Annotated in this window: 56 protein-coding genes and 1 pseudogene (1 of these 57 cut by a window edge); 27 read left to right on the forward strand and 30 right to left on the reverse strand. The window is 45.3% G+C overall.

Annotated features, from left to right (window positions below):
• The 10 genes from BK126_RS15140 to BK126_RS29440 all read right to left on the reverse strand — a co-directional run.
• Positions 1-2,936, reverse strand: partial view of an extracellular solute-binding protein gene (locus BK126_RS15140; protein WP_076313364.1) — the 5' portion only. 52 nt of this gene lie to the left of the window's left edge; only the first 2,936 of its 2,988 coding nucleotides appear in the window; its start codon is at positions 2,934-2,936; its stop codon lies beyond the left edge, outside the window.
• A 24-nt stretch (positions 2,937-2,960) separates the two neighbouring features.
• Positions 2,961-4,076: an ABC transporter ATP-binding protein gene (locus BK126_RS15145; protein WP_076313365.1), complete on the reverse strand. Its 1,116-nt coding sequence runs from the start codon at positions 4,074-4,076 to the stop codon at positions 2,961-2,963.
• A gap of 237 nt (positions 4,077-4,313) precedes the next feature.
• Complete coding sequence (locus BK126_RS15150; RefSeq protein WP_076313366.1) at positions 4,314-4,994, reverse strand: DUF4166 domain-containing protein; 681 nt, start codon at positions 4,992-4,994, stop codon at positions 4,314-4,316.
• A gap of 16 nt (positions 4,995-5,010) precedes the next feature.
• On the reverse strand, positions 5,011-5,922 hold the full coding sequence (locus BK126_RS15155; protein ID WP_076313367.1) for a DoxX-like family protein: 912 nt from the start codon (positions 5,920-5,922) through the stop codon (positions 5,011-5,013).
• Positions 5,923-6,086: 164 nt separating this feature from the next.
• On the reverse strand, positions 6,087-9,959 hold the full coding sequence (locus BK126_RS15160) for an S-layer homology domain-containing protein (RefSeq protein ID WP_076313368.1): 3,873 nt from the start codon (positions 9,957-9,959) through the stop codon (positions 6,087-6,089).
• A gap of 136 nt (positions 9,960-10,095) precedes the next feature.
• Positions 10,096-11,229: a response regulator gene (locus tag BK126_RS15165; protein WP_083655897.1), complete on the reverse strand. Its 1,134-nt coding sequence runs from the start codon at positions 11,227-11,229 to the stop codon at positions 10,096-10,098.
• A 3-nt stretch (positions 11,230-11,232) separates the two neighbouring features.
• Complete coding sequence (locus BK126_RS15170; protein ID WP_076313369.1) at positions 11,233-11,661, reverse strand: sensor histidine kinase; 429 nt, start codon at positions 11,659-11,661, stop codon at positions 11,233-11,235.
• 57 nt (positions 11,662-11,718) lie between these two features.
• Positions 11,719-14,340 carry an ATP-binding protein gene (locus tag BK126_RS15175; RefSeq protein ID WP_179085547.1) on the reverse strand — a complete coding sequence of 874 codons (2,622 nt, stop codon included), beginning with the start codon at positions 14,338-14,340 and terminating at the stop codon, positions 11,719-11,721.
• 148 nt (positions 14,341-14,488) lie between these two features.
• A complete protein-coding gene (locus tag BK126_RS15180; protein WP_076313371.1) occupies positions 14,489-14,779 on the reverse strand; it encodes a DUF6509 family protein in 291 nt (96 codons plus the stop codon).
• Between the two features lie 77 nt (positions 14,780-14,856).
• A complete protein-coding gene (locus tag BK126_RS29440; protein WP_177178740.1) occupies positions 14,857-15,033 on the reverse strand; it encodes a hypothetical protein in 177 nt (58 codons plus the stop codon).
• A 192-nt stretch (positions 15,034-15,225) separates the two neighbouring features.
• Here BK126_RS29440 and BK126_RS15185 point away from each other — a divergent pair, with 192 nt between their 5' ends.
• The 5 genes from BK126_RS15185 (at position 15,226) to BK126_RS15205 (ending at position 20,157) form a co-directional block, all read left to right on the forward strand.
• Positions 15,226-15,768 (forward strand): GNAT family N-acetyltransferase, encoded by a 543-nt coding sequence (locus BK126_RS15185; RefSeq protein WP_076313372.1) that lies wholly within the window; start codon positions 15,226-15,228, stop codon positions 15,766-15,768.
• Position 15,769: 1 nt separating this feature from the next.
• A complete protein-coding gene (locus BK126_RS15190) occupies positions 15,770-16,810 on the forward strand; it encodes a hypothetical protein (protein ID WP_076313373.1) in 1,041 nt (346 codons plus the stop codon).
• A 129-nt stretch (positions 16,811-16,939) separates the two neighbouring features.
• Positions 16,940-18,022, forward strand: coding sequence for a Gfo/Idh/MocA family protein (locus tag BK126_RS15195; RefSeq protein WP_047913214.1), 1,083 nt, complete (start codon positions 16,940-16,942; stop codon positions 18,020-18,022).
• Positions 18,023-18,071: 49 nt separating this feature from the next.
• Positions 18,072-19,079, forward strand: a complete 1,008-nt coding sequence (locus tag BK126_RS15200; protein WP_076313557.1) for a Gfo/Idh/MocA family protein — start codon at positions 18,072-18,074, stop codon at positions 19,077-19,079.
• Positions 19,080-19,104: 25 nt separating this feature from the next.
• Positions 19,105-20,157 carry a helix-turn-helix domain-containing protein gene (locus BK126_RS15205; protein ID WP_076313374.1) on the forward strand — a complete coding sequence of 351 codons (1,053 nt, stop codon included), beginning with the start codon at positions 19,105-19,107 and terminating at the stop codon, positions 20,155-20,157.
• Positions 20,158-20,290: 133 nt separating this feature from the next.
• Here the strand turns inward: BK126_RS15205 and BK126_RS15210 are convergent, their stop codons facing one another.
• From BK126_RS15210 to BK126_RS15230, 5 genes are all read right to left on the reverse strand, one after another.
• Positions 20,291-20,902 (reverse strand): flavin reductase family protein, encoded by a 612-nt coding sequence (locus BK126_RS15210; RefSeq protein ID WP_076313375.1) that lies wholly within the window; start codon positions 20,900-20,902, stop codon positions 20,291-20,293.
• Between the two features lie 33 nt (positions 20,903-20,935).
• Positions 20,936-21,115 (reverse strand): hypothetical protein, encoded by a 180-nt coding sequence (locus BK126_RS15215; protein ID WP_076313376.1) that lies wholly within the window; start codon positions 21,113-21,115, stop codon positions 20,936-20,938.
• 135 nt (positions 21,116-21,250) lie between these two features.
• Entirely contained in the window at positions 21,251-21,511 is a 261-nt protein-coding gene (locus BK126_RS15220; protein WP_076313377.1) for a hypothetical protein, read from the reverse strand.
• A gap of 56 nt (positions 21,512-21,567) precedes the next feature.
• Complete coding sequence (locus BK126_RS15225; RefSeq protein WP_076313378.1) at positions 21,568-22,128, reverse strand: DEAD/DEAH box helicase family protein; 561 nt, start codon at positions 22,126-22,128, stop codon at positions 21,568-21,570.
• 189 nt (positions 22,129-22,317) lie between these two features.
• Positions 22,318-22,761, reverse strand: coding sequence for a hypothetical protein (locus BK126_RS15230; protein ID WP_076313379.1), 444 nt, complete (start codon positions 22,759-22,761; stop codon positions 22,318-22,320).
• A 190-nt stretch (positions 22,762-22,951) separates the two neighbouring features.
• Between BK126_RS15230 and BK126_RS15235 the strand changes: the two genes are divergently transcribed.
• Both BK126_RS15235 and BK126_RS15240 read left to right on the forward strand, forming a co-directional pair.
• Complete coding sequence (locus BK126_RS15235) at positions 22,952-23,893, forward strand: DMT family transporter (RefSeq protein WP_076313380.1); 942 nt, start codon at positions 22,952-22,954, stop codon at positions 23,891-23,893.
• Between the two features lie 191 nt (positions 23,894-24,084).
• Complete coding sequence (locus tag BK126_RS15240) at positions 24,085-25,197, forward strand: VanZ family protein (protein ID WP_076313381.1); 1,113 nt, start codon at positions 24,085-24,087, stop codon at positions 25,195-25,197.
• Between the two features lie 84 nt (positions 25,198-25,281).
• Here BK126_RS15240 and BK126_RS15245 read toward each other — a convergent pair whose 3' ends face one another.
• The 3 genes from BK126_RS15245 to BK126_RS29110 all read right to left on the reverse strand — a co-directional run bounded on the left by BK126_RS15245 (position 25,282) and on the right by BK126_RS29110 (position 26,697).
• Positions 25,282-25,935, reverse strand: coding sequence for a DUF2625 family protein (locus BK126_RS15245; protein WP_076313382.1), 654 nt, complete (start codon positions 25,933-25,935; stop codon positions 25,282-25,284).
• Between the two features lie 45 nt (positions 25,936-25,980).
• On the reverse strand, positions 25,981-26,397 hold the full coding sequence (locus BK126_RS15250; protein ID WP_076313383.1) for a hypothetical protein: 417 nt from the start codon (positions 26,395-26,397) through the stop codon (positions 25,981-25,983).
• A 123-nt stretch (positions 26,398-26,520) separates the two neighbouring features.
• Positions 26,521-26,697, reverse strand: a complete 177-nt coding sequence (locus tag BK126_RS29110; RefSeq protein WP_143757727.1) for a suppressor of fused domain protein — start codon at positions 26,695-26,697, stop codon at positions 26,521-26,523.
• A gap of 284 nt (positions 26,698-26,981) precedes the next feature.
• On the opposite strand from BK126_RS29110, the gene BK126_RS15255 reads away from it, so the two are divergent.
• Positions 26,982-27,827: a sulfurtransferase gene (locus tag BK126_RS15255; protein ID WP_076313384.1), complete on the forward strand. Its 846-nt coding sequence runs from the start codon at positions 26,982-26,984 to the stop codon at positions 27,825-27,827.
• Between the two features lie 54 nt (positions 27,828-27,881).
• Here BK126_RS15255 and BK126_RS15260 read toward each other — a convergent pair whose 3' ends face one another.
• Both BK126_RS15260 and BK126_RS15265 read right to left on the reverse strand, forming a co-directional pair.
• Positions 27,882-29,498, reverse strand: a complete 1,617-nt coding sequence (locus BK126_RS15260) for a hypothetical protein (RefSeq protein WP_076313385.1) — start codon at positions 29,496-29,498, stop codon at positions 27,882-27,884.
• Positions 29,482-30,216: an ABC transporter ATP-binding protein gene (locus BK126_RS15265; protein WP_076313386.1), complete on the reverse strand. Its 735-nt coding sequence runs from the start codon at positions 30,214-30,216 to the stop codon at positions 29,482-29,484. Before BK126_RS15265 ends, BK126_RS15260 begins: the two co-directional genes overlap by 17 nt.
• Positions 30,217-30,389: 173 nt before the next feature.
• Between BK126_RS15265 and BK126_RS15270 the strand changes: the two genes are divergently transcribed.
• Complete coding sequence (locus BK126_RS15270; RefSeq protein ID WP_076313387.1) at positions 30,390-31,310, forward strand: aminoglycoside phosphotransferase family protein; 921 nt, start codon at positions 30,390-30,392, stop codon at positions 31,308-31,310.
• Between the two features lie 50 nt (positions 31,311-31,360).
• Positions 31,361-31,654, forward strand: coding sequence for an RNA polymerase alpha subunit C-terminal domain-containing protein (locus BK126_RS15275; RefSeq protein WP_076313388.1), 294 nt, complete (start codon positions 31,361-31,363; stop codon positions 31,652-31,654).
• A 43-nt stretch (positions 31,655-31,697) separates the two neighbouring features.
• Here the strand turns inward: BK126_RS15275 and BK126_RS15280 are convergent, their stop codons facing one another.
• Positions 31,698-32,930: a molybdopterin-dependent oxidoreductase gene (locus tag BK126_RS15280; protein WP_076313389.1), complete on the reverse strand. Its 1,233-nt coding sequence runs from the start codon at positions 32,928-32,930 to the stop codon at positions 31,698-31,700.
• A gap of 135 nt (positions 32,931-33,065) precedes the next feature.
• Entirely contained in the window at positions 33,066-33,959 is an 894-nt protein-coding gene (locus BK126_RS15285) for a LysR family transcriptional regulator (RefSeq protein ID WP_076313390.1), read from the reverse strand.
• Positions 33,960-34,066: 107 nt separating this feature from the next.
• Here BK126_RS15285 and BK126_RS15290 point away from each other — a divergent pair, with 107 nt between their 5' ends.
• Positions 34,067-35,350, forward strand: coding sequence for an adenylosuccinate synthase (locus BK126_RS15290; protein ID WP_076313391.1), 1,284 nt, complete (start codon positions 34,067-34,069; stop codon positions 35,348-35,350).
• A 70-nt stretch (positions 35,351-35,420) separates the two neighbouring features.
• On the opposite strand, the gene dapA is transcribed toward BK126_RS15290, so the two are convergent.
• On the reverse strand, positions 35,421-36,299 hold the full coding sequence (gene dapA / locus BK126_RS15295; protein ID WP_076313392.1) for a 4-hydroxy-tetrahydrodipicolinate synthase: 879 nt from the start codon (positions 36,297-36,299) through the stop codon (positions 35,421-35,423).
• A 112-nt stretch (positions 36,300-36,411) separates the two neighbouring features.
• On the opposite strand from dapA, the gene BK126_RS15300 reads away from it, so the two are divergent.
• The 6 genes from BK126_RS15300 (at position 36,412) to BK126_RS28815 (ending at position 43,267) form a co-directional block, all read left to right on the forward strand.
• Positions 36,412-37,302, forward strand: a complete 891-nt coding sequence (locus tag BK126_RS15300; protein ID WP_076313393.1) for a LysR family transcriptional regulator — start codon at positions 36,412-36,414, stop codon at positions 37,300-37,302.
• A gap of 245 nt (positions 37,303-37,547) precedes the next feature.
• Complete coding sequence (locus tag BK126_RS15305; protein ID WP_076313394.1) at positions 37,548-39,551, forward strand: acyltransferase family protein; 2,004 nt, start codon at positions 37,548-37,550, stop codon at positions 39,549-39,551.
• A 248-nt stretch (positions 39,552-39,799) separates the two neighbouring features.
• Positions 39,800-40,636, forward strand: coding sequence for a YitT family protein (locus tag BK126_RS15310; RefSeq protein ID WP_076313395.1), 837 nt, complete (start codon positions 39,800-39,802; stop codon positions 40,634-40,636).
• A 226-nt stretch (positions 40,637-40,862) separates the two neighbouring features.
• Entirely contained in the window at positions 40,863-41,198 is a 336-nt protein-coding gene (locus tag BK126_RS15315) for a PadR family transcriptional regulator (RefSeq protein WP_076313396.1), read from the forward strand.
• A 13-nt stretch (positions 41,199-41,211) separates the two neighbouring features.
• A complete protein-coding gene (locus BK126_RS15320) occupies positions 41,212-42,240 on the forward strand; it encodes a hypothetical protein (protein WP_076313397.1) in 1,029 nt (342 codons plus the stop codon).
• Positions 42,241-42,457: 217 nt separating this feature from the next.
• Positions 42,458-43,267, forward strand: coding sequence for a VOC family protein (locus BK126_RS28815; RefSeq protein ID WP_083655899.1), 810 nt, complete (start codon positions 42,458-42,460; stop codon positions 43,265-43,267).
• A 78-nt stretch (positions 43,268-43,345) separates the two neighbouring features.
• On the opposite strand, the gene BK126_RS15330 is transcribed toward BK126_RS28815, so the two are convergent.
• The gene (locus BK126_RS15330; protein WP_076313398.1) at positions 43,346-44,113 is read right to left on the reverse strand and encodes an SDR family NAD(P)-dependent oxidoreductase; all 768 of its coding nucleotides are present in this window, start codon (positions 44,111-44,113) and stop codon (positions 43,346-43,348) included.
• Positions 44,114-44,473: 360 nt separating this feature from the next.
• Here BK126_RS15330 and BK126_RS15335 point away from each other — a divergent pair, with 360 nt between their 5' ends.
• The 7 genes from BK126_RS15335 to BK126_RS15365 all read left to right on the forward strand — a co-directional run bounded on the left by BK126_RS15335 (position 44,474) and on the right by BK126_RS15365 (position 52,376).
• Positions 44,474-45,064: a TetR/AcrR family transcriptional regulator gene (locus tag BK126_RS15335; RefSeq protein WP_076313399.1), complete on the forward strand. Its 591-nt coding sequence runs from the start codon at positions 44,474-44,476 to the stop codon at positions 45,062-45,064.
• Positions 45,065-45,167: 103 nt separating this feature from the next.
• The gene (fabV, locus tag BK126_RS15340) at positions 45,168-46,370 is read left to right on the forward strand and encodes an enoyl-ACP reductase FabV (protein WP_076313400.1); all 1,203 of its coding nucleotides are present in this window, start codon (positions 45,168-45,170) and stop codon (positions 46,368-46,370) included.
• Positions 46,371-46,691: 321 nt separating this feature from the next.
• Entirely contained in the window at positions 46,692-47,537 is an 846-nt protein-coding gene (locus tag BK126_RS15345; protein WP_256702874.1) for an ABC transporter permease, read from the forward strand.
• 20 nt (positions 47,538-47,557) lie between these two features.
• Positions 47,558-48,622: an aliphatic sulfonate ABC transporter substrate-binding protein gene (locus tag BK126_RS15350; protein ID WP_076313401.1), complete on the forward strand. Its 1,065-nt coding sequence runs from the start codon at positions 47,558-47,560 to the stop codon at positions 48,620-48,622.
• A gap of 129 nt (positions 48,623-48,751) precedes the next feature.
• Positions 48,752-49,636 (forward strand): AraC family transcriptional regulator, encoded by an 885-nt coding sequence (locus BK126_RS15355; RefSeq protein WP_076313402.1) that lies wholly within the window; start codon positions 48,752-48,754, stop codon positions 49,634-49,636.
• 130 nt (positions 49,637-49,766) lie between these two features.
• Complete coding sequence (locus tag BK126_RS15360) at positions 49,767-51,053, forward strand: glycoside hydrolase family 27 protein (protein ID WP_076313403.1); 1,287 nt, start codon at positions 49,767-49,769, stop codon at positions 51,051-51,053.
• Between the two features lie 204 nt (positions 51,054-51,257).
• Positions 51,258-52,376 (forward strand): glycosyltransferase family 4 protein, encoded by a 1,119-nt coding sequence (locus BK126_RS15365; protein ID WP_076313404.1) that lies wholly within the window; start codon positions 51,258-51,260, stop codon positions 52,374-52,376.
• 11 nt (positions 52,377-52,387) lie between these two features.
• On the opposite strand, the gene BK126_RS15370 is transcribed toward BK126_RS15365, so the two are convergent.
• Positions 52,388-52,750: an HIRAN domain-containing protein gene (locus BK126_RS15370; protein WP_081872670.1), complete on the reverse strand. Its 363-nt coding sequence runs from the start codon at positions 52,748-52,750 to the stop codon at positions 52,388-52,390.
• Between the two features lie 314 nt (positions 52,751-53,064).
• On the opposite strand from BK126_RS15370, the gene BK126_RS15375 reads away from it, so the two are divergent.
• The 3 genes and pseudogenes from BK126_RS15375 to BK126_RS15385 form a co-directional block, all read left to right on the forward strand.
• Complete coding sequence (locus BK126_RS15375; RefSeq protein WP_076313405.1) at positions 53,065-53,283, forward strand: spore coat associated protein CotJA; 219 nt, start codon at positions 53,065-53,067, stop codon at positions 53,281-53,283.
• Positions 53,284-53,342: 59 nt separating this feature from the next.
• A complete protein-coding gene (locus tag BK126_RS15380; RefSeq protein ID WP_076313406.1) occupies positions 53,343-53,609 on the forward strand; it encodes a spore coat protein CotJB in 267 nt (88 codons plus the stop codon).
• A gap of 23 nt (positions 53,610-53,632) precedes the next feature.
• A pseudogene (locus BK126_RS15385) lies at positions 53,633-53,863 on the forward strand (manganese catalase family protein); the annotation flags it as partial.
• A 72-nt stretch (positions 53,864-53,935) separates the two neighbouring features.
• Here the strand turns inward: BK126_RS15385 and BK126_RS15390 are convergent.
• The 5 genes from BK126_RS15390 to BK126_RS15415 all read right to left on the reverse strand — a co-directional run bounded on the left by BK126_RS15390 (position 53,936) and on the right by BK126_RS15415 (position 57,471).
• Positions 53,936-54,202, reverse strand: a complete 267-nt coding sequence (locus BK126_RS15390; protein ID WP_076313407.1) for a hypothetical protein — start codon at positions 54,200-54,202, stop codon at positions 53,936-53,938.
• A 117-nt stretch (positions 54,203-54,319) separates the two neighbouring features.
• Positions 54,320-55,138, reverse strand: coding sequence for a rolling circle replication-associated protein (locus BK126_RS15395; RefSeq protein WP_076313408.1), 819 nt, complete (start codon positions 55,136-55,138; stop codon positions 54,320-54,322).
• Positions 55,139-55,467: 329 nt separating this feature from the next.
• Positions 55,468-55,674 (reverse strand): hypothetical protein, encoded by a 207-nt coding sequence (locus BK126_RS15400; protein ID WP_076313409.1) that lies wholly within the window; start codon positions 55,672-55,674, stop codon positions 55,468-55,470.
• A gap of 51 nt (positions 55,675-55,725) precedes the next feature.
• Positions 55,726-56,334 (reverse strand): recombinase family protein, encoded by a 609-nt coding sequence (locus tag BK126_RS15405; RefSeq protein ID WP_076313410.1) that lies wholly within the window; start codon positions 56,332-56,334, stop codon positions 55,726-55,728.
• Between the two features lie 444 nt (positions 56,335-56,778).
• On the reverse strand, positions 56,779-57,471 hold the full coding sequence (locus BK126_RS15415; protein WP_076313412.1) for a hypothetical protein: 693 nt from the start codon (positions 57,469-57,471) through the stop codon (positions 56,779-56,781).
• Positions 57,472-57,671 lie beyond the last annotated feature (200 nt).

Genomic DNA, 57,671 nt, shown 5'->3' on the forward strand with positions numbered 1-57,671 from the left:
GGATCGTAAGTATCGACAATGCTGCCTTGCTCATCGATATAATCAAATTCCCGTGCTTTACGCCAAATCTCACGATCCATGCCGAGAATGCCCTCTTCAAGCGCATCGCGGTAATTTTGTCCGCTCAGCACGGTTCGGTTCCAAGCATTCATGACTTCACGCGGGATAAAATAGGAGCCTGGTATGTTAGCCATATCCTTGTACCAGCGCCACTGCTCCAGCATGACCGCAAGCTCCTCCTCGTTCCAAGGCAGTCCTGTAAAGGCTTCAAGATTCGCTGTATTCCAGCGAAACGCTACTCCGTAGAATCCTTCCAGATCATTCCCGAATCGCTGCTGCGTCTCACTCGACAGCCACCACTGTAGAAACTGCCAGGCTTCCTTTTTAAGATCGCTGTTTGAGAAGATCGCTGCCGCGGTCTGATTACCACCTGTCCAGCGCTCTACTTCACCATGCTCACTCTCTGTTCCCGGCAGCGGCGCCATTCCCCACCAGCCATCCAGCTCCGGTGCTGCTACACGCATCTGCAAATAAAAGTTGAAATCGGCGATCCCGATCGGCATATCTCCATCACGGAAATGCTGGTAGAAGCTTGGGACTTGCTGCTCAATCCCGTACACGGTAAACAGGTCGGTCATGAGCTTGAAGCCGGTAAATGCCTCCGGTGAATCAAGTGCTGTCTTCATTCCATCTGCCGTATAAAACTCAGCACCATACTGATATAGGAAGGTCATATAATCGTTATACGGAATGTGAAAGTTATATCCATTTTGCTGCAAGGTTGGCAGCATCTCGATCACTTCTTCCCATGTATCGGGTACGCCGAGCCCCAGCTTCTGTAGAATATCCTTGCGATAATAGAGCACCTGAAACCGCTGGGTTTCGGGGAGTGCATAATAGCCGTCAGCAAAATAGTAGGGCAGTGTGGAGCCCGGTGAGTACTGCTCGAATAAGTCATCAAACCCCGGATAATCCGACAAGTCCTCTACTGCCCCGCGAATGGCCAATTCAATCGGCCTTCCTTCCGTCATCCCCAGCGCAATATCCGGAGATTTACCGGCCGCATTCGCCATCACCAGTAGATTTTCATCTGGAAGAAGATCCACTTGAACTTCAATCCCGGTCTCCGGAGTAAAATATTGATCCGCCATCTCCTGTATCAGATTGACATAGTCACGACCATAGTTGACCCATATATTCAGCACCTCTTCCTCACTGGACGACAGCCTGTTGTCTGAACTAAAGGAATGAAAGAATGAAGAGACATTTCTTAACGTCTTCTCTCCCCAATTCGCTTCCATTCTCGGAAACGCTGTGCCTGCCGGCGCAATATATAACTTGTCGAGTGCCATGGGTGCAGCCGTAAGGCTCGATGTGATGGAGGCAACCCGGGAAGATATGAGGCTGAGATCCTCCAGCTTGTAAGGTAGGTCATTTGGATAACGAAGAATATCCTCTATATCGGTTATGGCTGTAGCCAAGGATTGTAAATTTGCATCGGCTTCGCCATTCACTTCAAGCAGCATGGTCTCCATACGTTCCAGGCGCTGTTTAATCTCCTCTGTCCTTGTAATGAGCTCCGGAAAATTCTCTTTGATCCTCCACGTTCGAGCTGTATCTTCTACTCCTCCGGTAATCGTGTTGATATTTTCCGATAAGTCCCTAATCCGTGCGAGTACTTGTTCCTGCTCATTAAGCACCGGGCTGTAAGGAGCATAGGTAGCAGCCAGAGTGAGGGTATGCTCCCCTTTTTCAAGGTATATTTCGTAAGGCTCTTCCACTGATTGACCAATCACGAGCCCCTGCCAGCTTGTAGAATAAGAGATCGGGTACGCCAGCAGTTCTTCGAAGGGCACCTTCCCGTCAATCATGATCTTGCGATACACCTTTTTGCTCGATTGGTAGCCTTGATAGGCTCTGATCCCGAGGTTATACCGTCCACTGTCCGGTACCGTGAAGCTCCAGGTTATTGCGCCGCCGCCATTCTGCCAGCGTGTTCCGCCAATCGCATTAAAAATCAGCTTATTGTCGGCATCCGGTGACATAAGCGGGTCCTGATCTGTCATCACTTGAATGGCTACATCATTTTTGGCCTGCATATGCTCGGCCTCGATGACGATGACCTCGCTTCCGCTCGCATGCCCGTTGTTCTCCGGCAGGGTCGTCTGGAACTCCTCATAAGAAGGTATGGTTGTCGGCGGGACAAGCTCAATCTGATCGATAACGATAGGCGCAAAGGATTGAAGACGCAGCGTGTGTTTGCCTTCGGTCAGCTTCCACTTCAGCGGCAAAGAACTGGTACCCTCCGCATCCTGAAATGACTGTCTCATCCACTGATTCTGTTCAATCGGTCTTGGTCTGATATGATTTCCCTTCTCATCCGTCTTGAAAGGGAGCACATCCCTGAACATTCTTGCAAACTCGATCGCCCTTGCCTCATTGAACATATATTCACCGTCAAAGGATACAGCCATCGTTGTCGGCCGGTAGCTCTGATAAACAGCGTCCTCATCAATCAAGGCGTGATAAGACAGCACCATTTCATACATTCCTTCGGCAGGAACTTCAATCTCATACTCGATCCATTCTGTCCGGTTATTGTTCCAGATCAGCACCTCCTCCTTGCCAGCGTAAGAGCCTGTAGTTACACTAGCCCCTTCGGATTGGCCTGAGAGACGTGTGCCGGGTACAAGAATGGACTCACGAGCAGGCCGAGCTCCTTCTTCCTCCCATGTACGAGCAACGTCCACATAATAGGGTTCGAATGCGCTTTCAATTGTGGAATTGACAGGAGGATCTCCCTCTTCCTCCGAACCTTGCAAGGCATCCGCAGCAGAGGCAGGCCGAGTGACAGAAGAGCTTGCGTACGGAAAGGTGCCCGCAAACAGCATGACTCCAAGCAGAAGAATAAGGAAAATATAGCGGATATGCTTCATATTGCACCTCTCTTTTCCTGTATATCAGCTGAACCTTTCGCCCGTCGTTTTATCGAAAAATAATGCCTTGTTCATATCCATCGCCAGCCGTATCTCTGTCAGCTCTTCCACATGCTCTCTCGGGTTCACCCTGGCAATCAGATCCTTGTCAGTTCCAATATCGACATATAAGTAGCGATCGGCACCCATGAGTTCACTGAACTGATGTGTACCTTGAAAAACAGCATTTGGAAAGGTCTCGAACATGATGGGTTCTATGCTTATATTCTCCGGCCTGATCCCGAGGATCACGTACTTATTGACCCGATTACGCTTCCTCAAGGGAACAGCAGCGCTCTCGGGAATCACGAGACGATGCCTTCGCGTCTGAAATTCGAGCTGATTGTCCGCTTCTACAATTTTTCCTTCTATAAAATTCATCTGTGGCGAACCGATAAATCCTGCAACGAACATATTCTGCGGATCATTGTATATCAGCTCCGGTGAATCCACCTGCTGGATAATGCCGTCCTTCAGTACAATAATTCGGCTGCCCATCGTCATCGCTTCTGTCTGATCATGGGTTACATATATAGTTGTCACTCCGAGCTGTTTATGAAGCTTGATAATTTCTGTCCGCATATGAACTCTGAGCTTGGCATCCAGATTGGACAACGGCTCATCCATGAGGAACACCTGCGGATTGCGCACGATTGACCGGCCAAGGGCTACACGCTGGCGCTGCCCGCCGGACAGCTCCTTCGGCTTGCGGTCAAGATACGATTCTATCTCGAGAATTCTCGCTGCCCTCTTCACTGCCAAATCAATATCATGCTTTGGCATTTTGCGAAGCCTCAGTCCAAACGCGATATTCTCATATACAGACATATTGGGATACAGTGCATAGTTCTGGAACACCATGGAGATGTCTCTGTCTTTTGGCGGCAGCTGATTCACCATTTCGTCATCGATCCAGATCTCGCCCTCCGAGATTTCCTCCAGCCCGGCAAGCATCCGAAGCGTCGTTGATTTGCCGCATCCCGATGGTCCAACAAACACGATGAATTCTCTGTCCGCTACTTCCAGATGAAAATCCTGTACGACGGGCTGCTGATCTTTGCCATATCTTTTGTACACATGGTTAAACAGGATTCGTGCCATCACCCTTCTCCTCTCGTTTCATCCTCCATTTTCACTATGGGCTCCAGGCGGGCTTTCCTGCAATTCCATTATTTTGTATCTGTGAATAAACACTCTAATTTCGCTATTCGGTGTAGTTCGGATTGTTTCTGCTAGCCGATCAACCATTTGTATACATGACTAACCGATACCGTATTTCTAGGTTCTCCATAAAAAAAGAATGCGCTGAATTCACGCATCCTTTTGCTTGGAGATTCGCTATTCCCGCTTTTCCTCACGAACTGGCTTCACATGGGAAGGAATGTGGTCTTCGAGCACAGGGATATAGGCAGTATCGAAGCTTCCACTGTATCCGAATAACGGACCCCAGGTATCATTTGTAACCTTCACATCAATCCGATATTTATCCATTGAATCATCGTACCACTCCCTCACATCGGCTGTTCCAGAGAACAGCATGGGAAAGCGGAATCCGATGATCCCTTCATAAAAACGCTGCTCACCCGAGCGCAGTATTAAGCCTCCTTCCGCATCGACAGTCAGGTCAATGTCCACTGCCAGATGCTGATGCGTACCTAAGTAATCCACAACCCTGTTCCGCTGACAGCTGTAAATCATGGTGGCATCGAATCTGCGGCGTTGATTACCAAAATCGTAGGTTCGAATCCAAGTCACGGTTTCTCGTCCAAATTGATCCTGATAAGCATAATTCTCGATCGTAAACGGCACATTCGTCCCCTTCTGAGGAAACATAATATTCCGCCAGGTGCCGATATAAAGAAAAGGAAGAGTGTACATTCGCCCGTACCATACGGAATCCATAACTCCTGTCCCGATTGAAGCGATTCCGCTTGAGCTGTTAAACCCAAACCGCTTCTGAATTCGGGGATGGAGCTTCTCAAAATCAGTTCCTAATGCTGTCCGATAGATGGAATCCATCGCTTGTTCTCCTCTCTCATGGCTGCTTGCGGATACAGTGCTTTGCGGATGGAAGATGTGTGAGTGTCATACAGCCGATCCAGGCCAGCAAACAAACCGCCATATTTAAAGTGGCTGGATTAAACGGTGCAAGGAAGACGGATATATCTGAGATCGCTGCACCAATAGCGAGAAGCAGCATGGCTGCAATGTTGAATATATAAAGTGCCTTTTGCCTGTGAAGTAAGAGGCATAAGATCCCAGCAGCAATTTCAAGCATCCCCACCACCTGCAGCAAGAGCACCGCATTCGCCTCCGAACCGATGACCCCCTTCAATAGGGCAAGCTCCTGAGCATCCTGTGTGAGCAGCTTCGGGACCAATCCATGATAAATCCAGGTAAACATCAGACCAAAGGTAACGATCGCATGAATAAGCAGCTGCCGATAAGATACTTTCGGAGGGATTCCTTTTTCAAGCCAAATCTTAAGAACATCAAAGCTGAGTGCTGTCGCCCAGCCCATCAGTGGCCTGAATATCATACGATCAAACCATTTTCCCAGGAAATAAAATCGTGTCTTGTAATCGTACCGAGTTAAAAACCGGACCCCCTGATCCTCTTGTATATACCGCCAATATCCTCCGCCGGACTGTATAAGCGAGATTGCCTGATCCGAGGAAAATAGCAGGGCCGACATACGTTCTTGGTCTTGATACTTCCCTGGCGTGGTTACACCTTCCCCTTCTATTCGAAGCCCGAATCCGATATTTGTGACGTAGCGAAAACGCTGCTTCTCCTCTTCATCCTCTTTCGGAATGTACTCAATCTTGGAAAATCGCAGGTCCCATTCCTCATGCTTTGCCGGGTCTTGTGTGGCTCTCCAAATCGACTCCATCTCTGTATGAATGAACGTTTCAACATAAATCGGCTTACTCGCGGACACTCTCATCCCCCCCTCCTTAACGAACCAAATTTTATATGAGAAAATAATCACAATCTAATTTATATTATAGACGCTGCAGCACAGTGAAAAGTTTCCTTTTATACAAAAAAAAGAGTTTCTCCGCAACAGGCCTCACCTGAAGCAAGAGAAACTCTTTTACATACAGCTAGTTAAATTATTTCAGATTTCTGCAGCAGCCGCTCTACAATCGCTGCAACTTCAGCTCTCGTCATGTTGGCTTTTGGTGCAAGCTTCGTCTCACTTCTGCCATTAATAACGCCTGCTTGTACACTCTTCGCAATGCTCATACTTGCCCATTTTGACGCGTCTGGTGCATCCACGAAAGCATCAAGCTGAGAAGTATCCGCTGGCAGTGTAGAATTCAGCTCCGTCAGCTCCATTGCCTTCGCTATGATGACCATCGCCTGCTCACGAGTAATATGTTCATTCGGACGGAAGGTGCCGTCTCCAAAACCTTGTATAAGTCCAAATTCCGCTGCTGTTATTACAGCACTGTTATACCAGTCTGACATAGCTACATCCGTAAAGGAAGATGGTTGATTATCACGCCCTAGTCCTAATCCGCGAACAACAATTGCCGCAAATTCTGCTCGGGTGATGTTCTGATCAGGATTGAACAGGGAGCTTCCTACTCCATCCACTACCATTCTTGATCCCATATTATTTACAGCAGCTTGTGCCCAGTGACCTTCTACATCACTGAATTCAATAGGATTCCAAATGACAGAATAGGAATGACCACTCGTCAAACTATTAATCAGCGCATAATACTTACTGTTAATCTGCGTGACTTTGGTTGGTACGTGACGTACCGAGCCATCTGCATCAACGATGACGCCCGTCGTGATCTTGCTTACGTCTACTCCATCCGGAATAGCGATCATCCGAGTAACAAATTGATTAAATTCAGATATTTCAATGGTCTGATTACCATAAGTGGCACTTACGGAAAAATCAACAGCAGGTGTAATCAAAGTGAATCTGCCGTTTACCGCTGCATTCTCGATCACCTTAAGCATTTCACGATTGGTCGCTGCGACCTTCACTTCAATTCGAATATCCTGAAGTGCTGCGGCTCCAAACTCCTTCGAAATTTCATCAACTCGGATTGTATCTGCAGGCAGAATATATGCTGCATTTGCTGTCTTGATTTCGAGCTTGGTCTCCATCTTCTCCAGATTTTTGACCGTTTGCCCGGTTAGTTCACCGATCAGTACATCGGATTCCTTATGAGCGGTAATGGATAAGACTGAACTTGAATCTTCACCTGCAAGCTTATCCTTTAGTTTCTGATCATCTAAAGCTACTTTGGTTGCGCTTTGACCATTTTGCTCGCTCGTTGATACCGTTCCAATATCCTCTGCCTTGCCGTTCACCAGGATCTCGGCTTCTTTTTGTGGTGCTGGTGCCGGTACTGGAGCTGGAGCCAGAGCTGGGATGTTTGTTTCGTCTTCGCTTGGCGGTGCAGCTGGTACTAACGGTGTCACTGGCTCCGATTCAAGCGAGTGCTCACTGCTTCCTTTGTCATTAATAGCTGTCACCGTAAAGGTGTAGCTCGTCCCGTTATCCAAGCCTGTCACTGTAATTGGGCTAGTTGTTCCATACACCTTATGGTTTCCTGGCATGACGGTAACCTCATAACCCGTAATCGGGCTGCCTCCATCATCCACAGGAGGAGTAAAGGTAATGATCGCCTGACGATTGCCTGATGTGGCCGTTATATTGGTCGGTACTCCAGGAACCGTCATCGGTGTTGCAGTAACCGGTAAGGATGGAGCACTATCACTGCCCGTATTCGTTGCCTTCAGTACAAAATAATAGGCTTTACCATTCGTTAATCCTGTAATGGTATGACTGTAGACTGAATCTGTTACGGTAGCTACTTCGTTATCGATCGCATCCGGCGATTCACTCATGAACACTTTATATCCCGTTGCCTCGTCTACTCCGTTCCAAGTCAAGGTCACTTCGCCATTGCCAGCTGCAGGCTCAAGCAAGGTTGGTGCTCCTGGAGCAGGCGGTATTGGTGTAACACTTGCAGATGACATCGAAGATAAGGAGTCTCCGGCACGGTTGGTCGCTACCACGGTGAAGGTGTAGGCTGTTCCGTTGTCCAAGCCCGTTACTTTAATCGGACTGCCCGTACCACTCGCCGTAATACCTCCTGGCTGTGCAGTTACCGTGTAATTCGTAATCGGGCTTCCTCCATTGTCCGCAGGCGCTGTAAAGCTAACCGTCGCTTCACCATCACCTGGAATGGCCGTTACATTCTCAGGTGTACCTGGCTTGTCCGCTACATTGACTGTCGCTGTATCTGTATGCCAGCCGTTCACTGTCGTTACCGTAATGACGGCTGTTCCCGGACCAACCGGGGTCACAACTCCGTCAGAATCCACTGTAGCAACACTGTGGTTATCCGATGTCCACATGATATCTTTATTTGAAGCGTTCTCCGGAGATACAGAAGCCACGAGCGTCTCTGCGTCCCCTCCTACTATAAAGTCAAGACTGTCCTTGTTTAGTACGACATTCGTAACTGTAATCGTATTGTTTATAATAACGTTCAGATCATAACTTCTTTGAACCGTTCCGTCATTAACAGCAATCGTTAGCGTTGTTCTTCCATATTGGTCAGGCAATGGCGTTATGATCATCGTTCTTTCTTCTCCAGTGCCCTCAATAACCACATTCTCATTAGGAACGATGGAAGAATTAGACGATGAGACTGTGACTGTAAGTGAATCACCGTCTACATCCGTTACCTTAAACGCTCTTCTTACAGAGCGATTCATATCTGTCGTTACTGCACCAACAAAACCCTCGGCTTGCTTGTGTGTTGCGTTCACTATTGTTCCATCTTTTCCTGGAGGCGTACTGATGGCATGAGGACTTCCTTGATCCAGCTTGTAATGAGCAACTAAACCCGGCTCCCATCCGGTCAATTTAGCATTCATGCCGCTAATGATTTCTTCCCTGCTCTTGGCCTTGCTCCAGAAGCTTACATCTTTCATTCCGCCGTAATAATAACCATCTTGACCCCAACCACTTTTGCCTAGCCAGTGATTATGGCGAAGTCTGCCTCCGATCGAGCTTAAATCTGCAGCTCCGGAAGCCTTAAGTTCACCGTCCCAATAGATATACGCTTTCTTCTCGTACTGACTGTATACCAGTGCAACATGAACCCATTGATTTTGCGGAAAAATCGCTGTCGTAGTCATATTGTTTACTGCCCCGATAGCAGGCCCATTCGAACCGTTATAAGCAGAGAAGTTCATCTTTCCATTGTCAAAACCTACAAATATATTGTCACTTCCAGGACCATTGGAGGATTCGAAAAATCTCATCCAAGTATTAAACTGATCCACCTTAAGATATCCTTCGACTGTGAAGGAATCGGCGTAAATCGAATTGATGCTGGATGGAAGCACAACGTACTTTCCGTTACCATTTAGATTAAGATATTCTCCTCCATCTGCCTCCGTGAGATAAGGCTCATCGTTTACCGGAGTGACACTAATGGATGTCGAACCCTGCTCCGCACTGAATGCAGAAGTACCAGAGGTATCGATATTTTTATCAAATGAATTGTAACCTTGCGTTGTATCCCACAGCTTATAGTCAATACTCGCTTTACCATGCCAATTGGGATTTGGCTTAAAACGAATTTGATCCGAGCTCGACAGCAGAATATAAGCCATTCCACCATCTACTTTCTCAATATTGTACCAATAACCCGTAACTGTATTGTAATACTCCCATGTTCCATTAGAGCTGTCCGTACCCATTACAGCAATTCCGGTAGTTTCAGAATTATAGACCTTTCCAGACAAAAGAGATGCGATGAAAAAAGTCTGACTATTAGTATCCTCCACAATCGGGTGAAGCACCGTCTCTCTATCATCCGTACTCCAACCCATGCCTGCTACTTGGGCCAAGGCACTCCCACTGTAACCAGTCCCCGATACCGCAATACCAACTGATAGTGTCGTACTTACGGCGATTTTCACAAATTTTCGGTTCATTTATTTCTTCCCCTCTATTACTAATTACTCAATTCGACATAATTCTCCTAAATTATACATTTATGCAATAAACAAAAAATAAACAAGTAAAAAGGACCTAGGATAATAGACTTATCGCTTAAGGTCCTTATTTGCATCAATACACAATGGAGTTGATTAGATTTTTAATAGAGGCTAACGGTTCGGTTCCTAGTTCTGTTCGATATAAATCTTCTAGATTCTGATAAAAACGGAGCGCTTCCTTCTCCCTCCCCAGCTCTAAGTAGACTTTTATTAATTCTCCGCCAATATCCTCGCGAAAAGCGTCTATTTTGATAATTTCCTCATAAAAGTATAGAGAACGCTCGCTTTGGTCTGTTTGTCTATAGTATTTGGCGGCGTATTCAAGCATTTTTATATAGTCCTGCTCAAGCTCTAACCCCCAGCTGCTCGCCCATTCGTATGTTTTTCCTTTTAGAAATGTTCCGGTATACAGCTTCATGGCTGACTCTACTTGCTCAATTTCAAAAATGCGATTATTGCTTTGCTGTTTCATTAAACGATCAAACTCATATATGTCACAGGACAAATACCTTTCATCAATACGAATCTCATTTCTCGTTGCTTGGATAACGGATGCTCCCTTGTAGCAGCCATTAATAGCTTGACGAATGTAGTACAAGGTGGAATTCAGATTTTTCCACGCTTTTTCAGGCTCAAAATTTTTCCACAAGGTATCTATAATTTCTTCTCGGCTGACTGTTCTTTTGTGCAGCAAAAAAGCAAACAATTCTTCCGTCTTGGGGCTTCTCATCTTAACCCATTCTTTTTGATGACTACTTTGATATATTTTAAAACCGTCAAACATTTCAACCTTCAAGAATAGCTCTAAGGACTCTGCAGGCAAGGTCTTTTCTCGAACCTTAGTTGAAACGGTTTTCCGGATTTTGTTTAAAGTCATCTCTACCCGCTGTGCCGTGACTGGCTTTAACAAATAATCAAGCGCATTGATTTCGAAGGCTTGCACGGCATAATCATCGTATCCGGTTACGAAAACGACCTCTATAGATTCATGGTGATGCTTCAGATACTTAGATAGCTCCATTCCATTTAATTCAGGCATGGATATATCCAAGAATACGATGTCCACATGATTTGCTTCTATATATTGAAGGGCATCCTTAGAATTTAAATAAGTACGTGAAATCTCTATTTCCTCATGATCCGTCAGCAGCCTTTTTAATCGATTAATAGAGAGCTCTTCATCGTCCACAATAACAGCTTGCAGCATTAGTTAATAACTCCTTCTCATGTAATCCGGATGGGCCGGAATATGGAACATAATTTGTGTCCCGACTCCCTCCACGCTGTTAACCTCAAAGTCGATACCGTAGATCAATTTGATTCGCTGACCTATATTCCACAGGCCTACACCTTTTGACTCCGTCTGAGGAGACAGAATCTCCTGGAGCTTCTTCTCACTCATCCCACAGCCATTGTCGGATACGGAAATGAACATCATATGATCCTCCTGCTTCCTCACCATCACATTCACAATTCCTCCACTCGAGCTCGACATCAGCCCATGTCTGATTGCATTCTCGACTAATGGCTGCAGGATGAGGGGTGGAATTTGAATAAATGGATCCGCGTCAATGTCATACTCTACTTGAATTCGATTGCCAAACCTTGCTCTTTCAATATGGACATAAGCTTCAACCAATGCTAATTCTTTCTCAAGCGTAGTGAACGAATCCAGCTGTTTAAAATCAAAGCTGTTTCATAAATAACTGGAAAGATGAAGCACCAAATCTTCCGCCTGAGAAGGCTCAACGATACATAGCTCAGCTATCGAGTTTAAGGCGTTATATAAGAAGTGAGGCTTAATTTGTGAACGTAAAAAAGCAATCTCTGCGTCCTTCGCATGTTTTACAGCAGCTTTCATTTTGGTAAGGTTGTTGACCCTAGCGAGCAGTTCCTCTGTCTCAAATGGCTTCCCGACGTAATCGTTCGCACCGTTATCTACAGCAATTCTCATATCTTCCGCCTTATTTCTTGCTGTTAGCATTAATACTGGCAGCTCAAATAGCGTATATCTTTCTCGAATTTTTGTTAGTACCTCATAACCGCTCATATCAGCCATCACAATATCCAAAATAACAAGATAGAAGCCTTGGTTTTTATCCAGTTCCTGCAGCGCCTGATGTCCATTATGGACCGCAACAATCGAATAACCCTTCAGCTTCAAAGCATTGATTATGGATTGCATATTCGCCAAGTCGTCCTCGACGACCAATATGGGTTCTTTAATTTCACCTTCCAGATATAACGGATATTGAACTTGTAGGTTTAATGACTCATGAGCCTCATCATTATGTTCCTTTGATGCTGTATTCCACTCCACTGAATCTATACCCGTCTGCGGTAGAGTAAAGGTAAAAACAGATCCTTCTCCTATCGCAGATTCCACTCGAATTCGGCCCCCGTGCAGTTCAACGAGCTTCTTAGTAATACTCAGACCGATGCCTATACCGCTTCGATCGTATTTGGAGGATGATTCAATCTGCTCGTAAGCTTGAAATACAAACCGCTCCATACCAGGAGCAATGCCAATTCCGGTATCTCTAACATGAATAACAACCGTATTTCGATGCATCTCAGCACTTATTTTAACTTCACCAACGTCTGTATACTTCATTGCATTTCCAATCAGATTGTGCAGAATTTGCAGTAATCGATCAGGATCGGCATAAATATCGGGGAAGGCTTCCAAAATGCTATTTATGAGACGGACGGGCTTGTTCCCGAGTACAAACATTTGCAATTTGATAACCGCATCTACAGAGGCTCTCAGATTCATCTTTTTCTTATGAAGTGTTATATCTCCATTCTTCATCTTGGAGTAATCCAACAAATCGTTAACCAGCATGGTTAATCTTCTACCGCTGTTCTTAACAATGGTTAGATTTTGAACTTGCTGTTCGTTAAGAGGTCCTTCAACACGCTTAATGATAGAATCCGTGATACCCACAATTGCACCGAGCGGTGTTTTTAGCTCATGAGATGTATTGATTAAGAAGTCATCCTTGATTTTATCAAGCTTAACCAGCTTGTTCTTCATCTCTTTCATTTCCTGATATGCTGTAAAAAAACGAAGCACTACAAGAAATATCATAATGATATTAAAAATAACAATGTATAATTGCCCGAGCCACAACTCTTCTTTTAGCGAAAATGCAAACAAGAGCAGGTCTAATGAATAGAGATTTATGGTTAACATCCCCATAAACAACAACATAGAATTTATCCGATGATTGGCCGTACTTTTAACGTATAGGGCTCCTGCCCTTACCAGCATCCACAGAAGAAGAAATTCGTAAAATACAATCACATATACTTGAAGTAGAGTATAGCTCTGGATCGGAAGAAGCACGATGAGCAGTGTAAAGATACCAAGGACGGTGATCGCTATTTTCGTAGCTCTTCGTGAAATAATATTCTGTTGCAGCTGATTGAAGAGGACAACAAGTACGATAAAGTAGGTCATCGAGCTGATATCCTTTATTTTGTAGATCCATTCAAAGGAAAAGCTTGAACCAAACAGTAATAAGACTCTTTCCCCTACCAGCCCCTGATAGATAGAAAATAGTAAGCATATCAAGGAAAATAGAAGTAATGAATAATCCTTTTTTCCATTCAGCCATGCAGCTATGAAGCATACGGCGTATATGACCGCAAGTGTAACCAGGATCGCAATTAAACTGAACTCACGAACAGTCAACTGCTGTTGATGCTTCATCATATGGTTCAGCTCACCAAAATAAAGGGAAGAGGGAATTCCAGCATTAATATAATCGTAATTTGCTACATGGACTATAATTTCTATATCATCACCAGTGGTTGAAAATCCGCCGATCTGTGGGATATTGCCTGCTGTATAGTCTGTACTGCGCTGAGAGGGCTTCCCATCAGACAGGAGCTTCTCTCCGTTTATATAAATATCACTTGAAAAGCGAATATTCGTTTTTTTTAAGGCAAAAACCATATCATCAGGAACATTGCTCAGCACCATCCGATAAGTCGCATACCCATAAGCAGGTAGAGGTTTATCGTTAATGCGGCTCTCGGTCCAATCGGAGGGTACCTCCATTATCATTCTGGAAACAGAGTCTGATGCGCCATGCCTGAAGAAGGAAGGGGGAAGCAACTCATTCCAATAAAACTCCCATTCACCATCCAATTTAATTCTGCTGTGCTGCTCCGGATCCCATGCCGCCAGGTCCATCACTCCGTTATGCACTTGTAATTCTTGACGTGCTTCTTTACTGATAAGAATAGATACAGGAATCAAAGAAAATAAGATAAAAGCAATCGTAGAAATCGTTAACCATCGTTTATACAAAAAGTCCGCTCCTTCAACCATCATGTCACCTATTTATCGGCAATTAAAGAGCTTTGAATTAACAAAAAAAAGAGCTCCCTTCGATAGCAGCACTGCTGCTTATCAAAAGAAACTCTACCTATTCACATTACCGGCTTGCTCTTCCTGACTAGATTTCTGCCAGCTTCTCCTTACAGAACGCATCAAGCGAAGCAAGCTCATCCTCTTCCAGATCAAAATCCAAATATTGATCTGTGACACTCTCGTACAGCTCATATTTAACGATACCGGAATCTGCATCACTCGTTCTATAAATCACTCGAATGTACACTCCATTCTCAGAGTACAGCTCGTCATCTTCCTCTACGTCAAGATCAATATGGAATTCATAACGAGTCCCCGTCAGAATGCCAAACGGATCTTTAACCTCTTCAAATCTATAGCTTCTCATTTCAAGCATTGCTGCTGCTCATCCTCTCTACCTTATGACGCTTTATTATATCAGGACACACCTGAAATCGTAAGGGCCAATCCTTCTTATTCATTCTTTTCGCTTTCATGCGATAAATATACGGGCTTAAGATTATTTTTGCAAGAAGAATGCGGGTTCTTCTGTTCATCTATGTAATCCATCACTTTCTCTTGATTCATTCCTAGCTGCTCCATAATCTTCTCAATATCAACACGAATGGGATAACGATCACGGTTATGCAACTGCCCTTCGCCTCCTCTATCAGATCTTCAAATACCTTCATTGTTCCTAATGAATGACTCTTCACAGTATACGAGCTCAAACTGACAACAGTGTGTCACTATATTCTGCTGGAAATTTGAATTTACTACAGTCTTTTTCCTCAATCTCCGATATACTTTAAATATGACAACACGCCAGCAGGAGGAAGAAAGATGTATAGCAAAGTTTCTACTCAGCAAGAACTGGAGATATTTTATGATATAAAAAGAACAAGTTGGAATGAAAAAGGGTTTGAAATGGAATATGTTGAAGCAAACTCCGAGCCCTATATTTTTTACATAGATGGTAACCCCGGAGGAACTTTTCAGTTTACGCCATATAATTATTCAAGACCTTTTATGCGAAATATGTTTGATGAATTTATAAAGGAAGGAATGAAGATAGTTGAGGTTGATAGTTTTGCGGTACTGCCCGACTACCGAGGAAGACTGGGCAGAGAGATAGTTAGCTTCATGATAGACTACGCCAATACAAACCAATATACTCATGCCGTAGGTATGGCAGACCCTTCTATATTCCGTTCATTTAACAACACTTATCACATAAGAACAACGCAAGTAAAAGAAAAAGTCTGGTTCAAGGGGGCTGAAGCAATACCTGCTCTTTTTCATTTGAAAGAGGCATATGAACGACTTCAGGAAAATCAATACGACTGGTATATTCCACCCGAAAAATGGAAAGCGGGTGTCTTTTGACGTGAATGAATTTCATCTGCTAAAAAAAAGAAATAATTGGGTCGTAGCTGTGTTTGCTACAGTTATTACAGTAGTACAAATGCTTAACTTTGCCTTGGGAATCTCGTTAGAGTTCGTGCTTACCGTAGAAGGTATTATATTACTAATTTTGGTACCGGTTACAGTTGTAGGTAATTTACCTAAATTCGAAAAACGCCTTACACCTCTCATGAAGTATTTTAATATGATCATTATTGGTGTGTTTATGTTTATGATCAATCATGTCGACCCTCATATGATCAACATCATGACGATGTATTTCTATGTCGCCATCATGGGAATTTACCAGGATCGGTTTATTAATCTGATGACAACGCTGATTACGTTGGCAATTCTATGCTACTATTTCTTCACCCAAGGTGAATTCATATTTCATTCGACAAACGTGAACGATCTCCTGTATTACATCGTTACTTTTTGCTTTGTGTCCGTTTCTAATATTATGCAGGCGAAGTTCAACAATAACTTACAGCTTGAGAACCGAAGCAAGACGCAAAAAGTGCTTGAAGCCAAGCAGGCGATGGAGGATATGCTGTCCCGATTGACAGAATCGGTTCAATCGATTCGTGAATATCAGACCAATCTGAATGCCACCGTAGACACGACCAACCAGCGTTCTGTCGAAATCGTCTCCTCCATCGAGAACATTTTATATTCTTATGAAGTGCAGAATGAGAACTCGGTCTCGCACCGTCAACAGATGATTCTTATATGTGAGAAGGTAGAAGCCATGAATGCAGAGCTCGTGAAGCTGCGCACAGCAGGAGAAGACAGTCCTCTGTTAAGCAGCTACGAGATTCTCATGACAGAATTAAAGGATATGCTGCAGGTCGCCAAAGAAAGGGCTGAAAGCACAGCTGATATCACTGAACAAAATAAAAGCAGTCTTAAAGATGTACTCGACCTCGTATCGACCCAACAGCTGGAAATGACGAACTTATCGGAAGGCTTCAATAAGCTTGAGAAGCAAATGAGCAGGATGAATCGTAAAAATCAGGTCTGATGTCGTGATTTTGTACTCTTTTATGTCATAATCTTGGAATATCCCCGCAGATGGCTGTCATGCTAAAATGTTCCCGAAACGAATCTCATATTTTCTCCATCATAGGCAGAATAAGGAGGCCATTTTCTCGTGGACAAACAGATCAGAACAGCCATCATCGGCTGCGGCGGTATTGCATTTGGGAAGCATTTACCAAGCCTAAGCAAGATCAAGGAAACAGGTATTGTCGCATTTTGTGACCTCATACCGGAACGGGCAGAAAAGGCAAGAGCAGAGTATGGATTACCGGAAGCAAAGGTTTATACCGATTACACGGAACTGCTGCAGGATGAGTCGATTGAGGTTGTACATGTATTGACGGCAAACGATACACATGCTGAAATCTCTATTGCCGCACTAAGAGCCGGAAAGCATGTCATGTGTGAGAAGCCGATGGCTAAACTCGCTGATGATGCCAAGCGAATGACGGCTGCAGCCAAGGAATCGGGCAAGAAGCTGACGATCGGCTATAATAACCGTTTCCGTTCAGATAGCTTGACCTTGAAGAAGATTGTACAGGACGGAACACTCGGCGACATTTATTACGCCAAAGCCCATGCCATTAGAAGACGCGGAGTTCCTACATGGGGTGTATTTCTTGACGAAGAGAAACAAGGCGGCGGACCACTGATCGATATTGGGACTCATGCGCTTGATCTCACGCTATGGCTGATGGATAACTACGAACCGAGCGTCGTCCTCGGCAGATCCTTCCATAAGCTGTCCTCCAAGGAAAATGCCGCAAATGCCTGGGGACCATGGGATCCAGCCAAATTCAATGTTGAAGATTCTGCTGTCGGTCTCATTGTGATGAAGAACGGTGCTACCATTTCGCTGGAGGCTAGCTGGGCTCTGAATATTATGGATGTTCAGGAAGCCAAGACAACCCTATGCGGAACCGAAGGCGGTGCTGATATGGTAAATGGCCTGCGGATCAATGGCGAAACCCATGGCAAGCTGTACCTGAACCAGATCTCACTGGATGCCAAAGGCGCAGACTTCTATGAAGGCCAATCCGATTCTGCACCTGATCTTGAAATGCGCAGCTGGTATGATGCCATTCTGCATGATACCGAGCCGCTGGTTACACCGGAACAAGCCTGTGTCGTATCAGAGATCCTAGAGGCCATATATGAATCGAGCAGAACAGGCAAAGCCATTTATTTTGAATAGTCTTAACTTACAATAATACAATGGAAGCGAGGACGAAACGATGAGTAAAATGCTAAGGCTTGCAATTCTCGGTTACTGGCATGTCCATGCAAATGATTATGCATCGCAGGCAGATGCCCATCCTCTGACTGAAGTTACAGCCATATGGGATGAGGATGTCGAACGCGGACGGGCAGAAGCAGCTAAACGCGGTGTTCCATTCTATGAGAACCTGGACCAACTGCTTGCAAGTCCAGATATCGACGGTGTTATTGTTGTTACGAGCACAGCTATTCACCATGATGTCATAACCCGTGCTGCAAAAGCGAAAAAGCACATATTCACTGAAAAAGTGATTGCGCTTACAACGAAAGAATGTACGGATATCCTCCAATGTGTGCAGAAGGAGAAGGTGACTCTCACTGTTTCCCTGCCACGACTGTATGAGCCTTATACCCTTAAGGCAATGGAGATTATCGAGAGCGGCAGGTTAGGGCAGCTTACTCTTGTCCGTACCCGGCTATCTCATAATGGAGCGATACCGCAAGGTGCTAACCGTCAAGGCTGGCTGCCGGAACGTTTCTTTAACTACAAGGAGACAGGCGGCGGTGCGATGACAGATCTCGGATGTCATCCGATGTATTTGGCCAATCTGTTTCTGGGTATGCCGGAGCAGGTTTACGCCAGTTACGGCTATGTGACCGGCAAAGAAGTCGAAGATAATGCCGTAGTCCAACTTCGCTATGCGAATGGAGCTCTTGGCGTTGTCGAAGCTGGGTTTGTCAACCGTCATTCCCCATTTTCCTTCGAGATTCATGGTACAGAAGGCAGCCTTCTCTACTCAGATCATAATCGCGAGCTGTTATACCGGGCAGCCGATGATGAGGGATGGCAAACAGCAGAACTGCCTGATGCAGACCCAAGTGCCTTTGAGCAGTGGGTAAGTCATATCGAAGCTGGCACGGTGTTTGAAGCGAATTTGGTTATGGGCTCTCAGCTGACGCAGCTGATGGAAGCCGCCAATCGTTCTGCCCGAAGCGGAGTGTCAGAGAAGCTGACCACCAAGCTTCCAATCTAAACCCTAACGCAAGGAGGCATGCAAGATGGAACGGAATGAATCCAGCCTGTCTTACCCCTATGAACTGATGAATGAACAACGCCATGCACTGGAGCAGCTGAATGTAGACTTTTGCTGGGGAAATTACGGGATCCGGGTCGTTCAGTTCCATCTGATCACCTTTCCGGCGGGTAAGATCATTGAGTTTCATAAGCATTCTAACGAATATGAATTCCATTTTATACCAAGAGGTAAGGGCAAGGTTATTCTGGAGGAGCAGGAATACAAGCTGTCGGAAGGAATGATGTATCTAACGGGCCCTCACGTGATGCATTATCAGGAAGCTGCTCCTGATGAGGCCATGGAGGAGCTGTGTCTTCGAATTGAAATTGTTCCGCTTCGGCCTGCTGCTACATACAAGGACTCCCCTATGGAACAAGGCTATTGGAGTACGGGAATTCAGGAAGAATACAAAGAGGCCGAAGCTTGTATAAGTCAGCTAAGCTCGCTTCCCAAGATCCCGACGACGGATCGGTTTAAAGCGATGGAATGCTTTCTAACCGCCTATACTGCTTGGTATCGGAATGAACCCGGATTATTTACGCTCATGAAGCAAGCCGTTATTAATATTATGCTTCGTACGGCCAGAGCCTATTTTCCTCAGCCCGGACGTTCACTCCCGTCCAGAGATATGGGACGTCATCGGTACCTGCTAGCCGAACAATTTATGAAGGATAACTATATGGAGCCGCTCACCGTGGAGGTCGTTGCAGATCGGATACATCTTAGCGCCCGTCAGCTGCAGCGAATATTGAAGGAATACGGTGGAGGGACCTTTACCGAGATGCTGGAATCTATTCGTTTGTCTCATATCTGCAAACGGCTGACCACAAGCGACAGTACGATAGATGAGATTGCAGAAGAAACCGGTTATTCCAGTGCTAATTACCTCCATGCCGTATTTAAGCGAGTCTATCGAATGACGCCTATGGAATACCGTAAAACCATGAGAATCAGGAAGCTGCAAGCCAATACGGAGGTAACTTCAGCCCCAGCCTCAGCTAACAGTTTTTTCGAGCGGGAAAGCTCACTCCTATAAGTATTGAATGAAATCGAGGCCGATTGAGGCTTCCCAGGTGAATCTCCCCTTTTACATGACAAGACGCTGAAGAGCCCCTAATTTGGGGGCTCTTCAGCATCTGTGTTATGACGAAGACAAGCTTTGGTTGATATTATTCAGGCCGCTGTAATGAGAAGAACTCTCCCAATTTGCTGTAATCATTACCTGCTAGTCTTGATACCGGGCGTAAATCCTTCATCCGAATCTTACCCTCATAATAGAGCTCATCACTCACATGAAAATGTACGACTCGTCCAATCAACAGATCGCATCCAGGCACATTTTTCTCCCCACCGAGAGGTATGGAATGCTCCAGCACGCACTCCATCCGTATTCTGGACTCCGCAATGCCGGGAACTTCAATCTGAACACTATCTGCGAGGGTCAAATTCGTCAGAGCGATCTCACTCTGATTCTCAGGCAGATTAGCCGCCGTCTTATTAATCTCCTCGATGTACGTCTCATCTGAAATATGTACGACAAATTCTCCACGTTCATTGGCATTACGGGCCGTGTCCTTCATCTGGCCGTCCTTGCGCTGCACAGAGATCGATATCATGGGTGGATTGGATGTGACGATATTAAAATAGCTGTATGGAGCAGCATTCAGCACACCATTTTTGGATAATGTCGTTACAAAAGCAACCGGCCGCGGAATAATGCTGCCTGTCAGCAGCTTATAATTCTCACGCTCACTTTGCTCACTAGGATTAATGGATACCATTCGCTTCCTCTCCTATCGCTTTATACAAATTCTTTACACGTGGTAGCTGCCGCTCGGCTGATCAATAACCCATTCCAGCATCATGATCATGTCCTCCAAACGAAGCACCTGTACATTAGCTGCCGCTTCTTCAGCGGACAATCGGCTCTTCATCATATCCAGCTGACGTTTCAGTTCATTTAATTTGCGTTTGACTTGGTCTTCTGATCTCATGTTAGTTTCTCCTTAAAATAACATTAATCTCTCCCCATTAGAGTACCATTCATAGGTGTCCATTTCCAAGAGTGCCCCTTCTTGCACTTCTTACAACAGAATCAGCTTCTCTTCATCCATTCTGCTGCACAGTTATCAGCTGGAAGGAGTAAAGAGCTTAATGATTTGTTTATCAAAACAGCCCCAAAGAACGAGGGCCACCCCCGCTAGTATCAGAGCAACTGACAAATTTCTAGGTAAAACTGCCCCTGATTCTACAAGTGCAGTGCCAAATTTACCCGGCGGAGTCGACCATCCACCTAAGCTCTCGGCATAAATGGCTGTTGAAATACGAATTCCTGTATATAATATCGTTCCGCTCATTAGCAGAATACCTCCGCTAATTATTCTCTTCATGCTGTGCACATCCTTCACGGTTTACCTGAGACATATTCATTTTGCATTTCAGTGTTCTATAATTGAAACGCTTCTTTAATCCGCTGCGCGGTTTCCTCCGGGCTCAGCTTGGTATTGTCAATTCTTATGTAATGCTCCTTCTTGATCTCCCCTTCCAAGGAATTCAGCCGATGGCGTTCCATCGTTCGAAGCAAATCCCGTTCAGAGAATTCAATATCCCGTTTGGTCGGTTTATGCTCAAGTCGATTGGGTGTTTTGTTGCGTTCCAGCCTTTCCTCTACACCGGCTTCCAATTCGACGTAGTATACGGTTCCCCCTCTGGACTCAAAAATCTGGCTGATCTCCTCGATATAAGCCCAATCCTCAGGAAGATCAAATCCCCACACATAAGTGAACATAAGACCTGGCATATCACTCTTGGACACCTCTTCAAAAATCTCTCTGCGAAATAGACCCACCAGCCGCTTCCCTGAAGGGGTTCCATAGCTAAAAAAGCGGGATACCAGATCAATCGTCATATGATTATGAAACAGCTTCAGGTCTGTAATCTTCTCGAGTTCCTGCCCTACGGTCATTTTCCCGACTGCCTGGGGCCCAAAGATAATAACAAACTTCATACCGAAACTCACCTTCATTTCCCTGAATATTTCAATCCATATTATTCCAAATTATTCAATGACGCAAGAAGAATTTGTAACCCAAAAAACCGCCAGGCATCATTGCCTGACGATCTTTGATTTGTCCCCTATCGCTTTATGTAACCGCATACAAAAATAATTCCTTCCATCCGCAAACTCAAGCTCCCCTTACTTAGTCCCCTTTCTCTTGTCTGTCATCTCCACCTCATGAAGTATGAGCTGCCTTACATCCGGCAGATTATCGAATGTTTTAACCGTATACTTCAGCTCCATTTGTGTTCCACTGCGCAAATGCTCCAATTTCTCCATCAGGCCTTCTTCCAGCTGAAAAGCTGCAGCCTCACCATCAATTTTAAACTCAGCCGTATGGGGGTCAGCGAGACCTGTATAAATCGCCGTTTCTTCTATTATATTCTCTTCAGCTTGTTCCTTTTGTGTTACGGCTTGCGTCTCGACAATGGTTCCGCGAACGATTGGCTCTGCAGTGCTTGTCGCCTCCAGGCTTGCCGCCGCTTCAGCTGCTGCAGTCTGTTCTGCCGAAGTAATGGCTGCAGTCAGCAGCAAGATCGTTACACTTAAGGTGGCTGTTGTTTGTCGGTTTCTTTTTTTCATCCGAGTTACCTCCAATTGAAATCGCCTTACTGTTCATTACACGTATCCCATTCTTGTTAATCAGCTGATCATTCGGTTCAGGGTCTCTGCTGCCAATGAAATGCTATTCCTAATTACCAGCTGCTCCGGTATAATGTGTATGTTTGAGTTAAGCTTAAGCAAAATACATACACCACAGGAGTATACGATCATGTCTAGCACTAAAAGTTCCTTTAGTAAATACGAAATGCTGTATATTATCGGTATCATTGCCATCTCATTCTCTTCCATCTTTGTTCGCTGGTCGGATGCAGAAGTATCTGTTATTGCAATGTACCGTCTATTTCTCACCAATTTGCTCATGGCTCCTCTGCTGTATAAATACCGTCATGATATCGTTCGGCTGACCAAAAAAGAGTGGCTGTACCTTGCCGCTTCAGGCCTAATGCTGGGTCTCCACTTTCTCTTATGGATGGGCTCGCTCCGGCTCACCACTGTCGCCAGTTCAACCGTTATTCTCACACTGGAGCCCATTCTTGTAATGCTCGGGTCCATGTGGCTGTTCAGTATTCGTCCCAATAAAGTCATGCTCATTGGGATGGGTATGGCGGTAATCGGCTCCGTCGTCATCGGTGCAGGGGATTTCCAAATATCCGGGGATGCACTGCTCGGAGATTTGCTGTCTTTTCTGGGGACGATTGCGGTAGCTGTGCACATGCTGTTTGGACAGCATCTTAGAAAAAACATCAGTGCTTATGTATATAACTTCTGGGTATTTTTATTCGCTGGTTCAGCTCTTGCCGCCTATAATGGGATCAATCGAATTCCCTTTACCGGGTATGATGCAAGAGAATGGGGCATATTCCTCCTGCTCGCGATCGTCCCAACCCTGTTCGGACACTATCTGTTCAACTGGCTGCTCAAGGTAATGAATGCCACAACCGTATCCATGTCTGTGCTCGGCGAGCCGGTGTTCGCTTCCATTCTTGCCTGGATGCTGCTCGGTGAGGCACTGACCGGGATTCAGCTGATTGCAGGATTTATCATTCTGCTTGGCGTCTGGATCTTCCTGAGATATGGCAAAAACAACATCCACGGTGAAGAAGAGCTGCTGCCTCCGGTTCAACAGAAACCAAGCACATCGGAAGTGTAATGGTTCAACTACAATGGCTATAGTTTCTTTGTTAAAAATAATGAGCCAGAGTCTCCAAGCTGAGACTCTGGCTCATTTTTTATCAATATCCAGTGATATGAATAAAATGTAACAATTACATACCGACTTTAGGGTAAAATATCATGATTCGTCCATTTAATATGACTTAATTTACATAGGTAGGTGTATTCATGTTTCATTCGTATTTGTTTCCGATCTCCTACGCCTTCATGACCTTTCCTGTAGCCGCCTTGTTTTTTACACTTCCTTTTCTTATTGTGCAGTATCGAAAACACGGCTACATTAATAAGGTTAGGGCGATTATGCTGTATCTGTTGCTGCTTTATTTAATGAACGCTTATTTCCTTGTTCTTCTGCCGCTGCCGGCGGCGAGGCATAATGAACCCTTAGCCGGTATTCCATATCAGCTCATCCCGTTTAATTTCATACATGACATCCTCAAAGAAACCAATGTTTCAGCCCAGGATGTCAGCACTTACTGGAAACTGCTTACGGAAAGGGCCTTTCTTCAGGTTGTCTTTAATATCGTTCTGACCGTACCTTTTGGCCTCTTTCTGCGTTACTATTTCCGAACAAGCTGGATCCGTGGGATCCTGTTGTGCTTCCTCCTCTCGTTATCCTTCGAGATAACTCAGCTGACAGGCATATTCGGTTTCTATGATCATCCCTACCGCGTATTTGATGTAGATGATCTGATTATGAACACGCTTGGCGGCATGATTGGATTCCTGCTTGCAGAGTGGTTCTCAGGATTGCTGCCTCGAATTGAGCACCTTGATAAAGAAGTCGATATTGCTGGAAAACGCGTGTCCTATACTAGACGTGCAGTAGCGCTCTTATTTGATGGGTTCATCTGCTTGATCTTGTTCAATATCGCTACCATTCTGGATGTACCTGCTGCCTTCTGGATCGTTACGGGATTGTATTTCATGGTGTTTCCTTTTCTGAATAAGGGAAGAACCTTTGGTAAATGGCTTGTCCGCATTCATTTGACAGGAGAGGCGGGAAGGCTGAAGCTTACCGGTCTTATGATCAGATATGGGCTGCTGTACTGGATATTTTTCGGCTTAAACCTGATGATTGTAACGGCGAGTCTTCCTTCCTATGGAAGTACGCTGTTTGCTTTTGTCATCTTCGTCATGGATCTCTGGTTTGCCATTCATGTGCTGCGCCGGTTCTTTAGCAAAAAAACAATGCTATTCTACGAACAGCTCAGCGGTACGAAGCACCAGATTACTTGGCAGAGACCGACATCTGAGCTTGCACAGAAGCCTGCTGAATAATGTAAATCATATTCAAAGCCGCCTCGTGGCGGCTTTTTGTTCATGAAGCAATCCAACTTCTATATGGATGTTTCCTCGGATCAACTAGATATCCAAAACGATATTCCATGCTTCAATAACCGAGGTCTTCACTTTGCTGCTGCCGGCTCCGCTTCCTTCCTCTGTCCAAAGGGGGGGATAATAGGTAAACACCTCACCTGGCTGAAGCCGAATTGACTCCTCCTGCCACCCCTTCCAGCGAAAGGTCTCATAGTACTGGGCTAGATCCCCGTCAGCGAGCCAGCTAACAAAACCAGAATAAGCAAGCTCCGTCGATTCCCACTCCAGTGTATCCGGCGCATAATAATAGATGTGTCCGTCATTTCCGAAACGACCGATATTCAAACTGAAAAAACCGCCAGCCGCATCGTATGCTACAAGCAGCATTCCTTCGAGAGCCGGAACGCCTTCGCGATCGAGAAGTCCATTCCAGAACGGAAGACTGCCATATATACCGTCACCGCCTGCACCGAGCAAGGTAATCCAGCCATAATCAAACAGAATGCCTGCCGTTTCGTAAGCAACTGCACCAAGGTAGGATTTGGTGCTAACCTGCAAACGATATAGCGTGTCTGCTCCTGTATCATGCTCTGCGGGAATGATCACACTCTTGTTTTTACCCTGGCTTAGCATATTCTCGAGCTCTTCCCAAGCATGGTCCTCTTTGTTAAGCAACTCCTGAATCTTTAAATATCCCATCATTCTCCCCTCCTTTGAATTCAAAACCATCTAAGCTCTTTTTCATTAACCGATAGTTTCAACAATGCTGCCTTCACGATCCCGGATTAAAGTCTTTATAATGTTCAAAACAATATTTACGGATGAAATTGGAACCGAGCCTTCTTTAGGTACAAGCTTATGTGTAAACTCTGCTGCTGCCTGCTCATTCAGAGTAATAGTGATGTGACTCTCTTCTTCTTTACAACCCGCTATATCCCCTGGCTCGAACACAATCTGAATATTTTGGCTTAACAGTCTCAGCGTCCTGCCTTTTAATATCCGGCCTTGAAGCAGCTTGCCAACGATATCAGCCTGCTTCGCTCCGATGATTAATTTGGCCGGAGTCTCTCTAAACATCTTCCTTTCTGACGGCATCCAGTCCAGTGTATCTACGAACAGGAAGCCGGTGCTCGAGCCTTCCTCCGCGAGTCCTGTGTTCACAGCATCGGCCACCTCTTGGGGATAGATCGGTTATGTAGTAAGGCATGTGGGCAGCACCTGCTGACAGTACACCAGGTGTATTCCATGTCATCATGGCGTCCAGCTCGTCCCCCGTTATACCTGTCATTTTGGAAAACCCACTCTTCCATTAGGCGTCTCGATGGGTGAAAGCTCCGGATCAGGAGTAAATGCGAGGGCCGTGAGCAAGGTATCCGCACCCAAGCAAATAGGTCCATTCGCATCCCAGCCGGGTGCTTGATCCAGCTGTTCATTTAGCTCTTCGTTCATTTCCTCACTCATCTTTTCATTGACCTCCTGCGTGTTCTGTTAACATTCAACCACTGTATAAACATTTATTATAAATGGATTTGGACTGCCTATTATCCTCAACTCAGATCCATTCAACTTATTCATACAATGCATGAATACGAAATACTTCTGCTTACTTCTTCCTGGTTTAAGGAGATTCATATTCCACATTCGGATTGGCGATGAACTCTATATAAAGTAAAATACAGCTAGACCCGATGCATTTGCATATATTATGTATTAACCAACATTCCAATAAAGAGCGGTGATGAGCTATGAAATTTATCGTATCCATGAAATGGGTGCTAGCCCGAATGTATGAACCGGACGTCGCGATTGTCGATTGCCGTTTTGCTCTGGGTCAACCAGAAACGGGCAGACAAGCCTTTAACGAAAGCCATATACCAGGGGCCGTATATTTTGATCTGGAGCAGGATCTGTCTTCACCCTTGCATGAAAAAGGATACGGCGGACGACATCCACTGCCTGATGTAGAGCAGCTGGTTGACCGAATTCGTAAGGCAGGAATCAGTAACGAGACCCGAATTATTGCTTACGATGACCAAGGCGGTGCGATGGCGTCAAGATTCTGGTGGCTGATGCGCTATCTCGGTCATGAGCAGGTATATATTATGGATGAGGGATTTGCGGCATGGCAGGCTGCGAGCTTTCCGGTCACTGCCGATGTACCGATTCGGATTCCGGCATCCTACACCCCACATCTCCAGTCTCACCTGCTGGCTGATCTAGAAGAAGTGCGGAAGGCTTCCACCACCGGATCTGCTATGTTAATCGACTCACGTGAATACCCGAGATACCTGGGAGAGGTAGAGCCGCTGGATAAGAAGGCAGGTCATATACCAAGCGCTGCCTCCTATTTCTGGAAGGATAACCTTCAGGAAGGATCGACTAAATTCAAGTCAGCTGAGGAGTTAAGCAAACGGTTTGAAGCAGTGTCCAAAGATCAAGATATTATTGTATATTGCGGCTCCGGCGTTACGGCTTGTCCCAATGTACTAGCGTTAACAGAAGCAGGATATGAGAATGTGAAGCTGTATGCAGGGAGCTGGAGCGACTGGATCAGCTATGAGGAGAACCCGGTAGCTACGGGAAAAGAATAATGTGCAAGAACCCGCGTGGGACGCGGGTTCTTCTTTATTTTCAGACGAATCTATTCACTTCACCCGAAACGTCCGCGGAGCATACTTGCGAACCAAGGGCAGAGCAAACACAAGATAGAGCAGGGCTATAACAGCCGTACTTATTGAAAAAACAACCGGATCTGGTCTTAAGCTGATCGATAGGACAAAGACGCCTGACACAATCCAGCTAAATAGATAAAAAAACGGATTTTTCGTATTCAGCTCTGTCGTGTACGGCTGGAATATATAGTACAAAAACAAGTGATGTACGGAGAAAAATATGGCGAGTGATAATGTGCTTACCCACAGAAATACATAGTCGGCTGTTGTTGTTAACCCTCCGGCAGCGACAGCCGCCAGCGTCAGCACCAAGGCAAGTACGACTCCGAGGAGCAGGTTCATGCCCAGAATCCTACTAAGGCGGATCCGAAAATGCTTCGACGCATCCTGTCGGTAGAAGCTTTGCCGCAGCAGCTTCAGATCACAGTGGAAAAACAGCACTTTGCACAGTTGTTCCCCAACAGTCAAATAGGCCATGATGAGGATAAGACCCGGAAGGAATACCCCTATGCTAGAAGCTGCGGCAGCCATCGGCTCTCGGTATAGAAATCCCGCAAGAATTAAGGCCGTCCCGAGGGCAGCAACGATGGCCAAACGCTTATACAGCGGCCGCCGGATCAAGCTTTTGTGTCTCGAGAAGAAGATCGCATTAATATAATCGTACCCCTCTTTTTCCTCGAATGTCCTCCTGCTCTCGTTCGTCCCTTCTAGATCGTAATCACTGTCCTTCGCCTTGACGGATGTTTGCTGCGCATCCGCCATCATCCGGCCCAGGTCAAGCAGCGGGTCATCCCGCTTCGTCGCCGCGTCTACCGCATCCGTATAGTCCAGTCGCCAGAAGAGAACAACACTCGCAATGCCTCCCAGCAAAATGCAAATAACGTATAAAGGCACAGCCGAAGTTAACATTGCCCCCCAAGCCAGAGCCCATTCAAACAGTAATGGCGCATATGCTGCGATGTATCCAATGAAAATGACGGCCCAAACGATGACGTTGTTCTTGATCAATACATTCCCGGTTCGCTGAAACAACCAGTAATGAAAATATTCCCATACGATCCGCCACATTACAGCAGCAGCCGTGAGGAGAATGCCTTGCAGCATCGGTGCACCAAGCAGCGAGGAAAAAAGGAGCACCGCTGTCAGCAGATAGACAAATAAGGTAACGTATTTGTAGCTGAGCGTCGCCCGCATATATCGTGTAGCCGGAAGCCGCAACAGCTTGACCGCGATGTATTTGCTCCGCTTCGGTTCAAGTATTCTGGCATTCGATACTCCAGCAATGATAAATGTGATAATGAAGAAAATATGCCAAAAGATGTCCAGCTGACGCTCTATAGGCAGCTCTTGGCCCAAGGTGACCACCGGAAAATAAACGACAAGGCCGACATACAGCATACTGGTCAAGAATCCCCACACAATAGACAGCAGCAGTGCAGCAATGGCCACTGCCTTCTTCACACCCACTCTGGAATAGACATTGTCACTAACCAGACCACCGATGAGCGGAAGCCGCCGAACATAATAGATCAATCGGTTTGCAATAGAGGATACTTGAAGATGAAGAATCGTATTAAGTGTTCGGAGCATCCGGTCTCCCCTCCCCATCCGCATCATCCTGCAGCAGGTCGATAACGCTCTGTTCGAAGCCAGGACTGCCAAGCAGCTCTTTCGGTACCGAAGACAATTGCCCTTTGTTTAAGATGACTAGTTCATCACACAGATCGGAGGCCAGCTGCAAAATATGCGTAGAGAAGATCAGAATATGATCCTTCTTCATCGACCGCAGTAAATTTTTCATCTCCAGTGCGACAATCACGTCAAACGAGGTCAACGGTTCGTCCAGCAGGATCACCGGCGGCTTCGTAATGAGAAATAGCAGCATCTGAATTTTATTCTTCATCCCGTGGGAATAGTTCTTAATAAGACGATGCCGATCCTCCATTGTAATTCTCATCATCTCGAAGTAATCGTCGATCTGGGTATCCGCCTGCAGCTTATCCCTGTTAATATCCAAGAAGAACTTGACGAATTCGTATCCCGTCAGGAACTCAGGCAATATAGGCAAGGAGTAGACATATCCGATATCATCCTCTTTCAGCTCACGGCGGGTACCATTATCCAGCAGCCATGCATTACCGCCATCAAGCTTGGTTTCCCCGCTCAAGCCATTAAAAAGAGTCGTTTTCCCAGCACCATTTCGTCCGAGAAGACCGTAAATCTTACCTTGTTCGAACGTAAATCCGGTGTTTTGCAGTACGTTCTTCTTTCCGAAGCTTTTGACAATATTCTCTAAGACTAATTCCACGTGTGAGATCTCCTCCTTATTTCCATCTATTTTTGTTAATACGAGCCTAAGAGCGTGAGGTGTCGCAATATTTTGAATTAAGCTGCTGCTTGTCGGATTGGAGAAGCTTGCTTTCGTAATTCTGCTGAACTAATATATGTAAACGTAAGATAGAGAATAGGGAGTGATTCAAAATGAGCTATAACTTTAAGTCAGACGAAGCCGCAAAGATTAAAGACCACTTTGGTGAACACGTTTATGAAAAAGTCCAACAATATCTCGGCATCTACGCAGATATGTGGTCCCTGTCTTCATTTGAGTTCATTCCTTCCTACTCGGCCAACCTGGTGTTCAAATGCGAGTCCGCCCTCTACGGCAGTTCCATACTAAAGATCGGGAACCCTACTGCCGCAGAAACGTTAACCGAATTCAGCACTCTGGAGGAATACAAGGGAAGGCCATTCTGCAAGGTTTACGATATCGATCGTGAACACTGCATTATTTTGGAAGAGCGTATTGAGCCTGGCTATACTTTAAGAAAAGAGAGCTCGCTTGAGCGAAGACTTGCCGTTTTCTGTTCCCTGTACACAGACCTCCATGTTGAACCCGCTGACGCTGAGATATACCCAACCTATCTTACGTGGGTGAATCGAATTACGAGTTATATGAGCCAGCGGCAGGATGCCGAAGAGCTCTATTTGCATATGAAGAAGGCCCAGGAGATTTGCATCTCACTCTCTTCTCAATATTCAAAAAAACGGCTTCTGCATGGCGACTTTCATCATGACAATATTTTGCTGGGTAGTCATGGACAATATAAGATTATCGATCCGAAGGGCGTCATTGGCGATCCGATCTTTGACACTCCCCGATTTATCTTGAATGAATTCGAAGAGGAGGTCACTCCAGCGCTATATAACAAGATTAACAATATCATTAACACACTGGAGAAGGAGCTTCTTATTCCGGGTGAGGTCTTGCGGCAATGCCTCTATGTAGAAACTGCGATGGGAAACTGCTGGAGTGTACAAAGTGGTGCTCTCCCGGAAGAATTTCCGAAGCTGTTAAGCTATGTCGCTTTTGCTAAAAGCATATTGGATACGCAGACTCTTTGACGGTAGTTGCTATTGTGACAGATATAATCTTGTAGGAGGACATTAAATGAATGGAAACATCAAATCAAAGTCTGAGAACCTGCAGCAAAGGTCACCAATATTATAAAAGCAGTGATTGTCCGACATGCCCCACCTGTGAGAGGGAGAGAAAACCCGCCGGCGGGTTCCTCTCCCTGCTATCTGCACCGGCAAGACGGGCACTGGAGCACCATGGAATTACTACCTTGGAGCAGCTGTCCACCTACAGTGAAAAAGAGATTTTAAAATTTCACGGTATGGGGCCCGCATCACTGCCCAAGCTTAGAGCTGCTCTGGAGGAGACTGGCTTAACTTTTAGACGATAAAGATAAAGACTATAGCATGGCTTCGATTGGCTTCAGCTTATTATTAGCTGTTCTTAACCCAAGCATCATTCGAATAGCCCCTCTCTTCCCAGTAGCCGACATGCTCACCCTCAATCAACTCGATCCGGGTCAGCCATTTGACCGATTTATAAGCATACATCTTCGGTACAATGAGTCTGACCGGACCACCGAGGTCGCTGGGGATGGGGTTTCCGTCATGCAGGACAGCGACCATCACATCATCCAGATCTGCCTGCTCCAGCGTCAGCGTATCTGTATAGACACCGTCTCCCGAATAGAACTTTACCGTCTGCGCTGACTGCTGCACCCCGGCCTGCTTCAGCAGGTCTTTTAGCCGTATGCCCTCCCAGGTATTGTTGTAGACTGACCAGCCTGTTACGCAGTGAAAGTCACTTACCTGTACCGTACGCTTAAGCTGAACAAACTCCTCCCAGCTCCAGCTTAAGCGGTTATCCACCTTACCATCAATGGTGAAGGACCAGTTCTCGTTGGTGAAGACTGGTATTTTCGTTACGGTATATATCCGGAAATTCCCCTCCGCTCCCCCGCCCATGGGATGCTGAGACGCTGAGTGCGGTACTGGTGTAGGAATAAGTTTGTTCTCGTTCTGTTTAAGCAGATTTTCCATCGAATTACTCCCGCCAAAGCTGCCAAGCCATTTTAGGAAGGACGGAGTCAGCGTTACGATTAACCCGATGCCAATGACTCCACCGATAAAAGCTCTTCTCGTGTATATAGGCTGTGGGGCCGCAGGATGAAGCTGGTTCTCCATACGCCCCTGTTTGATCGTACGTCGCGCGGGCTCCTTGAACCATTTTAATCTAGTAATGGAGTGATAGATGATATAGGGAAGACCAATCCAGGTCAGCACATCATGAACAATCAACGCTGCATTGGATACAGCAGGTCCTACCTGCTTGAACTGCCACAGCAGCACGCCTGAGATAAACCAGCCTGTAAGAAGCACCAGTACGATAACGACGTTTAACCGCTGCCAAGGCTTTTGCTTCAGCTGTTTCCAGTGCTTCCCTGCAAGCAGCAAATAATAGAGAACCGGGAGAATAGACGCCACACCAACCATGATATGGAGCGTTTTGATCCATACCCGTCCTTCTCCCAGTAAACTCCGCCAAAATCCGCCGATAAGGATCAAACCAGTCAAAGCCAGTACAAATACGATCCAGCCATTCCAAGTATGTAATGAAACCAGCTTTTTGCCATAACCTTTGCGAAGCTGCTTAAGCCAAGTCCTCATTCTTTGCTCCCCCCAACTATTATGCTGCCGGCAAATTTCCATTTTAGTTAATTATAACGCTGTTCATCTCATTACCTACCATTAATTCACCTATATATCCATAGACGAAGGAGATATTTGTTAATATAAATGAGTTTATTTCGAAAAATGATCCGGCAGCAGGGAGAGAAAAGAGCGGGATGCAGCGGACAACGGCACGCCACGCAGTGTAGCAACACCGACGTGCCTTTTAGGTATAGGAACTGCTAACGGAATTTCCACCAGCGATCCCTCTCTTAGTTCATTTATTACAAAATCCCGTATAACAAAGGCAAGTCCAAAATCTCTTAGGGCGAATTGAAGGAGCAAATCTATACTGCCAAGCTCAATCTCCGGGATAATCTGCATATCGTGTGCAGCCGCATAATCGTCGATATATTTGCGTGTACTCGCTCCTTTTTCCAGCATGAGAATCGGATATTGCTCCAGTTCTTCGCCAGTAAAAATGGTGTTATCCAAGTGGGAATACCCCTTCCCGCCAACGAGACAATCTTGAATCGCGGAGCTTTCTCTCACTTCAACCTGTTTATCCATTACGGGGAGACTAACGATGCCAAAGTCGATCCGCCCTTCCTTCAGCAGCTGAATCGTCTCGGGTGTCGTCCGATTCGTCACATGAATGCGAATGTTAGGGTACTCCGCCCTGTAACGGTCAAGGTATGGAAGCAAATAATATTTGCATAACGTATCGCTGGCCCCGATATGAATTTCACCTTTATCCAGATTGTGCATTTCTGCAATCGCTTTTTCCCCCATATTCACATTAATAAATGCCTGTTCGATATAGCCAAGCAGCACTTCTCCTTCGGTCGTAAGCTGAACTCCTCTTGAGGTTCTAAAAAACAGCGATCCTCCAAGCTGCTCCTCCATTTGTTTGAGGGTATGGCTGACCGCCGGCTGAGTAATGTGCAGTAGCGCCGCAGCTCGGGTCAGGCTTCCTGTCTTGGCTACCTGGTAAAAAACACGATACCACTCCAAATTAACATTCATTATATTACCCCTCTTTATATCAACTATTAGTAATATTACTTTTTCTTATATAACGAATGAAATTATAATAGTCTCTGGATGTAATTACAAATGGGGAGGCAATACAATTGACAGTTACCGCGATCGTGGGTGCAAATTGGGGAGATGAGGGCAAAGGGAAGATGACGGATGTATTATCCGCTGTCTCTTCGTATGTCGTTCGCTTTCAAGGCGGGAGTAATGCAGGACATACCATTATTAATCACTACGGAAAATTCGCTCTGCACATGCTGCCTTCAGGGGTGTTCTACCCGAGTGTAACGAATATCATCGGTCCGGGAACGGCACTGGACACCGGCATGTTACAGAAGGAATTGCAAATGCTCAAGGATAAAGGGGTACCCGCACCAACACTATACGTTTCCGAACGAGCACAGGTCGTGCTGAGTATTCACCGTCTGTTCGATGAGCTTGAAGAGGAGCGTCTGGGTACACGCGGATTCGGTTCGACGAAGAGAGGAATTGCCCCGTTCTATGCAGACAAGTATGCGAAGCTTGGCATTCAGGTCTCCGATCTGTTCGATGAAGTGCGTCTTAGAGAGCGGGTGGAGAGACTACTCGAGCCCAAGAACCTCATGCTTCAGCATTATTATAACCGTGAACCAATCCATCCAGAGGTTCTTATGGAGCAGCTTAAAGAGGAGGCAGAATTTCTAGCTCCATATGTCAAGAACACAACTGAGGTTCTGCAAAAGGCTAACCTTGACGGAGAATCCATTTTACTGGAAGGACAGCTTGGAGCACTGCGTGATCCTGATCACGGGATTTATCCATACTCCACTTCTTCTTCAACCCTGTCCGGTTATGCTCCTGTCGGTGCCGGACTTCCGGCATCCTCCATCAGCAGAGTCATTGCCGTAGTCAAGGCTTATTCCAGCTGTGTAGGTGCTGGTCCCTTCGTATCGGAGATTCAAGGTCAAGAAGCAGATGAACTGCGCGGACTTGGCGGTGATTCCGGCGAGTTTGGTGCGACGACCGGAAGACCAAGACGGATGGGCTGGTTTGATGTGGTCGCGACGAAGTACGGTTGTTCCATCCAGAATGCAACAGAGGTATGCCTCACCAATCTTGATGTACTCGGTTATCTGGATGAGATCCCGGTGTGCACCGCATACGAGCTGGAAGATGGCAGTACAACTCAAGCTTTTCCGGTGACAAGCAAGCTGAATGGAGCGAAACCCGTCATCTCTACTCTGCCAGGCTGGAAATGCGATATTTCTCAAATTCGCGAATTTGATGATTTGCCGAAGGAAGCCATTGCATATGTGGAATTTATTGAAGCAAGTATTGGCGTAAACATCAGAACAATCTCTGTAGGGCCAAGACGCGAACAGGTTATTGAACGAAGATAACTACTCTTCTATGTTCTCAAAAAAAAGGGGTACAGCCTCTCCTAGGCTGCACCCCTTTTACGCGTTTAAGTTAAATATGCTTCTTGATTTCTGCCTTCAATGGATCAGAAATCGGAAGCAGAGGCAGGCGAACCGAGTCAGACTCGATCCAGCCGAGCTCAGATAAGATCCATTTCAGCGGAGCCGGGTTCGGCTCTTGCTCGAACAACAGACGGATCATAGGAACCAGCTCATCAAACTGCTTCTTCGATTCGGAGATCTCACCGCTCATGTACCGATTGTATACATCAATGAATGTCGCCGTATTCAGGTTGGCTGATGCCAGCATCCCTCCACTTGCCCCTTGGCTCAGAGAAGCGTGGAACAGAAGATCCTCGCCGCAGAGCACCGGCTTCGATCCATACCGAGACAGCTCTGAGACCAGCTCTACACCGCCCGAGCTGTCTTTCAATCCGATGACCTGCGGGATATCAAGGATTTCTCTTATTGTATCCACGGATAACCGGATTCCCGTTCGGCCTGGAATTTCATAAGCAATCACAGGGACGCCAGCTTCCGCTATTTTACTAAAATGTGCTACAACTCCCTTGCCGGTCGGCTTGTTGTAGTATGGAGTTACTACAAGGACTGCATCTGCGCCCAGCTCTCCTGCACGCTCTGTCCGCTTAAGCGATGAGAGTGTGTCATTGGTTCCGGTGCCAATGACAATGGGAACCGTTTTATTCAGTTGCTTCATTACAATCTTCGCTATTTCGACTTGGCTCGTGACCTCTTCCCAGCTGGTCGTTGGACACTCTCCAGTCGTTCCGTTGATGACAAGGCCATTAATATCATGGACCAAAAGGTGCTTTAAGTAGGATTCAAATGAGGCTAGATCAAGGGTATGATTAGTTTGGAATGGAGTAACGACAGGTACGTAGATGCCTTTCAAGTTTTGCTCGCTTAACATGTTACAGCTGCCTCCAATACGTTGTATTTATTTTAATTTATCATAGCGTGCAGCATCACTGTTATCTATAATAGTTGATATGTGTTATCAATATTATTGATGAGGTGGGCTCATGGATTTTATATATCTCAAAACATTTCGGCAGGTCGCCCTGCGTCAAAGCTTCACCCGAGCGGCAGAAGAGCTCGGCTATGCCCAATCCAGCGTCACGACCCAGATTCAGAAGCTGGAGAAGGAATACAATGTCAAATTGTTTGAACGCCACGGCAAAACACTTCGTCTCACTTCGTCCGGTGAAGAGCTCCTGAAGATTGCCGTCCAGATTATCGAGCTGTACGATCAGTCCAAAGAAAAGCTGGCCATGCAAGGTGGCGGGACTTTATCTATCGGTACAATTGATTCCATCGCCTCCTATTTCCTACCACAGGTCATTCAGACGATACGGGAGTCTTACCCCGAGATGAATATAAGGCTGCAAGCCGATCGTGAGGATTATATCCTGGATCAGGTTAAGGAAGGGGAATTCGATATCGGGCTGATTCTCGGAAATACACTGCCGGAACCAACCCTAAACACGATTGTGATCAGAGAAGAGCCGCTTGTACTCGTCTCGAGTCCAAAGAACCCCCTACTACAGTTGACCCAGATTAAAATTAACGATCTGAAGCATACGGACTGGTTTATGGCGGAAGCCAGCTGCAATTATCGGATTATGCTGGAAAAGGTACTGCGAGCACATGGCATCCCTTTCAATGTCCGCTTGGAGCTGGGTAACCCGGAAGCCATTAAACGCTGTGTCATGGCAGGTGACGGGATTGCGCTGCTGCCTGAGATGGTTGTACGAGATGAGATACAGAGACAGGAGCTGAGTGTCCTTCCTTTTGCTCATTCGGACATCAAGCTGTATATGTATTTGGTGATTCATCCTAAGAAGTGGATATCAAACAGCCTGATGGAATTTATTTCTCTCTTGAAGCCAGATCAGGAGCTGATATCATTATAATTCTGGTCTCATTTTTGACTTCAACAATGTGACCTGTACTTTACCTTTTTGTCATTTCCTTATTTTGCTGTAGTGTTAGTATTAACCTATTGAAATTGTTTGTGAAAGGAAAGGTTTTCGCATGTTCCAAATGACCACTTACTTGACTCCACACACCCAGACGTTTGTGAATATGAGCTATGCGGAGATGACTCCGTGTCCAGACCAGAATCTGCAGCATGTGTGCAAGGCTGAGGTGAAATCTCATGCCTAAATCGATAAAAACAGGCTCCCGGTATATGCCGGGGCTGGATGGACTCAGAGCCTTGGCGCTGTTTGGCGTTATGTGCTACCACTGGGGGCTTGATGAAGCTCCTGGTGGATTTCTAGGTGTCAGCATTTTCTTTGTATTATCCGGCTATTTAATTACGAACATCCTCGCCATAGAGTGGCATCATCATGGGAGAATTGATCTGAAGCAATTCTGGTATAGGAGGTTCAGGCGACTTCTGCCCGCGATGCTGATCATGCTCCTTATGACCGTGGTGTGGATGACCTTATTTGATACTTCTCGGCTCGCTTCCTTGCGTTATGACGTTGTTGCTGCCGTTACATACATAAGCAATTGGCAATTTATTTTCCAGGATATATCCTACTTCGAATCGTTTAGTCCGCCCTCTCCGCTTGGACATATGTGGTCCCTGGCCGTAGAAGAGCAGTTCTACCTCCTATGGCCGCTTCTTATGCTGGTTGGACTCAAATGGTTTCCAAAACGAGGCCAGATGTTTGTATTTATTTGTACGCTGGCTGCATTGTCGGCGCTTCTCATGGCCCTGCTTCATGAGCCGGGTTCGGATCCAAGCCGAGTCTATTTCGGAACAGATACCCGGGCATTCGGGCTGCTGTCCGGTGCTGCCCTTGCCATTGTGTGGCCCAGCTACAAGTTATCTGGCAGAGTCCAGAGGGTGGCACAGCTGGGTCTGGATCTAACAGGCATAGGTGCGCTGCTGCTCGTGCTATATATGATGTGGAGCACTGACCGCTACGCGTCATGGCTGTATAACGGCGGGATGCTCCTCTTCTCGATTGCAGCAGCTGTTCTAGTAGCCGTTCTGGCGCACCCGGCTTCCCTGCTTGCCAAAGTCCTTGGAGCAGGACCCCTGCGCTGGATCGGGATTCGATCCTATGGCATCTATTTGTGGCATTATCCTGTACTGATTCTGACGAGTCCCGGAGGGAATCCGGAAGGAATCGGAGCTTTTTATACCTTTCTGCAGGTCGCTGCAAGCGTCATTCTGGCCTCTCTGTCCTGGAAGTACATTGAACAACCGATACGTGAAGGCGCTCTTCGTGTATGGTGGCATGATGTACGGCATCCGAAGCGTCGAAGCTGTGTATTTACACCAAGACGTCTTGCTGTCTATTGCAGCTCACTTCTGTTCATCGGCATCTTTTGTATCGGAATGACGATGAATATATCGGATGCGAAGAAACAAGAAGCAAACGGAGTCTTCTCTGAATTTCCTTCTCCGGAGAATGCAGGGCCGGCCCCTGACCAACAACAGGAGAAGGAACCTGTTCCGGATGAAGAGCAGACAGATGGAGAGCAGCCAAGTGCTGAAGAACCCAATGGTGGAGAGCCCGATGCTGAAGAGCCCAATGCTAAAGAACCTAACGATGGAGAATCCAATGGCGAAGCTGCAACAGATTCAGATCCGGAGAAGAACGGGAACAATGATGCTGAAAAGGATACAGCCCCGGAGGATATAAAGGATACACCGGCAGATCATCAAGTGAAGCCGATGTCCGGCGCTTCCATTACGGCCATTGGTGATTCAGTAATGGTCGGAGTAACTCCCTGCCTGGAGAAGCTGCTTCCGGGTATAACTGTGGATGCAGAGATCGGAAGACAGATGAGCCATGCAGCTGATCTACTCCCGGCACTTGAAGCGAAGGATCGTCTATCCGGCACCGTCATTATTGGACTTGGCACGAATGGTGCTTTTTCGGAGAAGAGCCTGACCTCCCTGCTGGACTCTCTTCAATCCGCCGAACAAGTCCTTCTCGTGAACACGAGAGTACCCAAGGATTGGGAGGAGAACGTAAACAAGATGCTGTCCGAGATCGGAAGCAAATATTCGAATACGACAATCATCGATTGGCACGAAGCCAGCAAGGATCATCCCGAATATTTTAGAGAAGATGGTGTTCACCTGGAGCCTGCGGGTGCTGAAGCTTATACTCGTCTAATTATGAGTGTACTTGGTTAAATGAAGATATTTTGAAATCATCCTTACCATACAAATTATGTTTACAAATCAGGGGTCTGCCCCCTATAATAAGATAGTAATTGACCAACAGTACGTGATTGGTGTCTGATTTATCTCTTAAAAGAGCTGCGCAATCTTACAGATTTGCATCAAGCGATTAAAGGATTTTTCCTCCTTTAATCGCTTTTTTTGTGTGATTGAATTCATTTCCAAGTTTTTTAATGCATTAGATTCATGGAGGGTTTGTTATGAAAAAAAGAATGTATGATATGGTCATGCTGCTTGCAGGAGCATTTATCTTCGCGCTAGCAGTCAATTTGTTTGTCATTCCCAATGATTTCGGAGAAGGCGGCGTTACGGGGATTTCAATCGTTCTCTATTATTTGTTTCAGTGGTCGCCTGCCCTGGTCGGCTTCGTCATCAACGGCATTCTGCTCGTGATCGGCTACAAGCTGCTCGACAAGCAGACAACCTATTACACCATTATTGTCGTTGCGTTTAATTCCTTGTTCCTGTACTGGACTGAGGACTGGTCGATTCCGGCTGACGAGCCGGTACTGAATGCCATATTTGCCGGACTGCTCGCTGGCCTCGGTATCGGACTAATTATACGTGTTGGCGGGACCACGGCCGGGACAACGATCCTGGCACGTCTCGCTAACAAATATCTGGATTGGAACATTAGTTACGCGCTGCTCTTTTTCGATATTATTGTGGCGATACTCTCCATCTTTGTCATCGGTATTGAGAATTTCATGTTCACCATCCTGATCCTGTATATCGGTACCAAAGCGATGGATTTCATTATTGAAGGGCTCAATCCGAAAAAAGCCGTTACCATCGTGTCAGCCAAGCATAATGCAATTGCTTCGAAGGTGACCGATATTATGGACCGTGGTGTATCCGTGCTTCGAGGCTACGGCTACTACACCGGTCAGGAGAAGGAAATTCTGTATATCGTGATCAGCAAGCAGGAAGTGTCGATGCTGAAGAAAATTGTAAAATCCGAGGATCCCTCCGCTTTTGTAACGATTCACGATGTTCGTGACGTATTCGGAGAAGGGTTTATTGATATTTCCAAATAAATAAGTATAACATCCTGACAGCCGCGCTGAATAAGCGCGGTTTTTTTAATTCCTAATGGATACAACGTTTTACGTCGGTTAAAGTCAATTCTCCGCTTCTTGTGAACATTTTTAAAGAAATATGATTATAAGACTAGCTTTCAGCCAATAATTTAAAATAAATATTATTTTGCTATGTACAATAGTGTGTGTCATACAGTATAATGTGATCAGGAGTTGATGATAAATGAATGATGTAACAGAAACGATACAGAATTTACTAAGCGAACTTAGACGAGGAAGCATCATTATCGCCGTACTCAGCCAGTTGTCAGAACCGCAATACGGTTATTCGCTCGTCAGTGTGCTCGAGGACAAAGGGCTGTCTGTTGATCCCGGCACACTATATCCCTTGCTTCGCAGACTAGAGAAACAAGAGCTTCTAATGAGCAGCTGGGATACGAATGAAACCCGTCCCCGGAAGTACTATACCATTACTCCGTTCGGTCAGGACGTCTATGATGGAGTATGCCGGGAATGGTTGTCACTGACTGAGAGTATGAAGAACATTATTGAAACCTAAGGAGGATAAGAAAATGGAACTTATTGAGCGTTATGTGTACGCAGTCACACAGAGACTGCCCGAGAAACTTAGAGCAGACATATCGAAGGAGCTGCATGGACTGATTGAAGATATGCTGGAGGAACACGCTGCATCAGATGAAATTACAGACCAACAGGTAGAGAGCGTACTGAAAGAACTGGGACATCCGGAGGTGATGGCTGCAAGATACGCGGGCGAACGCTATCTCATTGGTCCAGCGTTGTATTCTAGTTACATGACCGTCATGAAAGTTGTTCTTGCTTCTTTGTTGATCGCACTCAGTATATTCACCATAATTGAAGCCATCATGACGCCTGGCCATATTTTGGACCACTTCACCCATCTCCTCGTTGATATTTTCATCTCTATTTCTCAAGCCATCGCATGGGTTACGGTCATATTTGCACTCATTGAATACAGGCAGCGGAGAAAATCGACTTCACCAAACAACGAAAATTCGATGAAAGAATGGAATCCGAAAGATCTGCAGGCTTTGCCTGATCACGGTACAGAGATCAAAAAGTCAGACCCGATTGCCAGTATCATTTTCATTACTTTGTTTACGGCACTGTTTGCCTTAAATGTGGAGTTACTTGCTGTGTACCGAATTAGTGATCAGGGCTTCTTCTCCATTCCGTTCATCAGCTCAGCCGGAATTGAGAAGTATGTACCTTTCATCTGGCTGTTAGGAGCCGTAGGCATTTTGGGGGAAATATTTAAACTGATTCTTCGCAAAAAGACGACTTCTCTACTCGCCTACCATATATTGTTCAGTGTGCTCTCATTTGTCCTCGCCTGGATTATGCTTCAGGATACTTCGTTCTGGAATGCATCATTCATTAGTCAACTGGAAGCCGCGGGCCTTATTATTCCCGGAGAAGAAAGCCATGAGATCGTCTCCAGCCTATGGTCAGGACTAAGTCAGAACTTGATCTATCTTATAGCCATCATCAGCCTAGTCGACTTGGGAAGCGAAATCTACAAATGGAGCCGCAGCAAAAAGTTCACAGGCCGTGCATAAGCACGGTTTTTTTTACGTTCTATAAGATTAGTGCGCCGTTCAAACTGTAGGAAGCAAAGGTTACGACGGATTCGTTATCGGCATTGTTAATTGATTTTTTTTTTACCATTTCAAGCGGTTATGAGCAGGAATTAATATCCAGTAGGCGAATAATATTCCCTGTCAGATTCTCAAGGCATATCGGCATCTCTCATATTCGATAAGGAGTTGATTCTACTTGAGCAATTATCACACGGCACACACGCAAAATGTCATTAAACCGATAGAAAACCAGATAACCAGCCTGTTTGTTCATGTTTCAGATGTACGAAGAGCAACTGAGTGGTACAGTCAATTGCTGGGCCTTCCAATTAGGGAAGATCGTCTGAGCTCGGGACCTGTGTATTGGTTTGATCTGCCGGAGGCTCACCTGATTCTGGACTCCAACACCGAGAATCGAAAAAATCCGGAGTGGCGTGAAGAGATGAAGCCTCGCTTCATGCTCGCCTGCAGCAATATCGATGCGGCTTACGAACATGCTGAGCAGCAGGCTGCGACATACTCCAAGCCCTATCATCATGGCCCAATGGCTTATTTCAACTTCAGTGACTCCGATGGAAATACACTCATGGTAAGCCGTAATACGGATTCCACTGAGACAGACGCATGGAACCCCGCTGATGGTGTCAGTCCAATCCTTCCCCGAATTGGTGGTGTCTTTGTCGATGTCACCGATATGAAGTCCGCTGTCCGCTGGTATACAGCGCTGTTCAGTCTGCCTTATGACGACAAGAACACGGATGGACCCATTTACAGCGTTCCTATGACAAGCGGGCCGGTACTGCTTCTGGATCAGCATCGCTCTTTGCGCCAGGAAGATTTTACAGAGCTCTTCTACTTCGAAACAAACGACATAGAGGCCTCCTATCAATACGTCCTGGATCAAGGCTTTCAAGTGGCAGGTGAACCGAATCACTTCGAGGATTTATCCGAATTTGCCGTAATTGATCCAGATGGAAACCGCATCGTTATAGCATGTATGAAATAATAATTAGAATTTTGTTCCTGAACAGCAAAAAAAGAGCCTGAAACCATAATGGTTCAGGCTCTTGAATATTCTGCCTTATTATTGACCGACCATACCGCCGTCAACGGTGTATAGAGATGCTGTAACGAAGGAAGCTTCATCAGACAGCAGGAAGTTCATTACCGCTGCCACTTCTTCCGGCTTGCCGTAACGGCCCATCGGAGTAGCAGCTTCGTTCGCTTTTTTGTACTCTTCAGCTGCACCGGAGTTTGCTTCGATCTGCTCCATCATACGTGTTGCAATCGTACCTGGAAGAACCGCATTGACACGGATTCCGAATGAAGCCAGCTCATTAGCTGCTACACGAGTAAGACCAATGACAGCATGCTTGGACATAATGTAAGGAGACATACCTGGAGCTCCCATGAGGCCTGCTAGAGATGAAGTATTCAGGATTGCGCCTGAATTTTGTTCTTTCATCACTGGAATGACATATTTCAGACCAAGGAATACCCCACGAACATTGACGTTATATACGAGGTCAAGGGCTTGTACACTCATCTCATCGATTGTTGCTGTAGGACCCTCAATACCCGCATTGTTTGCAAAATAGTCAACAGTGCCAAACTTCTCAACGGCTTTGTTCACATAATTTTGCACATCTTCTTCTTTGGACACATCGGCTGCAACAGCCAGAGAGTTGGAATCGTTAAGACCCAAATCTGCAATCGTTGCTTTAATTGCTTCTTCTTTGAGGTCAACGAGAACTACGTTAATGTTGCGCTCTGCCAAACGACGTACCAGTTCTTTACCAATACCGCCTGCTGCTCCTGTAACAATGGCTGTTTTTGCTTGTGATTGACTCATTGTATATTCGCTTCCTTTTCTATGAAATAATAGCTGCAGCATCCACGAAGGATGGCATACAGTTGTAAAGCTTGAATCTTTTAGTTAGTAACTCACTTCCTGTTTATCGTACACCTCTCCAAAAAGAAGGACAATAATCAGTATTCACAAAATTGTCATCTAATCGACACATAAAATTTAACTGTTAAATTTACAATTAGAAATTGGACACGCACGTTCCACATGTTCAATTTCTCGTAATTTGGGAACCACGAAGACTTACGATATAATAATTAACAACGTAATCCATCTCACACTACCTTTTAATATGTTATGAAACGGATTTAATTATGTACGAATAGGATAGGAGTCTACAGGTAAATGGAAGATACGAACGACAGAAGAAGCAAACGAACACGGCTTGCCCTTAAAGTCGCTTTTATCGAGCTGGTGCTTGAAAAAGGATATGAGGCTACCACGATAATGGACATTGCCAGCCGTGCAGACTACAATCGTGGAACATTTTATAACCACTATATAGATAAAGAGGATTTGCTTAGAGATATCAAAGGAGAGTTTTTGCAAGGGGTTTCAATCGCTTTGCTTGCTCCTTATCAAGGTATGGAGCGGGTTGATGCGGACAAGATTTATCCTTCTACGCTACGTCTCTTGGAGCATATTGAGCAGCACAAGGATCAGTTCAAAGCCCTTCTCTCTATCAGCAACGATCTTTCATACGATATCTACAATCTACTGAAAGATGCGATGAGGAATGATATGCATATTGTGATGGATGATTCCTCAAGAACAATAGACTATGAGATCATGCTCAGCTACCGCATGTCAGCTTTTGTAGGTGTTATTATGTACTGGGCAGAAACCGACTTTAAATACTCAGCCAGCTATATGGCAGAGCAGGTGATGATCCAAACGAATCAAAATCTGAATTACATTGAGTTCAAGAATCGATGAAGAAGGTTTTACTTTCTTGAAAAATTGTTACAATAGGGTGTGGCTGATCTAGATATCAGGCCAAGATATGTCTAACGAAGTGAAAGTGAGGAATTTTACGAATATGATTATAAAACCTAGAACTCGCGGCTTTATATGTACAACTGCACATCCAGTAGGATGCGCACGGCAGGTGGAGGAGCAAATTAAATATGTACAGGCTCAGCCGCAAATTAATGGTGGACCAAAGAACGTACTTGTACTTGGTGCTTCTACAGGCTACGGCCTGTCCTCCCGCATCGTAGCTGCCTTTGGTGCAGGTGCGAACACGATAGGAGTATACCGTCCAAGTGCAGGAAGTGAGAAAAGAACGGCTTCTGCGGGCTGGTACAACTCCGCTGCATTTGAACAGGCTGCAAACGCCGCTGGACTTAAATCATACAGCGTGAACGGAGATGCCTTCACAGATGAAACAAAACAAAAAACAGTAGAAGTCATTCGTGAGCAATTGGGACAGGTTGATCTTGTTATATACAGTGTAGCTGCGCCAAGACGCCAAGACCCTGCTACCGGTGAAATGGTTAACTCTGTGCTCAAACCGATCGGAGAAGCGTTCACGAACAAAACGGTTAACTTCCATACAGGTGAAGTCACAGAAGTCACCATTGAGCCTGCAACTGAGGAAGAAGTGCGTAACACCGTAACGGTAATGGGCGGTGATGATTGGAAGCTGTGGATTAAGGCTCTGAAGGACGGAGGAGTTCTGGCAGACCATGCCACGACAATTGCCTATTCCTATATTGGCTCTGAAATTACCCGTTCTATTTACCGTGAAGGATCCATCGGTAAGGCGAAGGATCATCTGGAGGCGACAGCACATCAGCTGAACGAGGAGCTGTCCAGTACGGGCGGACGAGCTTATGTTGCTGTAAGCAAAGCGCTGGTGACCCAGTCCAGCTCGGCAATCCCGATCGTTCCTCTGTATGTATCTGCGTTGTACAAGGTGATGAAGGAAAAAGGATTGCATGAAGGTACCGTTGAACAGATGTACCGCTTATTTGCAGATCGTCTGTATCATGGCGAGCCAGCTCTGGTTGATGATGCAGGACGTATTCGTATCGATGATTGGGAGCTGCAAGAAGATGTACAGGAAGAGGTTCTTCGCATCTGGTCTGAGGTCAACAGTGACAACATCTATGACATTTCAGACCTGAAGGGATACAACCAAGAGTTCTTCCAGCTGTTTGGATTCGAGATGGATGGTGTCGACTATGAGAGCGATGTAAATCCAGACGTCCAAATACCTGGCGCCTACAAAGTAGAATAAGCTCGCAATTGCTGTGTGACACACAACCGGCCCCTCTGGATCATGATCCAGGGGCTTTTTTTTGCATGCCGATTCCATATCGATGTATAGCAAGTGATGAATTTCATATGAAAATAAGGATTGACATGCTCCATATCCATTGGTATGATTTACCTCAATAACATATCAATTCGATGGGAATTATATGATTTGACGTTGTTCTCACCGTCTACCGTACAAACGGAGGCATTTTCGATATATGAAGATGCCTCTTTTTTGTACCCATTTTTCCCCACACACCGTATGTCCCATCATCCACCCCATTAAGGAGGTCAGCTTATGATTGAGCAAGGAAAGTCTTTAGGCACCAAAATAAAGCCTGCAGCCACAAGTAATAAACACCCTAACGCTAAAGCTTCAAGAACAAGTCATCTCAGCTCCATTCTGTTAGGCTTTCTCGTTCCAGGCTCCATTCTGATTCTATGGCAGATCACAGGAGGCTTAGGTTGGATCTCAAGCACCATGCTCCCTACCCCGCTGCAAATTGCATTATCCTTCAGAGACCTGATCATCTCGGGCGAGCTGTTTGGTCACATGCAAATCAGTATCGCTAGAGCAGCAAGCGGATTTCTATTGGGTGCTGGGCTAGGTCTCTTATTCGGGACCCTTGTCGGCTTCCTGCGCCGGTTCGAGCAGACCTTAGACCCCACCTTTCAAATGCTGCGCATGATCCCCCATTTGGCACTCACTCCGTTATTTATTCTATGGTTCGGTTTTGGTGAGACCTCCAAAATATTGCTTATTGCCAAAGGCGCCTTTTTCCCGATGTATGTAAATACCTTTCTAGGTATTCGCGGAGTCGATCTTAAGCTGTTTGAGGTTGCGAAGGTGCTCGAGTTCAGTCGTTTCAAGCAGTTGATCCGGCTCGTGTTGCCCGCTGCACTGCCTAACATCCTGCTAGGGCTCCGTTTATCTCTCGGCGTTGCTTGGCTGGGACTTGTTGTGGCTGAGCTGATGGGCTCAAGTGAGGGAATCGGATACATGATACAGGATGCACGTCAATTCACACAGACGTCTGTGGTTTTTGTCGGTATTATCATCTTTGCCGCGGTAGGAAAAATCACGGATTCCTTCGTCCGGTATTTAGAAAGAAAGCTGCTTCGCTGGCGGGACAGCTTCAATGGATAAATGAGAGGAGCTTGATAACGATGTCTGAACAATTTAAGAAAAAACGACGCAGTATCACATTCATACTTGCAGCGCTCATGGTCCTGCTCATACTGAATGGTTGTGCCAATCAAGGCGGCAATGCTGCAGATGTGGCAGGAGCCGTCAGCCCCGGAGATAAAGTTGTCATCAATATTGGAGTTCAAGGCGCCACTGGCATTTTCTCCTATGCAAGAGACACGAAGGCATTTGAAAAAGCTTTTGAAAAGGTCGGTGCCGAGGTAAGATGGCATGAGTTCGCGAGCGGCCCACCCCATTTTGAAGCACTCGCATCAGGCAGACTGGATTTTGGCAGTACAGGCGGTACGCCTGTCATTGCAGGTCAGACCGGTGGGATCGACTTTAAAGCGATAGCTGTCACCGGTGATGGTAAGAAAGGAAATGCCATTCTCGTGCCTGAGGGCAGTGATATCCAGCGCATTGAAGATTTGAAAGGCAAGAAAATTGCCGTTGCCAAAGGCAGCAGTGCCTACAATTTCTTATTCCAGGTCATTAATACCGTGGGACTTACCGGAGATGACATCGAGCTGATCCAGCTTCAGCCGGATGAAGCAAGGCCTGCCCTCGACTCCAAAGCAGTCGACGCATGGTCTGTCTGGGAGCCCTATGTAACAACAGCCACCACGCAGACAGGTGCGCAGGTTCTTGTTGACGGAGAACAATTGAACATATTGGCACCCGGTTTTCTCATCGCACGTACCGACTTTATTGAGGCTCATCCGGAGCTGACGGTTACTTTTCTCAAAACCTACGAACAGGTAAGGCAGTATTATGAGAGTCATACCCAGGAGGTTGCTGCCCATTTTGGACAAACCAAGAATGTGGACGCAGACATGCTGGTGAAGATTCTGGATAACAACACCTCTCTGCTATCTCCCATTACACCTGAATTTGCAGAGGCACATCAGGAACAGGCAGACTTCCTCTATTCCATTGATGCGATCGACAAACAGCTCGACACTTCCTTAGTCCTTGAGAACAAATATATTGAACAAGCGCTTAAGGAGCTTGATGAAGAAGGAAAGCCAGAAACAGATACAAATTAAAGAGTTAATCGCATCTCGTTCAGCCCCATTGGTTTTCTTCTTCCATTCCCTTAAAATAGGATCATGTATGTTCACCCCTGCATGTTGAAGAGTGCAGGGGTATTTCCATGACAATAATGGAGGCACTTGATGAAAACAGATAAACCTTACGGCATCTATGGGTTTCGTTTCACGGAAGCTCTACAGTATCCTTTCTGCTACCTCTATGCGGTTGGCTTCGATAAGATCAATCATACGGATTACTACTGGAATGGGCTCGAGCGTACGGACGGTCCGTTATTCCTGATTCAATACACCACTGAGGGCCAAGGTATGTTCCGATTAAATGAACAAGCCTTCGAAATGACTTCTGGCAGTGCTTTTTTAGCGGAAATTCCGGGTACTCACGAGTATTATTGGAGTGAAGGAAATGAACCGTGGGAATTTTATTTCATGTTAATTCGTCCTGCCTTGATTGCCCCGTTCTGGGAAGAAATAAAGCAAAAGCTCGGCAGCGTCCCCTCTCTTCCTCCGGTAAGCCGTCCGGTAAAGCTGCTGCGCGAAATATATACAGAAGCAAGAGCTGGTCGAATTACAGATCCTTACCATGCATCCTCACTGGTCTATCAATTTATACTCGAGCTCAGCAGATATGCGAGCCATGAGCACAAGCATCGAGACGGCTGGCCGGACAGCATCCGGCTTGCTGTAGATTATCTCGAGTCCAATTACGACCAGATCATCAGCCTGGATCAGCTTGCAAGTGAACTGCACATCTCCAAGTATCACTTACTCCGGCTCTTCTCTCGTACGGTGGGTATGACTCCAAATGAATATCTAAACAAAATCAGACTCGAAAGGGCAGTGGAACTGCTCAGAAGACCTGATTTGAGTGTTGCACAGGTCGCTGAAGCAGCAGGTTTTTCGAGCAGCAGCTATTTCATTCGAGTCTTTCATCACAAAACGGGACATACCCCAGGATCTTTCCGTGAACGAGACCACCGGTTAAATTATGACCGCCTCTTCTTTGATTAGAGCAATATTTTACTATTAAACACGTTTTATTATTATAGATTTCGGTACTCCCTGCCTTCTACAATATTGAATAAGAGCTATTTTTTATTATTTAGATTTCAATACATGAGAGGCAAAGGAGAAGATCAATATGTCACATCGAGATTATGCCAAGACACCGCCTATGGGCTGGAACAGCTGGGATTGTTACGGAGCAGCGGTCACGGAAGCCGAGATCAGAGGCAATGCGGAATATATGGCCAAGCACTTAAAGCCTTATGGCTGGGAATACGTCGTTGTCGATATACAGTGGTATGAGCCGCATGCCAATTCATCCATCTACCGGAAATTTGTCCCGCTTGAAATGGATGAATATTCACGTCTGATGCCGGCCGTCAATCGCTTCCCTTCTGCACAGGGCGGAGCTGGCTTCAAACCGCTCGCAGACTATGTACACAGCCTAGGACTCAAATTCGGAATTCATATCATGCGGGGAATTCCCAGACAAGCTGCTCACGCGGCAACGAAGATTAAGGGCTCCGAGCAGAATGCAAGAGATATCGCCCATCCGAACTCCATCTGTCCCTGGAATACGGATATGTACGGTGTCGATGCTTCCCAGGAAGGGGCAGCTGCCTACTATCGATCACTGTTTGAATTGTATGCCGAATGGGGCGTTGATTTCGTTAAAGTCGATGATATTGCGGCTTCCCGCCTGTACGACCCTCACCTGCCGGAGATCCAGTTAATTCATGATGCCATTGAACACTGTGGGCGTGAAATGGTACTCAGTCTCTCGCCGGGTCCTGCCCAAATAGAGCATGCCGATTATCTGGAACAGTACGCCAACATGTGGCGAATGACAGATGATTTCTGGGATCATTGGAGCCTGCTGCTGGATATGTTCGACCGCTGCAAGGCCTGGGAAGGCCGTCCTGCTCCCGGCAACTGGCCGGATTGTGATATGCTGCCGCTCGGTCATATCGGGATTCGTTCCGTCGATGGCGGTGGCAGTGACCGGTGGACCCGATTTACGAAGGATGAGCAGATTACGATGATGACCCTGTGGTCCATCTTCCGCTCCCCACTCATGTTTGGGGGAGAACTGCGCGATAATGATGACTGGACATTGTCCCTGATGACGAATCAAGAGGTTCTGCACATGCATCAGCATAGTCATGATGCCAAACAGCTGAACCGCACAGAGCATAGTGTAGTATGGACTGCGCAGGAAGGTGACAACACGGTATATGTTGCAATGTTTAACATTGGGGAAACGGCGAATGAAATCGTCGTTAGTCTCAACGCGTTGGGTATTCAGGGTCAGGATGTAGAGCTTGTGGATCTGTGGAGTGGAAGTGGGACACGTTCTGAGAGCGGAGTCATTAAAGCGGAAGTTCCCACCCATGGTGCGGTATTATACCGAATCTCCTTTTAAATAAGAAACAATTCACACACGAAAAAACCGTGCTCCCTATGAGTTATGAGGGGTACGGTTTTCTTACTGTCCCTTGGAATTCGCTCTGATATCTGCCCGATTTGCTAACTCCTCATTACCTGGCAGCATATATATAACTCAGGATTGAGCCATATCTCTTCGACTCGTTTTTATAGAGATGACAAACGGAAAGGAGCATTATACATGCATATCGTGATGGTTAGCCCTGAGCAATTCCCCCTGCCGGGAAGCGGTTCTGTAGAAATCTGCATGCTCGCCATCGCCAGGGAGCTCTCGGTACACCATCAAATTACGATAATTAGCAAATTAACACCGCAGCTTCCTATTGAGACATCTATGAATGATCATCTCGTCATCAAAAGAGTACCAGCTCTCAGTAGAAAGGATTATGCAGAGGAGGTAATTAAGTGCATCCAAACGCTGGATCATGTGGATCTCATTCAAGTAGATAACCGTCCCCGCTGCATGGCAAAGATTAAACTGGCTTTTCCAGATAAGCCCGTAGCTCTCTTTCTCCACTCCTTGACCTTTGTCCCAAAGTCCACTTCGATCTCTTCCCTTCTACAAAAAGCCGATCTTATTATCGCAAACAGCCGCTCTTTGAAAAGACGGATTATAAGCCGATTCTCTCTATCCTCCGATCGCATCATAACGATACCTTTGGGCGTCGATATTCATCGCTTCAAGCCTCTAACTATGGAAGAAAAACAAGTTCATATGAAGCGCTATGGTATATCCCGAGATCGTTTTAATGTACTGTTTGTTGGCAGAGTCATCCCTCAAAAAGGAATTCCGGTTATCCTGCGGGCCCTCTATCGAATACAGCCTTCCATCAGGACCCGGCTCATCATTGCCGGCAAGAGCAAGAACGCAGCCTATCCTGCGCGACTTAAACAGCTTGCCAAAGCACTACGAATTGAGCTCCTTTTTCTAGGTGAAATTCAGCATGAACAAATCCACCAGCTGTACCCGCTTGCAGACTGCATTGTATGCCCTTCTCAGAAGCATGAAGCGTTTGGACTGGTTAACGTAGAGGCGCTGGCTTCCGGTATCCCGGTCATTGCTTCCAAAAATGGAGGAATCCGTGAAATCATCGAAGATGGTCATGACGGATTTTTAGTTACACATTATAAGAATCCGCTTGGCTTTGCTAATCGGCTTGCTAGGCTTGCTAAGCACCCTGAGCTGGCTCAGTCCATGGGAGCAAACGGGAGAGAGAAAGCACTGCTCCATTATACCTGGCAAGCAACAGCTTCGCGGCTGGAAGCCACCTACCAGCACTTAACGGGCAACGAAGGATAAGGCTTCAATCTCTAGATCCTTTCGGATGTTCGATACATAATGAAGACTTCCTTCTCTTCCGCCCCTGGCATAGAGGTCACTTCTCTAAGCTCGATAATCGCCATATCTTGAAAAATAAACTGTACTATACCCAGTGTTTGCTGCTTGAAGGTATCGTATATTCTTCCTGCGCTGCAGCAGCCTCTGGGTACGATTTCCGGACTATTTGCTATGTAACCGATTTGTCCATGAGGAGGCAGAACAACGCGAATCGCTTCAGAGTCGGACAAGTTATCTGGATCTTTAATTAGAAAAACAGGCTCTCCTACTCGTAATTTAGAGGAGTACCGATGGTTCTTCATATCTGTTATGGCGGCATAAACTTTTTTATGCACGTAAATACCTCCTTTGCTCGTAGTAGTCAATGATAAGTTTATCGGTAACCGTTTTAGGTTTTTTTACAGAAAAAACAAAACTTTTGAACTATTTTATAAAAATATAAATCGAAAATACGGACCTTAAGACCTGATATTATATAACAGATACGGAATTTTTATTTCATATTTTATCGTATTACCATGTTAAACTTTCGCAAATACGCAAATAGTTCATTCCTTTTTATTATACGTATGTGGACAAAACTGACTGGCATATACATCTTACAGATTCCATTGCTCTCTACTTTAGAGAAAGGTGTTGATCAAGCTTCATGAATTCTTCCCACTCACAGTTTAAATCGTATGAGCCCTTTGTTGGTCCGTTTGATCCGTGCCCCCCGATTCGTGTGAAATACTACAGCACACCGCCCAATCTATATCTAGGATTTCAGCCGCCTAACCTGCCCCAGTTCAGTGCATTTGACGCGTTGAAATACGGTACGTTGTGGAAAGCACTATATAGCCCGTATGATCCGCCAAAGAGCAAGTAACTAGAGCAACTCTTGCACTGGACCCGAGCAACAACCTGATAAGAAAGGGGCGAGTAGATGTGAATCATACGGTTGACGAAAACTATTACAAATTGCTGCACGAGCTGCAGGCGCTGGATTTTGTGCTTGTCGAGTTGACCTTATATTTGGATACGCATCCTGATGATGCTGCCGCACTTGAGCAGTTCAATTTGTATGCCAAAACGAGAAGAGAGCTGGCCGATCAGTTTGAGGCTCTGTACGGTCCCTTGCTTCAATACGGTCAAAGCGGAGCACAGCAGTCTTCCTGGCAATGGGCCAAATCCCCTTGGCCATGGCAAGTCTAACGTAAAGGAGGCAAATTCATACCATGTGGGTATACGATAAAAAACTGCAATATCCCGTTCGCGTAAGCAAATGCGATCCCATGATGGCCAAATTTCTGCTTGAGCAATACGGAGGTGCTGACGGAGAACTGGCTGCAGCGCTGCGTTACTTGAATCAGCGGTACACCATTCCCGACAAAGTCATCGGACTGCTGACGGATATCGGAACTGAAGAGTTTGCCCACCTAGAGATGATTGCCACTATGGTTTACAAATATATCATAACTAAAATGCAACTGTTAAAAAGGTCAAATAAAGGGGCGATGGCTTAAAAAGCTATTGCCCCTTTATTTCCAAAAGGATGGTAATCCCATTGCCACAGTGATAAACATCTTCATATTCAATTCTCCAACGCTTGTAGCTTTGCCGATTCCTTCTACGATAACGGTCTTGTCATCATCAATGTCTGCTTGTGATTCTTCCGTGGTATTCGATTCTTCCATGGTGAATATCACCTCTTGCTTAGTTGGATAATGATGTATATGAATGTTCCGCTTGTCCCGATTCGAGGTTGTAATCATCGGCAGTTTATTTCTTTCTGCATTGATTTTCATGCCATTCATTCATCCTTTCATGATGTTTAAATGACATATAAAAAAAGAACGCATATTTTTAAGTGCGTCCAAAAATAAAATAATCATTATATATTCACTAAAAAGATGGGCGGAGGATTAACTTCCAACTATCCCTAATTTTTGTTTCATGTTATACTTTTCCTTACTAATTGTATTCATCAAACGGTTCGTATTCTTATCGTATATGTTGTCCGTATAAGAAGAATCGAGGGTCGCATCCTCGATTCTTTCTTTCAGTTGACCATAAGGAACTTTTTCCTTCTTCGGTTTTTTAATTCCTCTGCTTGATCTGTACATCTTCATTCCGGGAGGATAATGCTTAAGTCTCTTTCCCTTTGAAAGGTATCCCGCTAATCCTGGAACGTCATAAATCTCCTTTAATGAAACATAACCTTTCCCCCAAAGATCATTTATATCACTTGGTTTTATAGCGATTTCTTCTTTGTCATTGAACCTTATCAACACATGCAAATGCCAAGATCCATCTTCATGTGGTTCAGCAATTGAAATATAATCAATGTTTTTTCCATACTCATACTTCAGCCTTTTCCAAAACTTTTCAAAATCTTCGTAAAGCTGCTTAGTACATTTCATGTTTTCACGATAAGTTAAAGTGGCAAACCATTCATTTTTCTTTGCTTGAAAGTTATTGTGAATCAAGTCATTGATCATATTTGTAGATTTCCTTGCACTCTCTATACTTTTACCTGTACCAACATTGGTATTTTTATATTGATGAATCTCACCAGTTTCAGTATTAACGTATTCGTCCTTGGATAGCTTTTTATTCTTACTTAATCCTCTATTTGCTTTATCAACTGCAGTCACTTCAACATAATCTCGCATTGTTTTAACTGTAACCATTTGTGATTCTGATATGCTTGTACCTTGTATTCTTTCAATTCTTTTATTCATTGATTATCGCTTCCTAACTTTCTCGTAATGTGTCATCTATTAATCAAGTTAAATAGAAGGAAGAAAATGATTCGGGCGTACTTGTATAATTTTTATATAAAAAAAGAGCAGGTTATTTTAAGTGCACTCGCATGCGCTTAGATTTCGATTTAGCGAGTCGAAGACTTAATTCAACCTTTCATATTCAATCAATAAAAAAACGTCACAGCTATAAAGCTACGACGTTTCCCGATACACTATGACTTATTACATGCTTGCGACAAATCTCATTCAATACATTAATAAAAAATCCCCTGAAGGATTAACCTTCAAGGGATATTTAGATTGTGTCATGCTGTCATCTGCTTTGATCTCTTTTTATAAATCTCTTCGGCCTTTTTGTACAATTCCACTGCTTTTTTGTTGGTTTCTAATTGATCTTCGACCGCTTGCATGGCTTGCAAAGCATATTCTTGCGCTTTCTGATCATCCTTCTTGGACAGTTTAGCCAATTGCAATAATGTTCTTCCGTAATCTCTTATTTCACGCTTTGTCATAATAATCATCCTCCAAGGGTTTTAAGTTTTTTAAAGGGTTCAAGGGTTAGTTCACTTATTGGATTCTTCATATTCCTTAACACGTCTATAAAAGGTATTCGGCTTCATGTCCAAGTTCTTCATGGCTTGAGTCGCTGTTATTTCTTCGGATTTCCACTTGGCATATTCATCTTTAAATGCTTGGCTTATCTCTTGTTTAGGTCTTCCGAATTTAACGCCTTTTTTACGAGCTTCTACAATGCCTTCGGCTTGTCTTGCATTGTTCTTCTTCCGTTCTTGTTCAGCGACATATGAAAGCATGGAAAGGAATTGATCTTCCAACAACTTACCGAGGTCGCCCATACTTTTAAATTTTCGGCTGTCGAACAAACTTTCATTTTCAAGAACAATTATGTCGGCTCCGACTTCTCTTGTAATGTACTTCCATTCAGTTATAATGCCGTCATAATCTCTTCCTAATCGGTCTAAAGCATCAAGGTAAACTTCATCTCCTTGCCGTACCATTAACCGCATGGCTTGATAATTAGGACGGTCAAAACTTTTACCTGATTGCTTGTCCATAAAGATGTAACGCTCTTCAATCCCCTTATCTTGCATTTTGGTTACTTGTCGATCAATATTTTGGTCTTTAGTTGATACACGAACATATCCAAACTTCATATGTTACCTCCTTTAAATGATTTGCATTTGTTTATGTCAATTATCATATCAGACTTTTGAAATATGTCAAAACTATTTTTATGGATTTTTGAAATGTGCTTTTGAATAAGTTTTTTAGTGTGTCAAAAGGCATGCTTTACGACATATAAATAAAAAAAGAAGGCATGCTGTCGCTAATATCAATTAGGACGGCATGCCGTGTAAGCTTATTCATTCGATATTATAAAATTAATTACTTTCTTCGACCGATCCAATTCAAATTTCTTTTCAAGAAGCCACAACATTGTATCATGAAGTATATTCATTTCCTCTTCATAAACCATAATTTGTGGAAGGTTATGTAAGCCTTCCTTGTCCAATTCATTTATCTTCTTCATGGTTCGGCGTTGGGCACACCTAATCTTTATTACTGCAGAATCTAACAAGGTTTCTACACACGTCATATTATTCATCTTCTTTCTTACGATATGATATCCAAGCAGATTTGGCTGCATTGTTTAATGCCGAAATAAATATTTCAGCTCCGGTCGTATTTTCCGGTGTTCCGTTTTGTGCTTCTAATTGGGCGATTGTATTATCTTGTTTAATTATTTGCCCTTGAACTTTAGACATTTCCGATTCGAGTGCAAGTATTTGTCCTGTGATATCAGAGCGCACTTCTTTTCTTGTATTGGTTCGCTTGTATTTGGAAGCAGTTGTACCGCGTTCTTCTTCAATCGTAACAAGCTTCAAACCATCTTCTCCATACTTCTCTTGTAATAATTCATATCGCTTTTGCATACGCAATAAACGAACGATCAATACATCTCTATTGAAATATGCTGATTCCAAAGGAGAAAGCTTTTCTTCGTTATCAATGTAGTCAAGTTCATCATCTTTAAATGCACCATGCACTAATCGTTGATGAGCATGTGTCTTCACTGCATTTTCATTTCCCATCATAGCTTTTGAAATGACTTCCGGATTCGTTTTCCCCCCGTGATGATAGCACTTGCCATTGGACATAGCTTTTGCCTTACATGGATTCCCTGTTCGTCTGCTTACTGCAGAGCATATGGGCGTGTTCTTTAAACCCGGAATATCCTTCCTCTTGTCCCTTTCTCCGGTCGTCCAAGCAATATTATTTTGGTCGGTCACTTTACTTCCCTCCTTACCACAAAAAAGCTACACGGTCTGAGTTTAGGATTTTCCTTTGCTCATCTCGTGTAGCTTGGCTTTGATTAATTGTTATTGTTGTATGTTATTGTTGTATGTTATTGTTCAACTCTTATATGTGTACGGTTTAGTTCCTCCTTCAAAACACAAAAAGCCCTTAATTTATAAGGGTTATACTTGTT

It is taken from the genome of Paenibacillus sp. FSL H7-0326 (genome assembly GCF_001955535.1).
In the GTDB taxonomy this organism is placed as follows: domain Bacteria; phylum Bacillota; class Bacilli; order Paenibacillales; family Paenibacillaceae; genus Paenibacillus; species Paenibacillus shunpengii.

What these genes read in the sequence shown, in the direction of transcription:
- BK126_RS15315 (WP_076313396.1), top strand. Translation starts at nt 40,863, where the DNA reads ATGAATGATGTAACAGAAACGATACAGAATTTACTAAGCGAACTTAGA.
- BK126_RS15240 (WP_076313381.1), top strand. Translation starts at nt 24,085, where the DNA reads ATGTTTCATTCGTATTTGTTTCCGATCTCCTACGCCTTCATGACCTTT.
- BK126_RS15350 (WP_076313401.1), top strand. Translation starts at nt 47,558, where the DNA reads ATGTCTGAACAATTTAAGAAAAAACGACGCAGTATCACATTCATACTT.
- BK126_RS29110 (WP_143757727.1), bottom strand. Translation starts at nt 26,697, where the DNA reads ATGAGTGAGGAAATGAACGAAGAGCTAAATGAACAGCTGGATCAAGCA.
- BK126_RS15335 (WP_076313399.1), top strand. Translation starts at nt 44,474, where the DNA reads ATGGAAGATACGAACGACAGAAGAAGCAAACGAACACGGCTTGCCCTT.
- BK126_RS15285 (WP_076313390.1), bottom strand. Translation starts at nt 33,959, where the DNA reads ATGAATGTTAATTTGGAGTGGTATCGTGTTTTTTACCAGGTAGCCAAG.
- BK126_RS15165 (WP_083655897.1), bottom strand. Translation starts at nt 11,229, where the DNA reads ATGCTGCAAGCTGTTATTGTGGACGATGAAGAGCTCTCTATTAATCGA.
- BK126_RS15150 (WP_076313366.1), bottom strand. Translation starts at nt 4,994, where the DNA reads ATGGATTCCATCTATCGGACAGCATTAGGAACTGATTTTGAGAAGCTC.
- fabV (WP_076313400.1), top strand. Translation starts at nt 45,168, where the DNA reads ATGATTATAAAACCTAGAACTCGCGGCTTTATATGTACAACTGCACAT.
- BK126_RS15145 (WP_076313365.1), bottom strand. Translation starts at nt 4,076, where the DNA reads ATGGCACGAATCCTGTTTAACCATGTGTACAAAAGATATGGCAAAGAT.
- BK126_RS15275 (WP_076313388.1), top strand. Translation starts at nt 31,361, where the DNA reads ATGGAAACATCAAATCAAAGTCTGAGAACCTGCAGCAAAGGTCACCAA.
- BK126_RS15330 (WP_076313398.1), bottom strand. Translation starts at nt 44,113, where the DNA reads ATGAGTCAATCACAAGCAAAAACAGCCATTGTTACAGGAGCAGCAGGC.
- BK126_RS15205 (WP_076313374.1), top strand. Translation starts at nt 19,105, where the DNA reads ATGGAACGGAATGAATCCAGCCTGTCTTACCCCTATGAACTGATGAAT.
- BK126_RS15270 (WP_076313387.1), top strand. Translation starts at nt 30,390, where the DNA reads ATGAGCTATAACTTTAAGTCAGACGAAGCCGCAAAGATTAAAGACCAC.
- BK126_RS15255 (WP_076313384.1), top strand. Translation starts at nt 26,982, where the DNA reads ATGAAATTTATCGTATCCATGAAATGGGTGCTAGCCCGAATGTATGAA.
- dapA (WP_076313392.1), bottom strand. Translation starts at nt 36,299, where the DNA reads ATGTTAAGCGAGCAAAACTTGAAAGGCATCTACGTACCTGTCGTTACT.
- BK126_RS15235 (WP_076313380.1), top strand. Translation starts at nt 22,952, where the DNA reads ATGTCTAGCACTAAAAGTTCCTTTAGTAAATACGAAATGCTGTATATT.
- BK126_RS15230 (WP_076313379.1), bottom strand. Translation starts at nt 22,761, where the DNA reads ATGAAAAAAAGAAACCGACAAACAACAGCCACCTTAAGTGTAACGATC.
- BK126_RS15400 (WP_076313409.1), bottom strand. Translation starts at nt 55,674, where the DNA reads ATGACAAAGCGTGAAATAAGAGATTACGGAAGAACATTATTGCAATTG.
- BK126_RS15395 (WP_076313408.1), bottom strand. Translation starts at nt 55,138, where the DNA reads ATGAATAAAAGAATTGAAAGAATACAAGGTACAAGCATATCAGAATCA.
- BK126_RS15220 (WP_076313377.1), bottom strand. Translation starts at nt 21,511, where the DNA reads ATGAAGAGAATAATTAGCGGAGGTATTCTGCTAATGAGCGGAACGATA.
- BK126_RS15245 (WP_076313382.1), bottom strand. Translation starts at nt 25,935, where the DNA reads ATGGGATATTTAAAGATTCAGGAGTTGCTTAACAAAGAGGACCATGCT.
- BK126_RS15260 (WP_076313385.1), bottom strand. Translation starts at nt 29,498, where the DNA reads ATGCTCCGAACACTTAATACGATTCTTCATCTTCAAGTATCCTCTATT.
- BK126_RS15355 (WP_076313402.1), top strand. Translation starts at nt 48,752, where the DNA reads ATGAAAACAGATAAACCTTACGGCATCTATGGGTTTCGTTTCACGGAA.
- BK126_RS15320 (WP_076313397.1), top strand. Translation starts at nt 41,212, where the DNA reads ATGGAACTTATTGAGCGTTATGTGTACGCAGTCACACAGAGACTGCCC.
- BK126_RS15390 (WP_076313407.1), bottom strand. Translation starts at nt 54,202, where the DNA reads ATGAAAATCAATGCAGAAAGAAATAAACTGCCGATGATTACAACCTCG.
- BK126_RS15360 (WP_076313403.1), top strand. Translation starts at nt 49,767, where the DNA reads ATGTCACATCGAGATTATGCCAAGACACCGCCTATGGGCTGGAACAGC.
- BK126_RS15280 (WP_076313389.1), bottom strand. Translation starts at nt 32,930, where the DNA reads ATGAGGACTTGGCTTAAGCAGCTTCGCAAAGGTTATGGCAAAAAGCTG.
- BK126_RS15310 (WP_076313395.1), top strand. Translation starts at nt 39,800, where the DNA reads ATGAAAAAAAGAATGTATGATATGGTCATGCTGCTTGCAGGAGCATTT.
- BK126_RS15155 (WP_076313367.1), bottom strand. Translation starts at nt 5,922, where the DNA reads ATGAGAGTGTCCGCGAGTAAGCCGATTTATGTTGAAACGTTCATTCAT.
- BK126_RS15215 (WP_076313376.1), bottom strand. Translation starts at nt 21,115, where the DNA reads ATGAGATCAGAAGACCAAGTCAAACGCAAATTAAATGAACTGAAACGT.
- BK126_RS15200 (WP_076313557.1), top strand. Translation starts at nt 18,072, where the DNA reads ATGCTAAGGCTTGCAATTCTCGGTTACTGGCATGTCCATGCAAATGAT.
- BK126_RS15185 (WP_076313372.1), top strand. Translation starts at nt 15,226, where the DNA reads ATGTATAGCAAAGTTTCTACTCAGCAAGAACTGGAGATATTTTATGAT.
- BK126_RS15300 (WP_076313393.1), top strand. Translation starts at nt 36,412, where the DNA reads ATGGATTTTATATATCTCAAAACATTTCGGCAGGTCGCCCTGCGTCAA.
- BK126_RS15305 (WP_076313394.1), top strand. Translation starts at nt 37,548, where the DNA reads ATGCCTAAATCGATAAAAACAGGCTCCCGGTATATGCCGGGGCTGGAT.
- BK126_RS15375 (WP_076313405.1), top strand. Translation starts at nt 53,065, where the DNA reads ATGAATTCTTCCCACTCACAGTTTAAATCGTATGAGCCCTTTGTTGGT.
- BK126_RS15405 (WP_076313410.1), bottom strand. Translation starts at nt 56,334, where the DNA reads ATGAAGTTTGGATATGTTCGTGTATCAACTAAAGACCAAAATATTGAT.
- BK126_RS15160 (WP_076313368.1), bottom strand. Translation starts at nt 9,959, where the DNA reads ATGAACCGAAAATTTGTGAAAATCGCCGTAAGTACGACACTATCAGTT.
- BK126_RS15180 (WP_076313371.1), bottom strand. Translation starts at nt 14,779, where the DNA reads ATGCTTGAAATGAGAAGCTATAGATTTGAAGAGGTTAAAGATCCGTTT.
- BK126_RS15365 (WP_076313404.1), top strand. Translation starts at nt 51,258, where the DNA reads ATGCATATCGTGATGGTTAGCCCTGAGCAATTCCCCCTGCCGGGAAGC.
- BK126_RS15210 (WP_076313375.1), bottom strand. Translation starts at nt 20,902, where the DNA reads ATGGTATCCATTAATCCTAGTGAGCAAAGTGAGCGTGAGAATTATAAG.
- BK126_RS15225 (WP_076313378.1), bottom strand. Translation starts at nt 22,128, where the DNA reads ATGAAGTTTGTTATTATCTTTGGGCCCCAGGCAGTCGGGAAAATGACC.